Raw genomic sequence first — 55,085 nt, forward strand, 5'->3', positions numbered from 1 at the left:
CGCCAGCCTCGGGGGGGGCATACCCCCCCGGGGGGCCCAGCGCGGGGGCGCGGCGCCCCCCGACCCCCCCTTATGCATTTCGTGTCGGGCGGTCAAAATTGGGATTTTATGCCCCCCCGCGACGTCAACTCTCGAACCGAAAGCGAGCCGACGGGAGGGTGGTCAGGGGTGCCGGGTGGCCGGAGTCCGGCGCCGCGGAGACCGCGCCGTGGGCACGATGGTGGTGAGCAGGGCCAGCACGGTTTCGGTGATGGTCGTCAGGTCGGTGTCGTCCTGGCCTTCCAGCCACTTCCGGTAGGCCGTGCGGAAGATCTGGCTTCCCGTGCTGGCGGCGAGCTCCGCGATGTCGGGGTCGATTCCGCGCTCGCAAAGGGCCCGGCGGAACCCGTCGGCCATCTGGTGCTGCTTGATCAGGTCGCGTTCCAGCAGCCGGGGGTTCGCCGCGATCATCCGGCTCCGCCGGTAGAGCGTTTCCCGCGATCCGAGGGCTTCCCAGTCGTACCCGGTCAACGTCCGGATCACCGCCTGAATCGGCTGCGTGACGTCGGGGGTCCGCAGGAGTTCCCCGACGAGCGCCTCGTTGAGGTGGTCCGCGTCGGCGAACAGGATTTCTTCCTTGTCCGGGAAGTACCGGAAGAAGGTCCGGGTGGTGACGCGGGCGCGTTCCGCGATCTGGACCGCGGTGGTGGCTTCGAAGCCCTGCTCGTCGAACAGCTCCATGGCGGCCTGTTTCATCCGCGTCTCGCTGCCTTCTTCCCACCGGGGCATGGCGGCAGTGTACCTGCCCTGATGACTCGTCGTGACAACGCACGGCCGCCGCCGGAGCCTCAGTGGAGGTGCTGGGACAGGAACAGCGCCGCGCGGTCGAGGGCGTAGCCGGCTTCGTCGAGGATGCCGGCGAAGCTCTGGAAGACGTGGGGGACCCCGGCGGTGACGTCGAGGACGACGTCGACGCCGGCGTCGATCGCGCGGGCCGCCAGGCGGGCCGAGTCGTCGAGCAGGACCTCGTGGGAGCCCGCTTGCAGCAGTGTCGCCGGGAATCCGGTGAGGTCCGCGGACAGGGCGGGGCTCAGGTGCGGGTGCCGCGGGTCCTGGCCGGCGCAGTACATGCCGACGACCGGTCCGAGCATCTCCCGCGTGAAGATCGGATCGATGCCCGCCTTGGTGTCCATGCTCTCGCCGCTGAGGGTCACGTCGAAGGCGCCGGAGAAGGCGACGACCGCGGCGGGCGCGGGCAGGCCGGATTCCCGGGCCCGCAGCGCGGTCGTGACGGCCAGTGCGCCGCCGGCCGAGTCTCCGGCCAGCGCGATGCGTGCGGGGTCTTCGCCGTTCTCCAGCAGGGCTTGGTAGGCGTTCAGGCCGTCGTCGACCGCCGCCGGGTACGGGTGCTCCGGAGCCAGGCGGTAGTCCGCGGACAGTGCTCGCATCCTCGTGCGGCTGACGAGGGCGCCGGTGAGCGCAAGCGCTGTCTCCGGCGAGCCGGCGCTCCAGGCGCCGCCGTGGAAGTAGAGGATCGTTCCCGGAAGGGTGCCTTTGGGTGGCTTGACGAGCAGGGCGCGACGGGCGCCGAGCGTCGTCTCCGAGGTGCGGATTCCGTCGGGGACGGGCATCCGGGCTTGTGTCGCGGCGTAGCCGGTGCGCATTTCTTCCAGGTTCCGCGGCGCGGGCCGCGGCTGGCGCAGGATCGCGTCGACCTGCGCGCGTTGTGCCTTGCTCATGGGGTGACCTGCCTTCTCGACGGTGGCCGGATCGCGGTGTCGGATGTCACGCCGCGACATCGAACTTAGCATGATGTCGCGCCGAGACATCGCGTGCTAGTGTGATGTCACGCCGCGACAACGCGAGGAGAGGGACCGCCATGAACGACAGCAGTGACCGGAGGGCTCCGGGCGAGTTCGATCCCGTGCGGCTCCGCCGGAAGTACCGCCAGGAGCGGGACAAGCGGCTGCGGCCCGACGGCAACGAGCAGTACCTGGACGTCAGCGGGGACTACGCGAAGTTCGCGGCCGATCCGTACCTGGAGTCGAGTCCCGGAGGTCAGCCGCGTGAGGCCCGGTCCGTCGAGGTGGACGCCCTCGTCCTCGGCGGGGGCTGGGCCGGGCTGACGATGGCGGCGCGCCTCGACGAGGCCGGGGTGCGCGATTTCCTGATCGTGGACCAGGCCGGTGACTTCGGTGGCGTCTGGTACTGGAACCGGTATCCGGGCGTGCGCTGCGACATGGAGTCCTACATCTACATGCCGCTGCTCGAAGAGATCGGGACGGTGCCGAGCGAGAAGTACGCCGGTGGCCCGGAGATGCTCGAGCACGCCCGGGCGATCGGACGGCACTACGACCTCTACTCGCGGGCGCTGCTCGGCACGACGGTCACCCAGGTCGTCTGGAACGAGCGGTCGTCCCGGTGGGTGGTCTCCACCGATCGGGGGGATGTGCTGCACGCGCGGTTCGTGATGGTCGGGACCGGCCCGCTGAGCCGGCCGAAGCTCCCGGGCATCAAGGGGATCGAGAACTTCCGGGGAAAGGCGTTCCACTCCAGCCGGTGGGACTACCGGGTCACCGGCGGCGGCTGGGACGGCCGGCTGGACAAGCTCGCGGACCAGCGGGTCGCGGTGATCGGCACCGGCGCGAGCACCATCCAGATCCTGCCGCACCTCGCCGACAGCGCACAGCGGGTGTACGTCTTCCAGCGCACCCCGGCGATCGTCAACACCCGGGGCAACCGGCCGACCGATCCGGAGTGGTACCGCGCGCTGGAGCCCGGCTGGCAGCGCAAGCGCATGGACAACTTCGTCGAGCTGATGGCGGGCCTGCCCGTGCCGGACCTCGTCGACGACGAGGCCACCCGGATGGCCCGGCGGGTCGCGGCGGCGGTCCACAGTGGACCGGGCGCGGCGCCGGACTTCGCCGCGATGCAGGCCGTCGACTTCGCGAAGATGGAGGAGATCCGGGCGCGGGTGACCGAGACCGTCCGTGATCCGGCCAAGGCGAAGTCGCTGCAGCCCTGGTACGACTACTTCTGCAAGCGCCCGCTGTTCAGCGACGACTACTACCCGGCGTTCAACAACGACAACGTCACCCTGGTCGACACCGACGGCCGCGGGGTGGACCACATCACCGAACGCGGGATCGTGGTCGACGGGGTCGAGTACGAGGTCGACCTGATCATCTATTCCACCGGGTTCGACTCCGGCGCCTACACCCACGAAGCCGGCGGGTACCAGCTCATCGGGCGGGGCGGGGTGTCCCTGGCCCAACACTGGCAGCGCGGGATGCGCAGCCTGCACGGCATGATGACCAGCTGCTTCCCGAACTTCTTCCTCCTCGGCGGCATCGAGCAGGCCGCCATCTCGGTCAACTTCCCGCACGTCACGTCCCGCCAGGCCGAGCACGTCGCGGCGCTGACCGCGCGTTTCCTGCGGGCCGGGGTCACCGTCGCCGAGGTGACCGCCGACGCCGAGCAGCGCTGGGCCGACGAGCTGGCCCGGGTGCACGTCGACCGCACGCGGTACGACGCGGAGTGCACCCCGAGCTACTACAACAACGAGGGCAAGCTCGACGACCCGAAACCGACCGTGATGGGTGGCCAGTACGGCCCCGGGCCCCTCGGCTACCTCGCCGTCGTGCGGGAGTGGGCCGCGACCGGCGTGGACCGCGACGTCGCCATCACCAAGGCCTCGCTGTGAAGCGCCTCCAATACCACCGCTACGGCGGCCCGGACGTCCTGCGGCTGGAGGATTTCGAGCCGGCCCGCCCAGGCCCGGGCGAGGTGCTCGTGCGGGTGAAGGCCGCGGCCGCCAACGCGATGGACTGGAAGATGCGCAACGGCGAGATGCGCCTGCTGACCGGCCGCGCCTTCCCGCGAGGGTTCGGCAACGACTTCGCGGGCGTGGTGGAGGCGGTCGGTGCGGGCGTCACCAGGTTGCGGGTCGGCGACGCGGTCGTCGGCGGAACGAGCCTCAAGGGGGCGGGGGCGTTCGGCGAGATGGTCATCGCCGAGGAAAAGGCGGTGGTGCACAAGCCCGCGGAGCTGTCCTACGAGCAGGCCGCGGCGATCCCGGTGGTCGGCATCACCGCGTTCCAGGCCATCCTCGGCAAGGGAAACCTCCAGGCGGGGCAGGCCGTCTTCGTCAACGGCTGCCTCGGCGGCGTGGGCCGGGCCGCCGCCCAGATCGCGCTGCTGTCCGGTGCCTCGGTGGGCGGGAGCTGCCGGGGTACCGGCGTGGCGGAGGCGCGCGAGCTCGGCATCGACCCGATCGTCGAGCCCGGCTTCGACCCGGCGCGGCTGCGAGGACGGTTCGACCTCGTCTTCGACACACCAGGCACGCTCTCGGCGACAGCGGCGCGGACGCTGCTGAAGCCCGGCGGGCGCATCATCGACATCGTCCCCACGCCGGCGAAGTTCGCCAGGAGTGTCCTACCGGGACCGTACCGGGTGATGATGGGCCGGCCCAGTCCGAGGGACCTCGAAGAGGTGGTCCGCATGGCCGCGCGGGGAGAGCTGCGGATCCCGGTCGCCCGGACGGTGCCCCTCGCCGACGCGATCCCGGCGCTCACCGAGCTCGAACGCCACGGCACCCCCAAGGGCGGCAAGCTGATCATCACCACGAGCTGATTCCCGGCGGCGGGTCAGCCCGCGTGCTCGTTCGGCGCCCGGGTTGCCCATGAGGCCGAGATTGCCGCGCAGGACAAGGTCCTTGCCGCGGCCGGGTGCGGCGGCGAGGAGGGTGTGCTCGGCCGGAGTCCTTCATGCCGTTGATGGCCAGCAGCCGGCAGGTGGGGGATCCGACGAGGCCGGCGTCGACGTGGCTGAGGCGGTGCGCGTTCGCGGGCGGTGTCGGGGTCCGGGTCGACCGGGATGTCGGGCGGGCCGAGCAGGCGTCCTCCCTTCTCGTAGGCGGCTTGCCCCGTTCCCAGGCGTCCTGGCTGCGTGGTGACCAGTCAGGACGGCGGGTCATCGCCGGAGGTCGTGATCAGCTCGGCGAAGACGGGGTCGAAGTCGGTGGCGGACCCGTCGGTGAACGGGGACAAGCCACGCGCGCACTGCTGACGCCATTTCTCTTTCCATAGCCGGGAAACCGAGTCGTGGTGGGAGAAGAGCGTCGAGCACCGTGAGCAGATTCAAGTCGACCGGGAAGGCGGCAGAACCTGCCCGATCGGGCTCAAGGCAGGGCGGCCAGGAAGCCGGTGACGGCGAGCAGCCCGGTCACGCTCAGGTTGACCACCCGGTGCTCCATGATGACGGCGGCGAACTCCCGGATGGTGGCGCTGGGCCAGTAGTAGAGGGCGGTGGGCGCGCCGACGACCTGTCCGTTCACCTTCGCCGTGCGGGCGAGGATCGCGGCGCGGAAGGCGTGGAAGTTGTTGGTGACGACGACGCACCGGTAGCCGGGGCGGTGCCGCTGCATGAGTTCGCGGCTGAAGGTGAGGTTCTGCGCGGTGGTCGTCGAGCGGTCTTCGCGGAGCACCTTGTCTTCGGGGACGCCGTGTGCGAAGAGGTATTCGGCCATGGCGTGGGATTCCGGCTGGTTTTCGTCCGGTCCCTGACCGCCGGAGGTGATGACGAGGGGGTCACCGCCTCGGTCGCGTTCGTCCCGGTAGAGGGCGATCGCCTTGTCGAGCCGGCTGGCCAGCAGCGGCGGGATCCGGCCGTCGATGATGCGCGAGCCGAGCACGACCACGAAGTCCACACCGGGACGGACGCGCAGCCGGCTGTAGAGGAAGGCGTAGCCGAGGTAGCAGCAGAACAGGAAGCTCACGTAGGACACCGCGGCCAGCACGGAAACGGCCACCGCGCCGACGGCCGGGTGCTGGGTGTACTGGGCGGTGATCAGCAGGACCACGAGGGTGAGCAGTCCCAGACCGGCGAGGAAGGACAGGAGGTTCCCCAGTGACCGGCTTTCGCGCCGGATCATGGTGACGCCGTTGGCGAGCAGGAAGACCGCCAGGACGAGCACCGCGAACAGCGGTGTCAGCAGGACGAAGAACACGACGACCGCGGCGGTTTCCGGAGGGAGCCGGTCGATGTCGCCGAGCAGCGCGACGATCAGGCAGGCGACGGCCAGGCCGAGCAGAACCGCGTTGCGGAACCGTCTGCGGTCCTGCCGGATGCTCACCAGCGCCACGATCAGGAACACGGCGGCCAGGGCGTAGAAGATGACGGTCGCCTCCGGGATCTCGGTGTCGGATCGGCAGCAAGATCATCGGACCTCGAGGGCGAACAGCCGGGCCGTGTCACCCGTCGGCGACGAGGATTCACCTGACCGGAGGGCAAGTGCCGGCCCGTCCGCGGTCAGGCGCCGGCCAGGAGCTGCAGCAGCCGTGCGACCTCGTCGCGCATTCGGTCGCGGCCCGGCGATAGGTACCTGCGTGGGTCGGTGAGGCTCTCCCTTTCGGCCAGCGTCGCGCGGACCGCGCCCGTCAGGACCTGGTCGAGGCGGGTTCCGACGTTGACCTTGCGGATACCGCGCCCGACCGCGCGCCGGACGCCGTCGTCGGGGACTCCGGATGAGCCGTGCAGGACCAGCGGTACCGGCACCGCTGCGGCGAGCCGGCTGATCAGCTCGTCGTCCAGGACCGCGTCGCGGCCGGCCATCGCGTGCGACGAGCCGACGGCCACCGCGAGGGAGTCGACGCCGGTCGCGGCGACGAACGCGGCCGCTTCGGCCGGGTCGGTCCGGACGCCCGGGGCGTGCGCGCCGTCCTTGCCGCCGATCTCGCCGAGCTCGGCCTCCACCCAGCACCCCGCGGCGTGGCACCGTTCGGTGACCGTCCGGGTGCGCGTCACGTTCTCCGCGTAGGCCGAACTCGCGGCGTCGAACATGATCGACCGGATGCCCAGCGCCAGACCCTGGTCGACCAGCGTTTCGTCGTCGATGTGGTCGAGGTGCACCAGGACCGGCACCGCGGCGGCGCGGGCCATGCTCAGGCACGCGCTGCCGAACGGGTCGAGCGAACCGTGGTAGCGGACGGCGTTCTGGGAGATCTGCAGGATGACGGGGAGGCCGGCCTGCTCGGCGCCCGCCACGATGGCCTCCGCGTGCTCCAGGAGGATCGCGTTGAACGCCCCGACCGCCCCGCGCAGGCCGGTGAAAATGCTTCGGGCGTCGGTGTTCACGCGGTCTCCTTCACGGCGAGGGCGCCGAGCCAGCCGGCTCGGGCCTCGAGATCGATTTCGCCCGCGACGGGGCGCAGGACAGCGGCGGCCGACGTCGCGACGACGTCGGCCAGCGCGGCGGGCCAGTCCATTTCGGACACTCCGCCGGCGGTCGCCAGGTGGCGGGCCAGCGCGGCGGCGGCCGCGTCGCCGGCGCCGGTGGGGTTGCCGACGACCCGCTCGACCGGCCGGACCGCGAACTCGCGCTCGGCGGTCACCGCGACCACACCCTCTTCGCCGAGCGTGGCGACGACGGCGGCGGCGCCGTTCCGGACCAGCTGCCGCCCGGCCGCGACGACGTCGAGGCGCTTGCCGAACAGCTCGGCCAGCTCGTCCCGGTTCGGTACGAGCACACTCCCTGTCGTCGCCGCGGCGCGCAGGGCGGCACCGGAGACGTCGGCGATCACCGGGACGCCGGATTCCGCGCACAGCACCGCCATCCGGGCGGGCACGTCGTCGCCGAGCCCGGGCGGCACGCTTCCGGAGATGACCACCGCTCCCACGCCGGCCGCCAGCTCGGCGCGAAAGGCCGCCATGACGTCGTCCCGGGTGCCGGCCGCCACGGCCGGGCCGCGCTCCTGCAAGCTCGTCGTGACGCCGTTGTCCTCGACCACCGCCACGGTCCGGCGAACCGCGGCCAGCCCCGGGACCAGACGGTGGGGGAGACCGAGCCGGTCGAGACCGGCCCGGAACTCGTCCGGCTCCGCGCGGCCGGACAACGCCAGGACGAGGCTGTCGCTGCCCAGGTGCCGGGCCACCGCGGCGACGTTCACTCCCTTGCCGCCGGCGCGGCTGCGCACGCTCGCCACGCGGACGGTCTCGCCGACCGCGAGCCCGGCCACCCGGTAGGTGACGTCGATCGCGGGGTTGAGGGTGACGGTGAGGATCGTCGTCACGACGCGGCTTCCCGGCGATCGGCCGGCGCGGGGGCCACCGACGGTTCTTCGCCGCTCTTTTCCGTGCTGTAGACCATGAGCGACGAGCCCACGAGCGCGAGCACGATGCCGGCGACCTGGAACCCGGTCGGCAGGGTCCGGAAGACGATCAGCGAGAGCACGATGGTCAGCACGGGCGCCAGCGCGTTGGTGATCGGCGCGACGATCGTGGCTTTGCCCCGGCTCATGGCCATCACGAGGAACAGCGCGCCCACGGCGTTGAGCAGCTGCGTGATCGCGGTCAACGCGGGCGCCTGCCACGGGAACGACAGGGGGAGGCCGCCCATCATGATGATGGCGACCGGGATCAGCAGGAGCCCGCTGACGGTCATCCAGCCGAACGTCGTCGCGTCGTTGACCCCGACGACGGCCGCCTTGCGCATGAAGTACGCCTGCACGCCCCAGGCGACGCAGACCAGGATCGCCAGCCACAGGTACGTTCCGCTGGTCTCCTGCGAGTCGCCCGAAGACACCGAGAACAGGACGATCGCGACCAAGGCGAGGCCGACGCCGATCCAGCTGAGCGCGGTGAGCCGTTCCCGCAGGGCCGCGAACGCCATCAGGACGGTGATCGCCGGGGACAGCGCCACGATCGGGAAGATGATGTAGGCCGGCCCGATGGTCAGCGCCTTGAACAGCACCAGCTGCCCGCCGGCGCCGGTCAGGCCGATCAGCAGGCCGTAGACCGCGGCGATCGGGCGGCGGTCGATCTTCTGCCCCCGCAGGGAGAAGTACGCGGGGATGAGCATGGTGACCGACCAGATGACGTAGACCATCGGGTCGGGGTAGCCGTAACGGGAGGTGGGCAGGCTGGAGAACGCGCCCCAGACGCCCCAGAACAGGACCAGCAGGCCGGCGTAGGGAATCCAGGCGGCGCGGCGCTTCGGTGCGGTCATGACAACCCCTCCAAGGTGGGGACGGCGGAGATCCGGTCGAGCGGGATGGGGCGGCCCGCCAGCCGGGCGGCGTAGACCGCCGCGCCGACGTGCGGCGGCAGCAGGGGCTCTCGCAGCTCGTAGCCGTGGCTGCCGTGCTGGAGCGCTTCGCGGAAGGAGCCCAGCAGGTGCGCCGAGCCGAACATGCCGCCGGAGTAGGAGACCGGCACGGTCTGCTCCGGCTCGAACCCCAGCGCCGCGGCACCGGCTTCGACGTGGAGGGCGAGCTCCCGCCCGGCGCGGCCGAGGATGACGGCCGCCGTGGGGTCGCCCGTCTCCGCGGCGCGGGTGACGACCTTGCTGAGGTCCGCGATCTTGCCGCGGTCCCCGTGCCACCGGTTCATGACGATGTCGATGGCGTCGAGGTCGGTGGTCACGCCGAGCGTCCGGCGCATCTCCTCGGCCAGCGCGCTCGCCGGCTGGCGCCCGTCGCTCATCCGGGAGAACGCGCCGAGACCCTGGACCGCCACCCAGTAGCCGGAGCCTTCGTCGCCGAACAGCTCGCTCCAGCCGCCGGCCCGCCAGCGCCGTCCGAGGCGTTCCCCGTAGGCGATGGACCCGGTGCCCGCCACGACGTTGATCCCGTCCGCGCCACCGAGGGAAGCCGCCCAGCCGCAGATCATGTCGTTGCCGCACGCGTAACCGACGTCGCCCAGGATCCGGCGGGGGAGCGCGTCGAGCACCGGGACGTCGGCGGAAATCTCGCCGTAGCAAGGGATGCCGAAGAAGGCGTAGGTGAGGTCGGCGACCTCGATGCCCGCGGTGGCGCAGACTTCGCCGATTCCCTGGCGCAGCAACGGCTCGACGATGTCGATGCCCTGCTGCAGGTAGTAGAGGCCGGCCGTGCGGGCTTCCGCGACGACGCGACCTCCCGCGTCGACCAGGCAGAAGGCGGTTTTCGTGCCGCCGCCGTCCACACCGAGGAACATGGCTCAGCCCTCCGCCGGGGTCGGGAACTCGTGGATGACGACACCGCGGACCACGCGGTTGACTTCGCCGCCGGGGAAAGGGTTGTCGGGGGTCAGGCCGTGGGCGAGCGAACACGCCAGGGCGATCGACTGCGCCGGGATGGCCGCCACGATGGCCCGCACGGAGTCGGGCAGGTGCGCGGTTCCCGGGATCGGCCACTCGTCGGAGCCGATCACCAGCACTCGCTCAGGTCCGAGGGCCTCCACCAGCTCGCGCGCGATGTCGTCGTCGTAGCGGCGGGTGTACGGATCGCCGGACGGGAAGACGATCGCGACGGTCCGGTCGTCGAGGATCGACTTGGGTCCGTGCCGGAAGCCCAGCGGGGTGTCGGCGACCGCGACGACCGCGCCGGCGGTGAGTTCGAGGCACTTCAGCGCGGCCTCGCGGGCGAGCCCCTTGAATGCGCCGGAGCCGAGGTAGACCAGCCGGGCCGGATCGGCGGCGGCGACCGCTTCCGCCCGGCTCGCCGCGGTGCCCAGGACGTCTTCCGCGGCTCGGGCGGCGGCATCGACGTCGACCTCGAGGCCCAGGGCGAGCAGGGCGGCCAAGGTCATCCCGGTGAACGACGACGTCATGGCGAAGCCGCGGTCGTTCAGCCGGTCGGGAAGCGCCACCACGACTGCGTTCTTGGCGTCCGCCCAGCGTCGGGCGAGAGCGCCGGCGGGGTTGCAGGTGATGACGATGTGGTGCAGCGCGGGAGCGAGCCGCTGCAGCAGCTCGGCCGCGGCGGCCGACTCGGGGCTGTCGCCGCTGCGGGCGAACGACACCAGCAGCACCGGCCGGTCGTCGGCGACGGAGCCCGGGTCGGCGACGATGTCCGTCGTCGCGATCGGCTCGATCGGCCGGCCGAGGTGCCGGGCGAGGTCGGGCGCCACGACTTCCCCGATGTAGGCCGAGGTCCCCGCGCCGGTCAGGACGATCCGGGTCCGCGGATCGACGAGCGCGTCGCCGAGCAGGCGGTCGATGTCGGCCCGCGCGGCGGCGACGGTCCGCGCCACCTCGGGCCACGTGCCGGGCTGCTGCCGGATCTCGCCGGCGGTGCGGCTTTCGCCCGGCTGCTTTTCGTGCTCTGACACCCACATCACCTTTCGGGTCGTGGCCGGTTCGGCCGGCTCCGCCCAGTGGTACGTCGTGCGGTGTCCGGTGGGCAAGAGATGCCGCGCAAACGAGCATCGCGGATGTTCGTTTGCCGCGTTACCGCTGGTGAGTTGTCGGATCGATGCGCGAAAGTGTTCGAAACGGTCGTATAGTGTGCAGATATGAGCCTTGCTGATGTGCGGGTCCGGGGCCGCGCGCCCCGGTCCCAGCGGATGGCGGAGATGGTGCGCGAACTGGGCGAAACGGGCCGCCTGCGCGTCGGCGAGCTCGCGCGCCGGTTCGGCGTCTCCGAAGCCACGTTGCGCCGGGACCTGACCGCGTTGGAGGAGCAGCGGCTGCTGACCCGGACCCACGGCGGCGCGCTGGCCCAAGGGGTGGCCTACGAGCTGCCGGTCCGGTACCGCGAAGGCCAGTCGAAGGACGCGAAGCGGGCGATCGCCCGGCAGGCGGTGCGCAGGCTGCCCGCGGGTCCGCACGTGATCGCGCTGACCGGCGGCACGACCACGGGCGGCCTGGCGAAGGAGCTGCCCGACCGCGCGGATCTCACGGTGGTGACGAACGCGCTGAACACGGCCATGGAGATCGTGCTGCGGCCCCGGGTGAAGCTCGTCGTCGTCGGCGGGGTCTCCCGCCCGCGGTCCTACGAGCTCGTCGGCCCGTGGGCGGAGCAGGTGCTGGCGTCGATCAACATCGGCACGGCCTTCATCGGGGTCGACGGCATCGACGCGGCGGGCGGCATCACCACCCACGACGAGAACGAGGCGCGGACGAACCGCGCGATGCTCGCCCGCGCGCAACGGGTGGTCGTCATCGCGGACGGCAGCAAGCTCGGCAAGCGGACGCTGGCGCGGATCGGGGACATCACCGAGGTGGACGAGCTGATCACGGACTCGTCGGCCGACGCGGGCAGCGTGGCGGCGATCCGTGCCGCCGGGGTGCGGGTGACGGTCGTCGAGGTGCCCGCGGCCGTGCCGGGTTCGGCGCCGATGCCGCCCTGAGCAGGCGGCATCGGCGGACCCGGTCCCGCGGGCCGGTCAGGTCGCGACCGAGGGGCCGAGCTGCAGGACGACGGCCGTCCACGTCATCCCCACCCCGATGCCCAGCAGCAGCACGTGCTCGCCCGGGCTCGCTTCGCCCGTGCGGAGCAGGTGATGCAGGGCCACGATCTGGTCGCTGGCACCGAGATGACCCACGCGCAGCCCCAGTTCGGTCATCGTGCGGGACTCCGGGATGCCCAGCGGGCGCAGGACCTGCGTCTGCATCAGGCGCCGCCCGTAGTGCGGGGCGCAGACCTTCACGATGTCCGGCAGGTCGACGCCGGCGTCGGACAGCGCTGTCTTCACCACCGCCGTCACCCCGTCCGCGTTGCGGGCGTCGACGTGCGCCGGGCCGCCGTTGCGGCCGAGCCACTGGCGCTTGCGGCGGCGGATGTCCAGCGACCGGTGGGCGGTGACGCTGGCCGGGCGGAACGGTTCGTCCCCGCGCTGCAGCCCCTCCAGGGACGGGTCGGTGTAGGAGGCGATCGCGCGGACGCGGGCCAGGCCCGGCCGGCGCGAAAGGACGACCGCGCTGCCCGCGTCGCCGTAGACGATGCCGGTGTCGGCGCTCCAGTGCGGAAACCCGGGCGCGCCGAACCGGTCGCCGGCGGTGATGAGCGCGGCCTCGTGGTCCGGGCGGCCGGCCAGCACGCTCGCCGCGACGTCCAGGCCCGCCACCACGCTGTTGCTCATCGCGCCGAGCTCCAGGGTGAGCCCGGCGCCGGCGCCGACACCGAGCCGGTCGCGGACGTAGGAGGCGGCGTGCCAGAAGTCGATCCCGGGGTGGTAGATCCCGGCGTGCAGGCACAGCGTCGGCCAGACCGGTTCCCCGGCCGCGGTTTCGGCCTGGCGCAGGGCTTCGCGGCCGGCACGCACCGCGAGCTCGGGTCCGGGCAGGCCGGCGACGGCGGTGGAGAGCTGACCGGTCCGGTCGGCCTCGGCGGCGGTGAACTCGCCGGCCGCGAGCGGGACCGCGACCGGGGTCAGCGCGCCGACGTCGCTGCCGAGCCCGGTGAGGTGCAGGTCATCGACGCGCATCCGCGGCCACCTCCGGGAGCACGGCTTCGATCTCCGACAGCATGTCGTCGAGGTGGAGCGGGGGAGCGGACAGGCACCCGGCGGCGGCGAGCTCGGCGGTGACGGCTTCGGAGCTTCCGCCGGCGAACCGGTGGAAGCCCGCGAAGCAGACGGGGCCGCTGCTCGAAACGGCGATGGCCAGGTGCGCCCAGCCGGTCTCGCGGTCCCAGCGCACGATCAGCCGGGTGATCCCGGTGACGGTGTGGGTCTCGCGAAGCACCTGTGTCAACGTCGTGGCGGTCAAGCAACTTCCTTTCGGCACGGCGAACAGCACGTGCCACGGGGCACGCGCTGACGGGAGAGGGGTCGGGGACGCGTCGTCGGGCCCCGGGGAACGCCGGAAACCTACCGCGATGATCATGCGACCTCATCCGCACCCCGATACTCAGAGTGATCGCGGAAGCTGCTACCGGCGCGGATTTCCTGAAAATAGCTCGGTTTTCGCTTGTGGCGATCGTGAGGATCTCTCGCGCTTCGGTTACTCTTCGTGCTGGCGCGTGGAGGCGGAGCAGCATCGTGTGGTCGATGTGGCGCTGGAGCAGCCGGGAGACTCGCTCCGGTGTCGGTGGACCTCACCGACAGTGTCCTTTTCGGACGGATCTGGCCCCGCGAAGTCTTGTCACGGTAGGAGTCGCTGGCGGAGCGTGGGAGTAACACCCCTCGGCGCGCCGGCGACTTGCCGGTTGTGGAACCCCGGCTGGGAGAGTGGTCTCGCGGGATCTACCCGTACGGGGTGCTGTGCGGGTTCCTGATGTCGGTCTCGGTGTACCTGATGCGGAACTGGGACGCGCCGGGCCCGCTGATCGTCGTGGTGCTGTTCTTCCCGTACTACGTCGGGACGGGTTTCCTGGCCGGCCGGCGGGGCGGTGTCGAGGCGGCTGCGGCGACCGGAGCCGTCACGGCGCTGACCGGTCACGTCGTGGTGTTCCTGCTGACGGTGCTCTACGCCCTCGTCAACGGTACGTGGCTCGGCGCGTTGACCTGGTTGGGTATCGGGGTGTCCTTGGTGCTGGCCACGGTGTTCCTCGGTGCGGTGGCAGGCGTGGCGGGCGGCATGATCGCCAAGGTCGTCGACTCGATCTACTGATCTTCGAGTACGGCGGCAGCGGCGGGCACGGCGAATGTCCGCACGTGGTCGATGGCTGCCCGCAGGGCGTCTTCCAGCGGGCTGATGTCGCGGGCGACCTGGGCGAGAAGCATGCCGCCCTGAAACGCTGACAGCAGGAGATGCGCCAGACGAGTGGGATCCGCCTCCGCCTTGAGACGGCCCAGCTGCCGCATCCGTTCGAGTCCGTCCCGGAAGATGTCCCGCCACTGCTCGAAGGCGTTCGCCAGTTCCGCGCGGACGTCCAGATCCGTTTTGACGATCTCGCTGGCGAGTGAGCCGAGGTTGCAGCCGTCCTGGTACGAGCGCTCGTAGGCGATGTAGTGGTCCGCCCACTCCTCGAGCGAGTCGAGGGTCTCGAAGCGGGTGAACCGCTCGCTGCGGTGGAGCGTGAGAACGCGCTCGGCCTGCCACTCGATGACCGCGAGGACCAGGCTCTCCTTGGTCGGGAAGTAGTGGTTGAGCTGCGACCCGCTGATCCCCGCGGCGCGGCGGAGCTGGTCGTTGTTCGTCGCGTGGACGCCCTTGGTGTAGATGAGCTCCGCGGCGTGCTCGAGGATCCGGGCCCGCGTTGCCTGCCCCTTGCCGGTGAGCACTCTCGCTTCCATGTTCACACGATACCGCAGAGTGGGCTTGACAGCCCACTCCAGGTCGTGTTCACTGCCATTAATGGGCTGGCAAGCCCAAAATGGTCCACGAGACACCCGGAGGTACCGATGAAGGCGATCGTCGCGACGGACCAGGCCGCGGAAGCTGCCGGGATCACCCTCGCCGAGCGGCCCGAGCCGACCGCGGCGATCAACGACGTCCTGGTCGACGTCCACGCCTCGGGCTTCGTCCCCGCGGAGTGGGAGTGGCCCTCGACCTGGGTCGATCGCTCCGGTCATGATCGAACGCCGGCGATCATCGGCCACGAGTTCGCCGGCGTGGTCGCCTCCCTCGGCTACGGCACCACGGGACTTTCGGTGGGGCAGCGGGTCTTCGGGATCGCCGACTGGCACCGCGACGGAACCCTGGCCGAGCGCGTCGCGGTGGAGGCCCGCAACCTCGCGCCGCTGCCGGGGGACGTCGACTTCACCGTCGGTGCCAGCCTGCCGATCTCCGGCCTGACCGCGTGGCAGGGCCTGTTCCAGCACGGGCGGCTGCAGGCGGGGCAGAGCGTCCTCGCGCACGGTGCCGCCGGCGCGGTCGGGTCCGTGGTGACGCAGCTCGCCCGGGAGTTCGGGGCCTACGTCATCGGCACCGGGCGCGCGGCGGACCGCCAGGCGGCGCTCGACTTCGGCGCGAACGAGTTCCTCGACCTCGACCACGACGACCTCACCGGCATCGGCGGGGTCGACCTGGTCTTCGACGTCATCGGAGGAGACGTCCAACGGCGCTCGGCGAGCATCGTCCGTCCCGGAGGGACACTCGTGTCGGTGGTCGGACCCGTCGAGGCTCGTCCGGCCGACGGGCTCGCGATCGACTTCGTCGTCGAGTCCGTTCCGGGTCAGCTCGTGCAGATCGTCGACCGGGTGCGGGACGGGCGCCTGCGCACGCACATCGGAACCGTCACGACCCTCGACGACGCCGTCCCCGCGCTCAAGCCGGGCGCGCGGCGCAAGGGAAAGACCGTCATCCGGGTGCGTCCCTGAGTGTTCCGCGGCCGGTCACCGAACCGCCTCCGGATCCAGGACGCGCCGGGCACGCAGGGCTATCCGCAGGGTAAGCCGCTCCTCGGGGACCTCCAGCCGGGCGCCGAACAGCGCCCGGAGGCGGCGGAGGCGGTTGCGGGCCGTCTGGGGGTGGATGCCCAGCCGTGCCGCTATTTCGGGTGCGCCGCCCCGGGCCGCGAGTACGGCGTCGAGCGTGTCGGCGAGCTTGCCGCGCTGGTTCGGCGAGAGTCCGGACAGCGGCGCGAGCGCCCGCGTGGCGAGGACGCCGGTGAGCAGCTCGTCCGCGATCAGCCAATGGGTGGTCAGGTGCTCCGACCACCGGACGAGGCCCGCGCCCGGCACCAGCCCGCGCTTGTGGAGTTCCCAGGTGCGCCGGGCCCAGCGCAGCGACGTCCCCGCCTCGGACGGGGGCACGGCCGGTCCGGCCGCTGCGGGCTCTTGGCCGAGCACCCGCGACAGGTCGGCCGTGGCGGGCAGGAGCAGGAACGGGTGCTCGGCGGTGAGGTCGGCCAGCACTTCGGGGCCGAACCGCGGGGCCTCCGTGCCCGCCGCCACGACCACGGCGACCACGCGCTCCGGCGGTGTCCAGCCGGCGCGCGCGGCCAGCCCCGTCCACGGCCGGCCGGTCGTGATCGCGTGCAGAAGGTCCCGCCGCAGGGCCGGCACGTCCGGTGCCTGAGCGGCGCGGTACGCCTCGGTGGACAGGCGGATCAGGACGTCGACGCAGCGCAGCACGGCCTCGACGCCGGTTCCGACCGCGCCGGCGTCGGAGCGGCGGCCCAGCTCGGCGATGACCGGGAGGGCGTGCCGGCCGGCGGTTTGGTAGGCGCGGGCGAGCCGGTCGACGTCGCCGCCGACCTCGTGCTCGGCGACGCCGGCGCGGCGGAAAGCCGCTGCTCCCGTGAAGGTCCCGAGCGGCTCGTCGGGGCGGCGAGAGGTCACCAGCGCCGCCACGAACTCCGTGGCCGAGGCGTCGAACAGCACGGCGTGCTCGGGCAGCGCGTGGCGGACACCGGCGACGACCGCACGGGCGATCGCCGCCGCGGCGGCACCGTGACCAGGCGGCGGGGTGGTCATCGTCGACCTCCGGTGCGGACGGGTATCGCTGGGAGCGCCGATTCTGGTGCGCGGCCTCCGCCGGACGCTTCGTCGGAAATACGTAGATCCGCGGTGTCCGTCGCGTGGACAGGCGTTCCGCGGACGATCAAGATGTGGGCTGCGACGGATTCGGGTGATGGGATGACGGCGGACGACCCAGGGGTGGCCGAGCGGCGGGAGCTGACGAGCTACGTCGGCCGCGCCGAGGACGAGCGCGAGCTGCGGCGCCTGCTCGGCAAGGCCCGCCTGGTCACGCTGACCGGCCCGGGCGGGGTGGGCAAGACGCGCCTCGCCGGGCGGGTCGCCAGTTCGGTCACCCGGGCCTTCGCCGACGGCGTGGCCGTGGTCGGGCTCGCCGAACTGCGCGATCCGGCCCTGCTCACGCGCACGCTCGCGGATGGCCTCGGCCTGCACGACACGGCCGCCCGGTCGGCCGGGGACACGGTGCTGGCGCACCTGCGCGAGCGGCGGATGCTGCTCCTGCTGGACAACTGCGAGCACCTCGTCGCCTGCTGCGCGGAACTCGTCACGTCCCTGCTGCGGCACTGCCCGAACCTCGTGGTGCTGGCGACCAGCCGCTGTTCGCTCGGCGTCGCGGGCGAGTGGGTCATGTCGACCGCGCCGCTGGCCGTGCCGCCGGAGAGCGCCCGGACCGTCGAGGACGTGCTGTCCTACGACTCCGTGCGGCTCTTCGCCGACCGGGCGGCCGCCGTGCTGCCGTCGTTCCGGATCACCGAGGACGACGTGGCCGCCGTGGTCCGGCTGTGCCGCCAGCTGGACGGGCTGCCGCTGGCCGTCGAACTGGCCGCGGCCCGCGTCCGCGCCCTGTCGCCGGGGCAGATCGCCGACCGGATGAGCGCGAGCCTGACGTTGCTGACCACCGGCGCGCGGTCCTTCCCCGAGCGGCAGCGCAGCCTGCGGGCCACGGTCGAGTGGAGCCACTCCCTGTGCACCGACGTCGAGCAAACGGTCTGGGCGTGTTGTTCGACGTTCGCGGCACCGTTCGACCTGGGCGCGGCCGAGGACGTCTGCGAGGGCAGCCTCGAGCGTGGCGCGGTGCTGGACGGCGTGGACGGCCTGGTCGACAAGTCGGTGTTGTTGCGCGTCGACGGGACGGCCGGCGCCCGGTACCACCTGCTGGAAGCGCTGCGCGAGTTCGGCCAGGAACGGCTTGCCGGTGCCGGCGAGGCCGACGCCGTGGCCCGGCGCCACTGCGACCACCACGCACGGCTGCTGCAGCGAGCGGACGACGAATGGTTCGGCGCCCGGCGTGACGAGTGGTTCGCGTGCCTCTCGGAGCGGCACGCGGACATCCGGGCCGCACTGTCGTGGTCCCTGCGCACGCCGGAGGCGGCCGTGGTCGCGCTCCGGATGGCGACGAGCGTGATCGAGTACTGGGTGGCCCGCGGTGCCGCGTGGGAGCTGCGGAAGTGGGTCGACCGAGCGCTCGCCGCCGTCGCGCCGGATGCTCCGGGGCGGGCGCGGGGGCAGGCCATCGCGGCCCTGTGCGCGGCGCTGCACGCGGACCTGCCCGGCGCCCGACGGCGTCTGGCGCACGCCGAAAGCGGCTGCGACGACGAAGCGGTTCCGTACATCCACCACGCCCGGGCGTTCGTGGGAATGCTCGCGATCGAGCCGCGCACGTTGGAGAACGCCGCCGAAGCCGTGCGGATCTTCAGTGAGCGCGGTGCCGTCCGGCCGCGGCTGCACCCGATGTTCATCCAGGCGGTGGCGCTGGGTTTCCGCGGTGATCTCGCCGGGGCCCGGCAGCTGCTGGAGTCGATGCGGAGCCTGTGTGAAACGGCGAAGGACGACTCCTACCGTTCGATGGCGCTGTTCGGGCTGGGCGTGGTCGAGATCTCGATGGGCGGCGATCTCGAAACCGGCGAACGCGCGATCCGGGAAGCGCTCGAAATCGATCTGCGCGGCGCCGACGTGCTGTCCGCGGCGTACCGCGTGGACGGCCTGGCGTGGGCGGCCGCCCGGCGCGAGGACTGGGCGGCCGCGGCCCGCTTGTTCGGCACGGCGGCCGCGTTGTGGGACCGGTGCGGCGCGGAACCGGACGTGGCGGTGTCGCTCGCCCACCGGGAAGCACTGAAGCTCACCCGCGACGCCCTGGGCGCCGCCCGGTTCGAGGAGGTCTTCGCCGAGGGACGCCGGCAGAACCCGCATCGCATCCTGGCGCCCGCGGCGTCAGGCGGGCGGGAGGCGCCCGGTGACGTCCCGGTTCTCCCGCCGCTGACCCGCCGCGAGTCGGAGATCGCCGGCCTGGTCGCGGCGGGGCTGAGCAACCGCGAGATCGCCGTCCGCCTGGTCATCGCCCAGCGGACGGCGGAGACCCACCTGCAGCACATCCTGAACAAGCTGGATTTCGTCAACCGGACCCAGGTGGCGGTCTGGGTGAAGGAGCAACGCCCGGGACAGCGGTGACGCCGGTCGACCGGAGCTCGGCGTCGACTTCAGCCGGCCAGTTCTGCCGGCACCGCGATGTCGAGTGCGGTGAACAGAGCGGCGAGCTTGTCGTCCAGTTCGGCGCCGACCGCCGCGATTTCCGGGTCGCCGAAACTCGAAAAGCGGGTGCTCGGCTGGTCGACGGTGAGCCACACCCGATCGTCGTGGTCCTCGTGGAGGGTGACGCGCAGCGGTGCGTACAGCATGATCCCGGAGTCGTGGCGGTACATCCGCTCGGCGACGGTGTGGTTGCCCATCAGGTAGGTCGTGCACCGGCGGCGGTGCCCGGCCACCCGCATCACGAGATCGACTTCGTTGCGCCAGTAGAGCAGGAAGCCGTGCGGGGCAACCCTTTCGGTGATCCGGGTGATGGTGGCCCAGTCGGTCCCACCCAGGCCGCCGTCGAAGAAGTGGCCGGGCTCGAAGGGAGGGACCGCTTTCTCGTAGCGGTCACGGAACTCCTCGAACGGCGGGTCGACCGCGATTTCGAGACGGCGAACCTCGTGCGCGACAACGCGGACCCGGTTGCTCACGACGCCACCGCGTTGAGAACGCCGGCCAGCACGTCGGGCCGTTCCAGGGCGATGAAGTGGCCGGCTCCCGGCACGAGCGTGTATTCGGCGTCGGGCAGCAGGTCCTTGTTCGCGGCCCGGTCCGATCGTCGCGACCAGTCCTGTTCGCCGTAGACGAGGTGGATGGGAGCCTTGACTTCGGGGTAGCGCGATCGGGCCGCGACGAGGCTGGGCAGGTTATGGTAGACGGCCCGGGCCACCTCCGGGTAGCCGGGGCGGCCGCCGACCTGGAGGAGCTCGTCCACGTAGTCCTCGCGCAAGGCACTCCGGTCGCCCAGGCCGCCCCGCAAGATCCGCCGGAGTGCCGCCTTCGGCTCCACCCGGGCGAACACCGGACCGACGCCCGGGGCGAGCACGCCGCCGACCACCAGCCGGGCGAGCAGGCCGGATCGGGCGATCCCGCCCCGGAAGTCGTAGGTGTTCACCGCGACGACGCGCCGGACCCGGTCCGGCAGGTCGGCCGCCGTCGTGAGGGCGAGCACCGCGCCCATGGACTCACCCAGCAGCGTCACGTCGTCGAGGTCGAGTTCCGTGAGGAGGCGTTCGACCCCCGCGCGCATGGCCGGCTCGTCGTAAGAAGCGCCGGGCACGATCTCGGAGTAGCCCATCCCCGGCAGGTCGAGGGCGTAGACGGTGTAGTGGCCGGCGACCAGGGGGATGAGACCGCGGAAGTGCTCGGCCTGCGTGCGGACGGTGTGCAGCAGGACCAGGGGAGCACCGGTTCCGCCTTTGAGGTAGCGCAACGTCCCCTCGCGGCGTCCTTTCGGCGGGGGGAGGGTGTGCGTCGTGGTGCCGGGAACGTGGATCGTCGGCTGGGGCATCTCGCCTGCTCCTGGGTGAGGCACGGAGTAAACCGATCGGTTTCCAGTAGCGTAAACCGATCGGTTTCAGGGAGCAAGCCGAGGTGCTAGCGTGGGCAAAGACCGGAAACCGATCGGTTTACGGCTGAGTTCGGGAGGCTGGATGACCACCGTGGGGGCCGGAGAAGAGCCGAAGCTGCCGGCCAAGCTGGCCGCGCACCCGTCGGTGCGGGCCGTGCTCGCCCGGCGCCGAGCCGACGGCGAGCCGAAGCCGCCCGCGGTGATCGACGCGGCCTGGCTGCGTGAGCTGTGCCTGGCCGCCGGTGCGGATGACGCCGCCGCGGTCAGCCTCGACCACCCCGATCTGGCGGGCGAGCGGGAGTACGTCTCGGCGGCGTTGCCCGGCACCCGCAGCTTGGTCGCGATGGTGTTCCGGATGAACCGCGACAACTGCCGCTCGCCGGCCCGCAGCGTGGCCAACCAGGAGTTCCACCAGACCGACGAACAGGCCAACCACACCGCCCGCGAGGTCACCCGGGCGCTGCAGGACGCCGGCTACCGCGCACTCAACCCTTCGGTCGGCTTCCCGCAGGAGATGGATCGCTTCGGCACCGACCGGATCTGGGTGGTGGCGCACAAGACGGTCGCGGTGGCCGCCGGGCTCGGCGTGATGGGCCTGCACCGCAACGTCATCCACCCGAAGTTCGGCAGCTTCGTGCTGCTGGTCACCGTGCTGGTGGACGCCGAGGTGAGCGAGTACGGGCAGGCGCTGGACTACAACCCCTGCATCGACTGCAAGCTGTGCGTCACCGCCTGCCCGGTGGGGGCCATCGGCAAGGACGGGGCGTTCGACGGGCTGGCCTGCACCACGCACAACTACCGCGAGTTCATGAGCGGGTTCACCGACTGGGCGCAGACCGTGGCCGACAGCCGCGACGCCGCCGACTACCGCGCCCGGGTCACCGACTCCGAAAGCGCCTCCATGTGGCAAAGCCTGAGCAACCCGCCCGGCTACAAGTCGGGCTACTGCGTGGCCGTCTGCCCGGCCGGCGAGGACGTCCTGGGGCCGTACCTGGCGGATCGCAAAGCCTTCATGAACACCGTGCTGCGCCCGTTGCAGGACAAGAGGGAGACCCTGTACGTCCTGCCGGGCTCCCGTGCGCAGGAATACGCCGAGCGCCGCTTCCCCCACAAGCCGACCAAGGAAGTCACGGGTGGCTGGGCGCCACCGGCTTCCTCGTGAGCCGGCCGGTCAGCGCACGTCCGCGGCGTCGAGCAGGGTCACCACCGTCGGGGTGATCAGCCCCTTCAGGTTCTCGACCCCGATCCCCGCCCGGGCGCTGGCGCCGTCGAAGACCAGGATGAGCTGCCGCGCCAGCAGTTCCGGGTCGCGCGCTCCGCCCCGCTCGGCCTCGGTGCGGAAGAAGGTCAGCAGATTGCGCTTGATCCGGCGTGCCACACGGCTCGCGGGGTGCCGCTGGTCCTTGAGCTCGATCTGCACCGACAGGTAGCGGCAGCCGTGGAACCCGGGTGCGCGCCCTTGCGCCTCGACCTGCTCGAAGACGTGCAGGATCCGGTCGCGGGGTGAACGGCCGTCGTCGGCCGGGGGCAGCAGGCCCGCCACGTACGCGGGCGCGCCCTCTTTCAGGCTCGCCGCCACCAGCTCGTCCTTGCTTTCGAACAGCTGGTAGAGGGAGCGCTTCGACACTCCCGCCGCCTTGCAGAGCGCCTCGACGCCGATGCCGACACCGTCCTGGTAAGTGAGCGTGGCGGCGGCTTCCAGCAGCCGCTCGCGGGGGCCCGGCTTCGCCTCGGTCGTCATCCTGCGAGGTTAACCCGATTTCGGCGGATTGGAAACCGATCGGTTTACCTGTGCTGCGCTGCCCGGAGAGGTTCCCGTCGATCGACCGCAGCGCGCCTTCCTCGACGCCTTCGGCGATCCGCTCCCGGACGCGCGCGGCCGCGGAGTTCGTCCGGTAGGGGTCGACCCGGCGCATCGCGCCGAACGACCCGGGGGGAGAGGTCCGGGCCCGGGCGGCTTCGCCGGCCCTCGGGTCTGGACCGGCGAAGCCTGATTCCGGGGTTCCTGCGCGCCGAAACCCCAGAACTGGAAGTCTGACTACCCACTTGTGCGGAAATCACACCGATTGGGGGATCAGCGCTGCGCCGTCCGGGGGAATTCGCCGATCGTCACGCGCCGAGGCGGCTGTAAAGCCGGCTGGCCAGGGACGCGGCCAGCTGGTTCAGCGCCGCGTGCGGATCGAGCTGCGCGAACTGGCCGAGCAGCTCCGCCGCCGCGTAGGCCTCGGCCTCCGACACCACCGCCACGCACCGCTCCCGCCGTCCCCGCTCCAGCAACCGCGTCAACGCCTCGGCGTACTCCTCGAGGTCGGCGACTTCGGCCAGGCCGTAGCGCTTCTCGAGCGGATCCTGGACGGCCTCGTCACTCACGGTCGCACCCCTCTTCCTCACTGTCAGTCCCACGCGTCTCAGAAAATCTATGCCGACTGAAGTAGACATTGGATGGCGGGTGTGTGTAGTGTTCTCCTCGTAACGAGGAAGACAACGTCAAGCAGGCGCGGGAGAGGACGTAACTACCCGCGAGGTGAGACAAGGCGGTCAGGCAGCGCGGAGCCGATCACGGAACAAGGTTTCGGCTGGTGGCCGCGAGTTCGGCAGTACCGATAGTGAAGATCAGCAGTACCCGTAGTTGTTCGTGCAAGTCGCAAGTGAAGTGGCAGTACCGGAAGTACCCAGTAAGTGGAAACACAGGAGAGAAGGGATCGGGAGCATCATTGGATCGCCCGCAGCGGCTGGATAGTAGCGCCGCGCGGGTGCCGCAGTTCCATCGAGTTCGGAGGTGGTGCTCGGTCACGAGTAAGCGATCCCCGCGAGACCCGGCTTTCGGCCGGACGCGGGTGCAGGAAGCCGGCGGTCGCGCCGGTTGACAATGGTGAAACCCAACCCTTTGAGGACCCCGGGTGCCGTGCGCGGCTCCCGGGGTCCTTTGTGATGTGGAGGTCGGATGATCCCTGAGCAAGCAGGACCGGCCACGCCCCGCGCGGCCGACAAGTTCGACGACGAGCACTACCCCGCCTACACGATGGGCATGGCCGCCGACATGCTCGGCACCACCCAAGGCTTTCTGCGCAGCCTCGACGAAGCCGGGCTGATCACGCCGCAACGCTCCGCCGGCGGCCACCGCCGCTACTCACGCCAGCAGCTGCGGCTGGCCGCCCGCGTGCGGGAACTGGTCGACCGGGGAACCGCCATCGACGCTGCCTGCCGCATCGTCACCCTCGAAGACCAGCTCCACGAAGCCCAGCGCCTCAACACCGAACTCCGCGCCGGCAACTGAGCGCCACACCCAAGCCGGTGTGCACGGCCGACTCGGCCAGGGCCAGGGAAGCGTGGGAGGACGGCACGAGCGCGTGGTCGACCGCGTCGTCGCCGAAGGCGCCGGTCCGGCGGCTGTAGAAGTTGATCGCACCCGGCATCAGCTTGGACTTGCGACTCGGCAGGATCGTCGTGGCAGGCAGTGAACCGAACCCGAGCTCGGCGGCGCGCGCCCCGAACTCGGGGGCGGCCTCCACGTCATCGTCGAGCACGCCGATCCCCCTCTCGCCGATTCAGCGCACCGTGACGACGACCTTGCCCTTGGCGCGTCCCTTGTCGACGTACGCCAGGGCGTCGTTGGTCGCGTCGAAGGGGAAGATCCGGTCCACGACCGGCTCGATGACACCGGCGTCGATGAGGGAGGTGATCTCGCGGAGCTGAGGACCGCTGGCGCGCATGAAGAGGAACGAGTAGTCCACCTGGCGGCGCTTGGCCGCGGTCCGGATTCCGTGGCTCAGCACGCGTGTCGCCGGGCGCAGGATCCACGGCTTTCCCATCTCCCGCGCGAAATCCGGGTCGGGCGGGCCGGAGAGCGAGATGAGCTTGCCGCCGGGCTTCAGGATCCGCACGGACTTCTTGAGCGCCTCGCCGTCGAGGCTGTGCAGGACCACGTCGTAGTCGTGCAGGACGTCTTCGAAGTCGTCCTTGCGGTAGTCGATGACGACGTCCGCGCCGAGGCGCTCGACCAGTTCGATGTTCGCCGTGCTCGTGGTCGTGGCGACGGTCGCGCCGAGGTGCTTCGCCAGCTGGATCGCGAACGTCCCCACGCCGCCGGAACCCGCCTGGATGAAGACCTTCTGCCCCTTTCGCAGCCGGGCGCGCTCGATCAGCGCCTGCCAGGCGGTCAAACCGACGAGCGGGACGGAAGCGGCTTCCTCCATCGTGAGACGCTCCGGCTTCAGGGCGAGGTCGTCTTCGTGGACGGCGATGAACTCCGCGAAGGTGCCGATCCGGTCCTTGCCCGGGCGCGCGTAGACCTCGTCGCCGGGCTTGAACTCGCGCACGCGGGCCCCGACGCGGAGCACGACGCCGGCCACGTCGTGGCCCAGCACGAACGGCGGGCGGTAGGGGAGGAAGAGCTTGAACTCCCCGTCCCTGATCTTCGAGTCCAGGGCGTTGACGCCGGCGGCGTGCACCTCGACCAGCACGTCGTGCTCGCCGACGGCGGGTTCCGGCACGTCGCCCGCCCGCAGTGTGTTGCCGTTCTTCCCGTAGCGATCGACGACGAACGCCTTCATCTCAGTCACCCATCTTTAGCTTATGATCGTACTACAATACGACTGGGCGGATCAGGGATGCAAGGGGTCTGGCCACACTTAGATTATGATCGTACTAACATAAGGGCTTCGGTCCCGGTGAGTGGAGGCGCGCGTGGTGCGGTACGCGAAAGAGCACAAGCAGGCGACGCGGCAGCGGATCATCGAGACGGCCGGGCGCCGGCTCAAGCGCGACGGGATCGACGGCTCCGGCGTCGCCACGCTCATGAAGGACGCGGGCCTGACCAACGGCGCCTTCTACGCCCACTTCGAGTCCAAAGAGGACCTGGTCGCCACTGTGGTCTCCGAGCAGCTGCGCGGTCAGCGCGAGTGGCTCACCTCGTTCCCGCCCGGCCGCGACGGCGTCGAGCAGATGGTGCGTACGTACCTCTCGCCCGAGCACCGCGACAACCCCGAAGAGGGCTGTCCGTCCGCCGCGCTGCTGGACGAGATCGGCCGCTGCGCGGATCCGACCAAGGAGACCTACACCGGCAGTGTGCTGGCCGTCATCGACGACATCGCCGCCCGCTTGGCGCCGCACGACCCGCCGTCGGCGCGCGTCAAGACGCTCAGCATCTACGCGCTGATGGTCGGGACCCTGCAGCTCGCTCGCGCCCTGGCTGACCGCCAGCTCTCCGATGGTGTGCTGGAGCAGGGGATCCGCAACGCGCTGACCGTGCTGGACGCCCCGTCGGCCGGCTGAGTCGCCTCGTGACGGTGGGGACGCGACTGGCCGGCGAGTGAGGTGTGCCCTCGGTGATGGTTGCAGGTGTGCAACCAGGGGTGAAGAACTGCTGGGCCCGACCCCGGAACGTGGCCGCGGTTTCCTTGGTCTCATCGGCAACCTTCCCGGACAGGGCGGCTGGCTGAGCCGCCGCGTCATCAGCGCCGGGCGCTTGCACCGCTCATAGAATTATGGTCATAATATAAACCATGACCACCTACACGGCTGACACCCTCGAGAACCACACCGCCGCGGGGCCTTCCGCGGTCTTCGCCTACCGGCGCACCGGACCGCGGGGTGGCGTGCCCCTGGTCCTGCTCATGCGGTTCCGCGGCACCATCGACTGGTGGGACCCGGAGTTCGTCGACCGGCTCGCCGCGGACCGCGACGTGATCCTGTTCGACAACGTCGGCATCGGCTACACCGGCGGCGAGCCGCGCGACACCGCGGAAGGGTTCGCCGACGGCGCCACCGAGTTCATCGAGGCCCTCGGGCTGGGGCAGGTCGACCTGCTCGGCTGGTCGCTCGGCGGCATCGTGGCGCAGCTGGTCGCGCTCCGGCGGCCCGGTCTCGTGCGCAAGATCGTCGTCGCCGGCAGCAGCGGGCCGGGGGTCGCGCCGGGCACGCCGGCGATGGGGGAGCGGGTGCTGTCCATCATGGCCAAGCCGGACGCGGACGCCGAAGACCTGCTCTACCTCTTCTACCCGGAAACCGACCAGGCCCGGGCCGCAGGCCTCGAGCACCTCGGGAAGGTCGCCAAACGCCTCGAAGCGGGCGGTCCCGCGGTCACCGAGGACGCCGCCCAGGGCCAGCTCGCCGCTGTCGGACGCCTCCTGGCCGTGGAATGGGACCAGCTGCAGGCCCAGCTGCGGGCGATCGGCCAGCCGGTCCTGTACGCCAACGGGATCCACGACGTGATGATCTCCGCCCTCGGCTCCTACAAGGCCGTCGAAGAGGTTCCCGACTCCACGCTGGTCCTCTACGGCGACGCCGGCCACGCCTTCCTCTTCCAGCACATCGACGAGTTCGCCGCCCAGGTCGACCTCTTCCTCGGCAAGTGACCGAAAAGGACAAACCATGAACAACAGCCAAGACGTCGTCCTGTCCTATCGGGACGCGCCGACCCGCACCGTTTCCGCCGGCGGCGTCGACTTCGCCTACCGCGAGCTCGGCCCGAAGACCGGGGTCCCGGTCGTCTTTCCTGACCCACCTGGCCGCGGTCCTGGACAACTGGGACCCCCGTGTCGTCGACGGGATCGCCGCGCACCACCGGGTCATCGCCTTCGACAACCGCGGGGTGGGCGCGTCCACCGGCACCACCCCGAAGTCGATCCAGGCGATGGCGGCCGACGCCGTCACCTTCATCCGCGCGCTGGGCTTGACGAAGGTCGACCTGCTCGGGTTCTCGATGGGCGGCATGATCGCGCAGGTGATCGCCCAGACCGAACCGGACCTGGTCCGCAAGCTGATCATCGCCGGCACCGGGCCCGCCGGGGGCGAGGGCATCAAGAACGTCACCAGGATTTCGAACCTCGACACCGTCCGGGCGCTGCTGACCCTTCAAGACCCGAAGCAGTTCCTCTTCTTCACCCGGACGCCGAACGGCAAGCGGGCCGGTAAAGAGTTCTTGGCCCGCTTGAAGGAACGCAAGAACGACCGGGACAAGGCGATCGCGCCGAGGGCCTACATCGCCCAGCTCAAAGCCATCCACCGGTGGGGTCTGGAGAAGCCGTCCGACCTCTCCGCCATCCGGCAGCCCGTGCTGGTCGCCAACGGCGACCACGACCGGATGGTGCCGACGACGAACACCCACGACCTGGCCCGTCGCCTGCCGGACAGCGAACTGGTGATCTACCCCGACGCCGGCCACGGCGGCATCTTCCAGTTCCACGCCCGGTTCGTCGGCCAGGCCCTGGAGTTCCTGGCGCGATAGTGCCGGATGCACCGCGCGGGGCGAATCGGGGTGCAGAGTGTCGTACCCAAGGACGATCGCGATGGCGACAGTGGAGCCCCACGATCGACCGACAAGGACAACCAGATGCCGGATTCGACGCCCCCTCGGCGAAGAGTGCGTGGTGCTGCCGCCGCCGGCGCGGTCGCAGTCGTCACGGTCATGATCGGGAGCACCGCCCGCCGGCGAGGCGAGTCGTTCGGCCTGGTCGCTCCACCCCGCCGGACGCGGGTCGCGCGCCGAGCCGCCACCGCGAAGGCCCAGCAGCAGGTGAAGAGCCGGTGGACGGTCTTCCTCGCCTACGGGCTGCTGGCGGTCGCGAGCCAGGCGCTCTTCGTGACCTACGCGCCCGTGACCGCGGACGCCGCGCGGCACTTCGGCGTTTCCGTCGGGGCGATCGGCTGGTTGTCGCAGGTCTTCCCGTTGATCTACGTGCTTCTCGCGATCCCGGCCGGCCTCGCGCTCGACCGGTTTCTCCGGCCGGCCCTCGTCGCCGGCGCGGTCCTCACCGCCGCCGGGGCGTTCCTGAGGCTGGTCGCCGACGATTTCACCTGGGCCTTCATCGGCCAGGTCGTCGCCGCGGCCGGACAGCCGTTCGTCCTCAACGCCATCCCGGGTCTCGCCGTGGGCTATTTGTCCGAAAAGGACCGCGCCACGGGGATTGCCGCCGCGTCCTCCGCCACCTTCGGCGGCATGGTCGTGGGGTACCTGCTCGGGGCGTTCCTGCCCGGCGAAAGCAACATCCGCACCCTCACGCTCATCACCGCGCTGATCGCCCTGGACGCCGCGCTGTGCCTCGTCGGAGCACTGCGCTCCCCGCCGACGCGAACGAGCCTGGTGACCGGAGGCGTCCGGGCCTTTCGCGCGGCGTTCGGCAACCGGTACATCCGGCGGCTGTGCGCGGTCGTCGCCATCCCCATGGGCACGTTCATCGCGCTCGCGACGTTCGCGCAACCGCTGTTGGCGCCGGCCGGAGTGCCGGAGTCCACCGCCGGGCTCATCCTCGCGGGCACCATGATCGCCGGAGTGCTCGGCTGCGCCGTCGTGCCGGTGTGGGCGGACCGGCGCGGCCGCGAGGTCGGGCTCATGGGCGCGGGGATCGCGTTCACGGCCGTGGCGTGCCTGCACCTGGCCCTGGTGCCCAGCACGCCGATGGCCTTCCTCACGCTGCTCGGGACGGGTTTCGTGCTGCTGCCGGCGCTGCCCATCGTGCTCTCGCTGAGTGAGCGGCACGCGCCCGACGCCGAGAGCACCGCCGCCGGGCTGATCTGGATGGCGGGCAACCTGGGCGGGGTCGTGCTGGCGACGGCGATCGGGTTCCTCGTGACCAGCCCGGCCATCGCGTTCGTGGCGCTGTCCGGCGCGACGCTGCTGGCCTTGCCGGCCTTGCGCTGGTTCCGGAAGCTGGGGTGAAGCTCAGCCGGCCATGACTTCGGGCGCGATGTCCAGTACGAGCAGTGCCGCCGCCAGGTGGGTGGGGTTGTCTTCGACCTTGACGACCGCGAGCTCGTTGGCGCGGGAGACCCGTCGCTCGACGGTGTTGCGGTGGGCGTAGAGGCTGGCGGCCGCGCGGGTGGTGTTGAAGCCGCACTGCACGTAGGTGAGCAGCGTCCGCCGTAGCTCCGGGTCGGCGTCGGCCAGCGGACCGAGGGTGTTGCCGACGAACCGGCGGGCACTCGCGCGGTCCTTGGTGAGGGCGTCGATCAGCTCGACGTCGGCGTAGGCGGTGAACCGCCGGGCGGAGCCGAGCCGGATGACCAGCGCCTGGGCCGAGAGGGCGTCCTGGTGGCTGGACCGGAACCCGTCGAGCCCGCGTCCCGGCCGTCCCACCGCCACGCTGACCTCCTCCGCCACGACCTCCTCGACCCGGGGCAGATCGGCCGGATCCGCGCCGGACAACCAGATCCAGCGCGAAGTGGCACTGGCCCGGGCCACCAGCGTGTTCCGGCCCGCCGCGGCGGAGCGCACGGCCGCGATCGCCTCGTCCAGCACGTGGTGCTGCCGGGGGTCGTCGACCCACAGCACGAGGCCGACGTGCCACCGCGCCATCCGGTAGCGCAGGCGTCCCTCGGCGAAGTCCTCCGACACCGGCGCCCCACCGGCGATCATCTGGATCAGGGAGATCGCCTCGGCGTCGGCGTTGCCCATCGCCGCGGCGAGGCTCACCTCCCGCAGGATCGCGACCGAGTCGAGGGCGTACTGCACCAGCGACTTCGCCGACACGTCCAGGACTCCCACGAGCAGGTCGCGATCCGCGCAGTGTGCCGCGCACTCCTCCAGCCACCGGCGCCAGCCGATCCCCAGCGCCGCCCGCCACCCTCCGGCGAAGTCGGGTGCGAGCCCGCGGGCCACGAGATCGCCGATGTACGCGGTGATCCGGGGGCCGACGTACGGTTCCACCCGCCGCCCCGGGTGCTGGATGTTCGACGTCAGCCACTGGACGAGATCCGAGCGGTTGAGGTGGCGGTCCTCCTCGACCAGCGAGGCGTCCGAGAGCAGCGCGGGGTCGTCCTGTGCCGTGATCGCGATCGTCGAAATGGCGTCGGTCAAGGCTTCCGTGTCCGCCAGGAGCCGCTGGCACACGGACCGGATCGCGTCGGCGACTTCGACGGCAGGGGCGGGCCACAGCTCTTCCATACCGGGAGTGTGCACTGTGCACCAGCTCCGCGCGAACCCTGTGCCCGCTGTCGTTGTGACCGCGGCCATGGCTTGGCGACAGTGAAGCCATCACGAAGCCGGCTCAGCGAGGAGATGCGGACAATGGCAGCTGAGGTGCTGGACGCCGACGAGGAGTTCGACGTCGTCGTCATCGGCGCGGGGATTTCCGGGATCGGCGCGGCGACTTATTTCAGCCGGGAGCTCCCCGGGAAGTCCCTCGTCGTGCTGGAGGGTCGCGACAACATCGGCGGGACCTGGGATCTCTTCCGGTACCCGGGCATCCGGTCCGACTCGGACCTGCACACCTTCGGCTACGAGTTCAAGCCGTGGCGCCACGAGGCCGCGATCGCCGACGCCCCGCTGATCCGGGAGTACCTCCGGGAGACGGTCGAGGAGAACGACCTGGAGCGCCTCATCCGGCTGCGCCACCGGGTGGTCCGGGCGGAATGGTCCACAGTGGACTCGAAGTGGTCGCTGCGCGTCGAGGCTCCGGGGTCCGTCAAGACCATCCGCGCGCGCTGGGTGTTCGCCGCCACCGGCTACTACCGGTACGACAAGGGGTTCTCGCCGGAGTTCCGGGGGCGCGACGACTTCGGGGGCCGGATCGTCCACCCGCAGCACTGGCCCGAAGACCTCGACCACAGCGGCAAGAAGGTCGTCGTCATCGGCAGCGGCGCGACCGCGATCACGCTGGTGCCGGCGATGGCCACCGAGGCCCGGCACGTCACGATGCTGCAGCGCACCCCCACCTACGTCATGGCGCTGCCCCGCGTCGACCGGGTCGCCCGGACCCTCACGAAGGTCCTCGGTGAAAAACGCGGGTACGCCGCGACGCGGTTCAAGAACATCTGGACCGAACACGCGATCGTCAAGGGCCTGCGGGCGTTCCCCAAGATCGGACGAGCGGTGATCCGGCGCGAGAACCGCAAACGCCTGCCCAAGGGATTCGACGTCGACAAGCACTTCAACCCGCCGTACGACCCGTGGGACCAGCGGCTGTGCCTGGCACCGGACGGCGACTTCTTCGACGCGATCAAGGCCGGCACCGCTTCCGTCGTCACCGACACGATCACGAGGTTCAGCAAGCGCGGCGTCGTCCTGGAGTCGGGCGAGGAGCTGGAAGCCGACGTCATCGTCACCGCCACCGGGTTGAACATGCGGCTCTTCGACGGGATGCCGATCGCGGTCGACGGGCGCGAGATCGACCTCGCGGACTCGGTCTCCTACCGCGGGATGCTGCTGAGCGGGATCCCGAACTGGGCGATGGCGATCGGCTACACGACGTCGTCCTGGACGCTCAAGGTGAGCCTGATGTGCCGCTACTTCATCGACCTGGTGCGGCACATGGACGCGCACGGCCACGACCAGGTGGTCCCGGTCGCGCTCCCGGGCACGCCGCGCCGGCCGGTGATGGACCTGCAGGCCGGCTACGCCAAGCGCGCCGAGAAGAGCCTGCCCAAGCAAGGAGATGCCGCCCCGTGGCGCATGGCGCTGTCCTACCCCGAAGACGCCAAGGCGCTGCGCGGTCCGGTCGCCGACGAGAACCTCGAGTTCGGCACCGCCCGGCCGGCGGCGCTGCCCGGTGAACGGCGGTCGGCCCGTGTCTGAAGACCAGTACGCGGCGCTGCCGTCCGGTGTGACGATCTGCTACCGCGACCACGGCGACCAGGCCGACCCCGCGATCCTGCTCATCGCCGGGATGGGCGAGGACCTCACCTTCTGGACCGGGTCGTTCGTCGACGCGCTTGTCGCCCGGGGCTTCCGGGTCGTCACGATGGACAACCGCGATGTCGGCCGGTCGACGTTCGCGGCCAGCCCGCCGCCGGCGCTGTGGCGCCAGGTGCTCGCGCGTCCCCGCCGTGACGCCTACTCGCTGGCGGACATGGCCGCCGACGCGGTCGGCGTCCTCGACCACCTCGGGATCCGGCAGGCCCACGTGGCCGGCCGGTCCCTGGGCGGGATGATCGCGCAGACGGTCGCCGCGGCCGAACCCGCGCGTGTCCTGTCCTTGACGTCGATCTTCTCGACCACGGGCGCGAAGAAGGCCGGGCAGCCGGCTCTGTCGACGATCCGGCTGCTCGCCGGTCCACCGGCGAAGACCCGAACCGCGGCGGTGCGCGCCCACCTGCGGATCACCGGCCACATCGCCGGAACGGGATACCCGATCGACGACGCGGCCGAGGCAGCCACGGCGGCCGGGGGCTGGGACCGCGCCGCCGGCGACCTGGCCGCGGGCGCGGCCCGGCAGATCCAGGCGATCCAGCGTTCCGGGGACCGGACCGCCCGGCTGCGCCGGATCACCGCGCCCACCCTGGTCATCAACGGCGACCGGGACCTGCTGGTCGCCCCCAGCGGCGGTGCCGCGACGGTGAAAGCGATCCCCGGCGCCCGGCACGTCGTCATCCCCGGCATGGGGCACCACATCCCCGAGGCCCTGGTCGAACCCATCACCCGGCACATCGCGGAACACGCTGCGACGCAGGGGAAAGCGAGGGCGGAGTCATGAGGATCGACAACGTCGAGTGCAGCACCTTCAGCGGCTGGATCGACCCGCCCGAGGACGTCCTCCCCAGCCTCGACGGCGGCCTCACGTGCGACGTCGCGGTCATCGGCGGGGGCATGGGCGGCATGGCGACGGCGCTGCGGCTCGCCGAGCGCGGCCGGGACGTCGTGCTGCTGGAGGCCGAGTTCTGCGGCTACGGGTCCAGCTCGCGCAACGGCGGCCAGATCGCGAGCGTCCCGGGCGGCGACCTGCGCCTGCTGAGCCTCTTCTACCCCAAGAAGGTGCCCGGCATGGTGCGGCTGGCCGAGAACTCCGCGAGCTTCGTCGAAGACCTCATCAAGACCCACGCCATCGACTGCGACTACGAGCCCAACGGCCTGGCTTGGGGTGCCGTGGGGCACGGGCAGATGCTGCGCATCCGTACCTTGGCGGCGATTCTGCGGCGCGCGGGCGGCCGCGGTCACGTCGGCACGAGCGAGCAGCTCGGCATTCCCCGCGGCTTCGTCGGCGGCATGCGCGAGGCCGTGGGCGGGATGCTGAACCCCGGCAAGCTGAGCCGGGGCGTGCGCCGCGCCCTGGTCTCGTCGTCGGCCCGGGTCTTCGAACGGACCAAGGTCACCGACGTGACGCGGCGCGGCGGCAAGGTCGTCATCTCGACCCCCGGCGGCACCGTGCGGGCGAACACGGCGGTGCTCGCGACGAACGCCTACTCGGGGGAGTGGGACATCACCCCGAAACGGCTCTCGGTGCCGCTGTGGCTCATCGAGATGGAGACCGAGCCGATCGCCCCGGAGCGGCTCGCCGCACTGGAGTGGAGCAGCCGGTCGGGCGTGATCACCCAGCACCAGGTCATGGAGCACTACCGCCTCACCGCGCGCGGCACCATCGTGTTCGGCGTCCGGCGCGTCGAGCGCGGCACGACCTATCCCCTGCCGGCGAAGGCCCCGGACCGCGAGCTGGTCGAGGAGCTCGCCGGCGCGTTCGCGAGCCGGTTCCCGACGCTCGCCGACGTCGCCGTGGAGCGGGCGTGGGGCGGCTGGATCGCGATCACGTCGTCCTGGCTGTCGATCGCCGGCCGGATCGAGGACAACGTCTACTACTCGATCGCGTGCAACGGGCACGGCCTCGCCCAGGCGCCGTACGTCGGTTCGCTGATCGCCGACTCCATTGTGGACGGAACGCGGCACGAGGACCTCGACGGCATCTGGGCGGAGCAGCCGAAGTTCCCGCCCTTCGCGATGGTCGGCCCACGCAGCCTGCGCCTGGTGTCGGCGCTCGACCGCTTCACCGACCTCGTCAACGGCAGCCGGCGCCGTGCCCTGCGCGCGGCCGCCCGTGTGCGCTGAAAAAGGAGAAATCATGTCGCCATCTCGTGAGCGCCGCCCCGCGGCCACCTCGGTCGACGTCGTGGTCGTCGGCGCCGGGTTCGCCGGCCTGAGTGCTGCCGAGCGGCTGGTGAGCACCGGCCTGTCCGTCCTCGTCCTGGAAGGGCGCGACCGGGTCGGCGGCCGATCGCTCTCCGGCGAGGTGGCGGGAGTGCCGGTCGACTTCGGCGCGACCTGGGTCGCCCGGCGGCACACGGCCATCCGCGACCTCGCGAACCGCGTGGGGTGCACCACGACCGGCCAGTTCAACCAGGGGCGCAACGTCCTGTGGATGGCCGGCCGGCGCCGCACCTACCGCGGCACCATTCCCAAGGTCTCGCCGATGGCGCTGGTGGACATGGCCCGCGTCCAGCTGGCGCTGGAGAAGCTGGTCGCGACCGTCGACGTCGACGCGGCCTGGGAGTCGCCCCGGGCCGGCGAGTTCGACGCGATCTCGTTCGGCGAGTGGCTCGACCGGAAGAACGCGCTGGCGCCCACCCGTGCCCTGATGACCGTCGTGAGCAAGGTGCAGTGGGGCTGCAGCCCGGGAGACGTTTCCCTGCTGCACGCGTTGCGCTACATCCGCGCGGCCGGCGGCGTGGACCACATGCTCGACGTGGAGGGCGGCCAGCAACAGGACCGCTACCTCGAAACCACCCAGGAAATCGCGAAGCGGGTCGCGGAGCGACTCGGTGACCGCGTCGTCCTGGGGACGCCGGTGCGCTGGATCAGCCAGGACGACACCGGCGTCATGGTCCGCACCGATTCGGCGGAGATCACGGCGAAGTACGCGATCGTCACCGTCGCGACGGCACACCGCGCCGGTATCGCGTTCCACCCGGCGTTGCCCGAGCCCGCCGAAGGGCTCGTGAAAACGTGGCGCATGGGCGTCCTGAGCAAGGCGTTCGTCGCGTACGACAAGCCGTTTTGGCGGACCAACGGGCTTTCGGGCGAGGCGGTGACCGACACCGGGACCGTGTTCATCACCTTCGACGTCTCGCCCGACGGTGGTCCCGGTGTCCTGATGGCGTTCTGCGACCCGCGCGTGTTCGACGGCTTCAGCCCCGAGACCCGGCGCAGCATGGTCCTGCGGCAGCTCGTCCAGCTGTACGGCACGCAGGCGAGCGCCCCCATCGACTACGTCGACCACTGCTGGGGAGCGGAACCGTTCGCCCCGGGCGGCCCGAACCCGGCCGTCGCCCCGTACGCGACCACGAGCTACGGCCCGGCGCTCACCGAGCCCCACGGCCGCGTCCACTGGGCCGGCACGGAAACCGCGGGCGAGTGGGCGGGCTGCATGAACGGCGCCGTGCTGACCGGTCAGCGCGCCGCCGAGCGCGTCGCGGCCGTGGTCGCGCGGGAGGTGCCGGCGCGATGAAGGACGTCCTCTTCCTGCTCGCGGACCTGTGGATGATCTTCGTCGGCTACTTCTTCGGCTGGCGATTCATCCGTCGCTACGGCAACTACTTGCTCGGTCTCGAATGGATGGTCGTCGCGACTTCGGGCAGCAACTTCCTCGTCTGGTCGTTGCTCGGTGGCGACCAGAGCAGCGTGCTGTACGGCGTGGCGTACTTCTTCGACGCCTTCTCGCGGTCGGTCGGCATCACGCTCATCCTCGTCATGGGCTTGATGAAGGTCACCCGTGGCTACAAGCCGTCCGTGGCCGTCGATGTCGGTGTTTTCGCACTCGCCACCGTGGCCGGGCTGTTCCTCCGGCACTTCCACGGTGAAGACCCCTACGCCGACAATGCCGCGTTCGCCGTCGCGGCGTTCTACGTCGCGGTCAACCTCGTCTCGGCGGTCTTCCTGGCGTACTTCGCCAAGCGGCTCTGGGACGCCGGCGCGAAGTGGCCCGCGATCTGGACGGGCCTGGTCACCGCGGCCGGCACCACGATCGCGATCGTCTACGACTTCTTCCCCTTCCCGTTCGACGACGCGAGCCGCACGTTCTTCTACACCGCCGCGCTGGCGACGTGGGGCACCCAGGGGTTCGTCTACTTTTTCGCCTACCGCGCGCTCCACAACCACAACGCGGCCTCGAGCACGAAACCGACTCAGGAAGCGGGTGCTTCTTCATGATGAACCTGGCACTCGACTCGGCCGAGAAGGCCTACCGGGCCTGGTCGAAACAGACCACCGTGACTCAGCGCGCCGAACTGCTGAGCACCGTCGCCGCCCTGCACAACGCGCGCAGCGGCGAACTCGCGAGCATCGCCCACCGGGAGATGGGCAAGCCGCTGGACGAAGCCGTTGCCGAGGTCGAGTTCAGCGCGTCCATCTATTCCTACTACGCCGCGAACGCGCACAAGTTCCTCGCCGACGAGCCCGTCGAACTGATCGAGGGGGAGGGGGCGGCGTTCATCCGCCGCCAGCCGATCGGCGTCCTGCTGGGCATCATGCCCTGGAACTACCCGTACTACCAGGTCGCCCGGTTCGCCGCGCCCAACCTCGCCCTGGGCAACACCATCGTGCTCAAGCACGCGCCCCAATGCCCGGACTCGGCCGCGGCCCTGCAGCGGATCTTCACCGACGCCGGCTACCCCGAAGGCTGCTACGTCAACGTCCGTGCGACCAACGACGAGGTCGCCGGCGCCATCGCCGACCCCAGGCTGCAAGGCGTGTCCTTCACCGGTTCCGAGCGAGGCGGGGCGCAAGTCGCGGAAACGGCGGGCCGCAACCTCAAGAAGGTCGTGCTCGAGCTGGGCGGCTCGGACCCGTTCCTCGTGCTGTCCTCCGACGACCTCGACGCCACGGTCCAGGCCGCGGTGGACGCGCGGTTCGAGAACACCGGGCAAGCCTGCAACGCGGGCAAGCGGTTCATCGTCGCCGAGGACATCTACGAAGAATTCCTCGGCAGGTTCACGAAAATGGTGCTCGCCAAGACCGGCGAGCTGGCTCCGCTGTCATCGGTGGCGGCTGCCGAGCGCCTCGAAGAACAGGTCCAGCGGGCCGTCGACGAGGGCGCGACCCTGGTCTGCGAAGGACGGCGCGAAGGCGCGTACTTCCCGCCGGGCGTCCTGACCGGTGTGGCACCGGATTCGCCGTCGGCCGCCGAGGAACTGTTCGGTCCCGTCGCGACCGTCTACCGAGCGGGATCCGAAGCCGAAGCCGTCGAGCTGGCCAACAACACCCCGTACGGACTGGGCTCCTACGTGTTCACCACAGACCCCGAGCAGGCGATGCGCGTCGCCGACCGGATCGAGGCCGGCATGGTCTTCATCAACGGCGTCGGCCTGGAAGGCCCGGAACTGCCGTTCGGCGGGATCAAGCGGTCCGGCTTCGGCCGCGAACTGGGCCGGTCGGGAATCGACGAGTTCGCCAACAAGAAGCTCATCCGCAGGGGGACCCCGTCATGACCATCGAATTCGACGCCGCCGTCTTCCGGACGCCGGACGCGCCGCTGACCGTCGAGCGGGTTTCGCTCCCCGGCACGCCGCCGCCCGGTGAGGTACTGGTGCGGCTCAAAGCGAGCGGGGTGTGCCACAGCGACCTGCACGTGCTCGTCGGCGAATGGGAGGTGCCCGCGCCGATGATCCTCGGCCACGAGGGCGCCGGAATCGTCGAGAGCGTGGGCGAAGGCGTCACGACCCTGGCGAAGGGCGATCACGTCGTCCTGTCCTGGACGCCGTCGTGTCGCCGGTGCCGCTACTGCGTCAGCGGCCGGCCCGTCCTCTGCGACCTGGTCAGCCGGCACTCGGCCAACCACCTGTCCTTCGACGGCCGGACCCGCGTCACGTCGGCGGACGACCGGGACGTGCACAGCTTCGCGGGAGTCGGCACGTTCGGCGAGTACACGCTCGTGCCGGAGTCGGGCGCGATCGCCATCCGGGACGACGCGCCGTTCGCCCAGGCGGCCCTGATCGGCTGCGCGGTCACGACCGGCGTCGGGGCGGCGGTCACCACCGCGAACGTCCGGCCGAGCGACACCGTGCTGGTGCTGGGCTGTGGTGGCGTCGGGCTGAACGCGATCCAGGGTGCGCGTCTGGTCGGTGCGCGGAAGATCATCGCCGCGGACCTCTCCGACGAGAAGCTCCAGCAGGCACGCGTCTTCGGTGCCACGGAAGTGATCAACAGCGCGCGGGAGGATCTCGGGGACCGGGTCCGCGAACTCACCGACGGACGCGGGGTGGAGATCGCCATCGAGGCCATCGGGCTGCCGCGCACCATCGAGGCGGCCTACGCGGTGCTGGCGCGTGGCGGGAAGGCCGTCGTGGCCGGGCAGGTGGCGGACGGCGTGCGCGTCTCGATCGATCCGTTCGTGCTGTCCGATCAGGAACTTTCGCTCGTCGGCTCCAACTACGGCTCGAGCAAGCCCGCCGTCGACTTCCCGCTGCTGGTCGAGCACTACCTGAACCACCGCATCGACCTCGACTCGCTGGTGACGCGCGTGATCGGCCTGGCGGACGTCAACGAGGCGTTCGACGAGATGAAGCGCGGCGTCGGCATCCGGACGGTGATCGAGTACTGATGGCGCTGGAATCGTCCCGTCTCGCGTTCGAACGGGCCCGCCGCAGCGTCGGCGGTGGCGTGGGGTCGGGCCTGCGTGCCGCGATGCGTCCCCACCCGCTCTTCGTGCGGGAGGCGCGGGGCGCGCACGTCTGGGACCTGGACGGCGACCGATATGTCGACTACGTCATGGCCTGGGGGCCGCTCGTGCTCGGCCACGGCGACCCGCGCGTGCTGTCCGCCGTGTCCGACGTCGCGAAGAAGATGCAGGTCGTCGGCACAGGCCACGCCCTCGAATACCTTGCTGCGGAGGCGGTCCTCGAAGCCGTGCCCCACGGCGAGCGGCTGCTGTGGAGCAACACCGGAACCGAAGCGGTGCAGGTCGCACTGCGTCTCGCCCGGGCCGCGACCGGACGGCGCCGCGTCCTCAAGTTCGCCAAGAGCTACCACGGCTGGCACGACACCGTGCACGCCGGAATGTCCGATGACGACGCCGATCGACCCGCGTCACCGGGCGGCCGAGGGCAGTCGCCCAGCGTGCTGGACGACCTGGTCATCGCGCGCTTCAACGACGTGGCTCTGGCCGAGCGCCTCCTGGGTGAGGCCGTCGAACGCGACCTCGCGGCGGTGCTCGTCGACCCGGTGATGAGCAACGCCGGGGTCGAGGCACCCGAGCCGCAGTTCTTGTCCACGCTGCGAAACCTGTGCGACCGCCACGGCGTCGTCCTCATCTTCGACGAGGTGATCGCCGGGTTCCGGATCGCCCGCGGCGGCGCGGCCGAGAAGTACGGCGTGCGCCCCGACCTGTCGGTGTTCGGCAAGGCGATGGCCGGGGGCTTCACCCAGAGCGCCGTCGTCGGCCGGGCGGACCTGGTCGACCAGGTGACGGCCGGCGTCGTCCACGCCGGAACGTTCAACGCCAACCCGATCGCGCTCGCCGCCGTCGAGGCGACGATGCGCGTGCTGGCCGACCCGGCGGTCTACGAGGCGCTCGAGGAGACGTCGTCCGAGTTCGAATCCCTCGTCGGTGGCGCGCTCGGTTCGGTGCCGGGCCGCGGCCGCTTCAACCGGGTCGGCTCGCTCCTCCAGTACGTCCCCGCGGGTGGGGCCACCGGCCTGCACGGCACCGGCGGGCTGTGGTCGGTGCTCCTGGAAGGGATGCTGCGCCAGGGCTTCCTGTTCATGCCTTCCGGCAAGGTCTTCCTCAGCACCGCGCACACGACGTCGGACATCGAGGCGACGGCCGAGGCGCTCGGGAAGCTGCTGCCACCGGAAGCCGGGTGTGCTCCCGCCGGCTGAGTTTCGGGCAGGCGGCCGGGCAACCGCGGCGGCTTCCCCGGCGTGCTGGAGGCATGACGCCGTCGAGGTCCCGGCTGCCCGAGGCGGCTTTGTTGTGGCTTCCCCTGGTGGTGCTGGTCGGCGGCCTCGCGGTGGTGTGGGCCGGCGTCTCCATGGCCGCGGACGTGAGCCGGTCGGCGAGGCTTTTCCCGGGGCGGGTCGTCGCGACCGGGGTCCGGGACCACCTGACCGCGGACGTCGAGTACACCGGACCGGACGGAGTGACGAAGACGGAGACCTTCGAGCACCAGCAGGGACGGGTGATCGTCCCGGGGCGCCGGGTGCAGATCCGGGTGTGGCCGGAGGAGCACCGCGCGGAGTTCGACGAAGGTGACAAGCACACCGGGCCGATCGTGGTGGGCAGCCTGCTGACCCTGCTCGGCGCGGGCGCGACCGTGCTGCTGTTCATGTGGCATCACGGCGTGCGGCTGGACGTGCACGCCGAGAAATGGCGGACGCGGTTCGATGCGTGCTTGTGGTGGCTGTCACGCTGGCGATGACCACGGACGTCACGTGATCGAGAGGTTCTGCGCGGTGGTGTTGCCCGCGTATCCGTTGACGCCGAACCTTCCGGACGCGTACGCCGAGTCCGTTGCGTCGATGATGGGCGTGGCGCCGTGGTCCAGCCAGACTTGGATGCGCGCGCCGGTCGTGCGGACCTTGAGGTGGTAGGTGCGGCCCTCGATGACCGGCGTCGGATACGTCGCGATGTCGAGGCCGGGGCGCCACAGCTTCACCAGGCCGTTCGTGTCGATGTTCGCCGTGTAGCCCTCGCCGGTGGCGGTGGCGCGGAACGTCAAGCCGGCCGCTGTGCCGTTCGTGACGGACACGTCGCCCTCGTACGTGAAGTCGGATCCGGTGCGGTCGCTGAGGAAGAAGCCGTTTCCGGACGCGGTTCCGCGCAGGCCGTCCGGGGTGGTGGTCCAAGCGCCGCCCCTCGTTGTCCACGGGCCGGACGTGAACGCCGTGAAGCCGCCCGGGCCGGTGTTCAGGTTCTGCACGGTCGCCGACCCGTGGTACGCGTTCGCGCCGAAGCGTCCGGACGGGTACGTCGTGTCGGTGGCGTCGATGACCGGCGTCGTGCCGTGGTCGAGCCGGACCTGGATGCGTGAGCCGGTCGTCCGGACCTCGAGGTGGTGGGTGGCGCCCGGGTCGAGGGGCGTGGCGTAGGTGGCGATGTCGAGGCCGGGGCGCCAGAGCTTGACCACCCCGCTCCGGTCGACGTTCACGGTGTACCCGGCGCCGTCGGCCGTGGCCCGGAAGGTCAAGCCGGCCGCCTGGGCGGTGTCCAGCCGGACGTCGCCCTGGTACACGGCGTCCGCCGCGGTGCTCGCGCTCAGGTAGAACGCGTCGCCGGTCGCCTGCGCTTGCTTGCCCCCGGCCGTGTCGGTCCACGAGCCGCCGGCCGCGTGCCACGGGCCCGCGAGGGTGCTCTCCAACGTCGGCTGGGCGGTGCCCCAGCTCGTGCTGAGCCGGGTGAACTTCGCGCTTTTCAGCCGGACCGCACCTCCGGTGGCGAAGAGCCGGATGCCCTGGCTGACCGCGGCGGAGTCGAAGTTCACGTTGTCCGAGAAGGAAAACCGCCCGCCATCGCCGTAGACCTCCAGCTGGCCGCGGTCCACGAGCAGCCGCACGCTGACGTCACCGCCGGTGGGCGGCAACGGCTTTCCGTCCATGGTGCCCGCCGCGCGGTCGTAGACGACGGTGCGGTCGGCCGAGCCGTCGGAACGGCTGTGCAGCGCGAAGCCGAACTGGCCGGCCGTCGCGCCGGCGACGTCGAAGGTCGCGGTGATCTCGTAGGTGTCGGCGAGGATACCGGCGAAGGGGTCGCGCCCGCCGGCACTCACCGTCTCGTTCCGCCAGCTCCTGCTGTCGGCCCGCAGCGAGTCGAGCTCGGTCACCGGGGTCCGCGTCACCTGTGGGCCGTCGGGCGAGTCCACCAGGCCGAGCGTCACCGGGAACGTCGCGTTGCCGGTCCAGGTGCTGCCGCGGTTGCCGCCCTGCCAGGCCATCTGCACCACGCGGCCGTCCGGCGTGCCGGTGAAGGTCTCCGCGGCGTAGAACGTGCCGCCGGCGTAGGTGGTGCCGAGGTTCATCTTCTTCGGCTGCGGCCGGTCGGTCCGGAACGTCCGGCCGTCGAACGCGCCGACGACGTACTCGCCGGTCGCCGACGTCAGCACCCACCGGCCGCCGTCGAGGGGGAACAGGTCGGGGCACTCGAAGAGCCAGTCCGCCGCGTACCGGCTGGCGAAGGTCCAGTGCAGCAGGTCGGGCGAGGTGTAGAGGTCGACGCCGTTGCCGCCCCGGTTCGACCACACGACCATGGCCCACTGGTGCCGCGCGGCGTCCCAGACGACCTTCGGGTCCCGGCTCTCCTCCGGGATCTCGATCTGCTTGCGGCCCTGGTCGTACGCCTGGAAGCTGCGGCCGTTGTCGTTGCTGTAGAAGATGCTTACGCCGTTCGTGTTGCTGAACACCACGATCGGGTCGAGCGGACCGGTCTTCAGCCCGGCGGTGTTGTCCCGGTCGACCACCCCGCCGCCGGAGAACAGGGTGCCGGGATGCACGCCCGGCTCCAGCGCGATCGGTTTCTGCGTCCAGTGCACGAGGTCCGGGCTCGTGGCGTGGCCCCAGTGCATCGTGTCCCACTCGAGGCCGTGGGGGTTGTGCTGGTAGAAGAAGTGGTAGAGGCCGTTGGCGTAGACCAAGCCGTTGGGGTCGTTCATCCACCCGGACTGCGAGCTGAAGTGGAACTGCCCCCGGAACGGCTCCTGGTAGGTGGTGGCGGGGTACGGGAACTCGGGGTAGTCCCACGGGGTTCCGGCGTTCGCGGGCGCGGCCGGCGCCAGCACGGTCAAGGCGACCAGGAGAACGACGAGCGACGCGCGCGCGAGGCGACCCACGGGACCCACACCCTTCCTCCCGCGCGGTGCGCCGGGACGGCTCCGGGAAGCAGCTTCACCGTCCTGCGCTCCGGACGGGGCTGTCAACCGCCGCGGCGGATCTTGTCCGGACAACTTCCGTTGAGGGGCACGGAAAGACGGACCTTTGAAGTGGGCGGCCGCGAAGGCCCAGCGGACGCAGCGCGCCGTCGTGGGCCGGCTCGCGGCGGCGAGGATCACCCCGGGCACCGGCAGCGATACGATGGCCCGATGGGGTCGGGAGACGGCATGGCGGAGGAGCCCTTACCGGGTGTGGACCTGGAGCGGCCCAGCGTGGCGCGGGTCTACGACTGGTACCTCGGCGGCACGGCCAACTGGGCGATCGATCGCGAGTTCGGCAAGAAGGTCCTGACGACGTTCCCGGCCGGGAAGTACTGCGCCCAGGCCAACCGGGCCTTCCTGCACCGCGCCGTGCGGCACCTGGTCGCCCGGGGCGTGCGGCAGTTCGTCGACATCGGCTCCGGGGTGCCCACGATGGGCAACGTGCACCAGGTCGCCGACGAGGTCGCGCCGGACTCCCGGGTCGTCTACATCGACTACGAACCCGTCGCGGTCGCGCACTCCCGGATCTTGCTGGAGCAGCACGGCGATCCTGCCCGCCACGCGGTGGTCCACGGCGATCTGCGTGATCCCGACGGCGTCTGGGACGCCGTCGCCCGGACCGGTGTGGTCGACCTCGGCGAGCCGCTGGCCCTGCTGGTCACCGCGGTGCTGCACGTCCAGCAGACCGGCCCCGACGGCCGGGACGTGGGTCCGGAAGCCATCGCGCAGTACCGGGACCTGCTGCCGGCCGGCTCGTTCCTGGTGCTGTCGCAGATCACCCACGAGGGCCTGCCCGAGGACATCGCCGCCCAGCTGCACGCGATCATCCGCATGTACGACAACGACGTCAGCAAGCACGTGTTGCGGTCGAAGGCGGAGTTCGGCGCGCTGTTCGGCGACTTCGCCCTGCTGGATCCGGGCGTCACGTGGACGGCGTCGTGGCACCCGGAAGAGAGCGGCCCGGACACGCCCGTGATCGACTTCGACGACCCCAGCGAGTCCGTGATGCTGGCCGGAGTCGGGCAGAAACCCTGACCCGCACCACGCCAGCCGCTCACCGGAACTCGTGCACGACCTCGATCGGACCGACGAGGTGCGCGTTGAACTCGTCGAGCTCCTCGGCCGGAACCCACAGCTCCAGGATCGTCTTGCCACCGGCCTGCTGGACCGGATAACGCCGGAGGAACTCCGACTCGACCCGGAAGCGCGTGACGTAGCCGACGCCGTGGTGCGGCACGTTCCAGTCCCGGGCGATCTTGATCGCGTACTCCTCGTTGAGCACGGGGTAGAAGATCGGCTGCTCCGGGAGCCGGGGCGGCCACGCGCGCCGGCCGGACTGCCGGACGAGTTCCCACTCCTCCGGACCGGTCGGCCGCCACAGCACAGTGGTCGGCGTTGCCTCCTCCTGGACCACCGCGCACCCCCTCAACCGAGTTGATCGTTCTGCCGGTGCCGGAGCCTACGGGGCGGCCTGATCTCCCTGCCAGCCGTTTTCGGGCCGGGTCAGAGCAGGCCGGCGGTGGCGGCGTGTGCGGCGGCCGCCGCCCGGGATGACACGCCCAGCTTGCCGCGGATGTTCGACACGTGGCGGTGCGCGGTGTGGGCGCTGATCCCGAGCCGGCGCGCGATCTCCTGGTCGCTCAACCCTTGCGCGACCAGGCGCAGCACGTCGAGCTCGCGTTCGGAGAGCCCGCCCGCCGCGCCGGTCCGGCTGGCGGCCCTGCCGGCGCCGAGGAACTCCCGCACGGAGCGGACGAGCCCGTCCACGTCTCCGCGCCAGGGCAGGTGGTCGGTGCCGTCGAGCGGGACGAAGGCGGCGCCCGGGATGCGGGCGGCCACGTCCCGGCCCAGGGCGAACGGGATCGCGCGGTCGTCGCGGCGGTGCAGGACGAGCGTCGGCACCTCGATCGTGCTCAGCTGGTCGCGGACGTCGAACGCGTACACCGCCGCGAGCGAGCGCGCCGCCTTCTCCGCGGAGAGGCTCGCGCGCTGGAACTGGACGAACTCGTCGCGTTCCGCCGGGGTCGCGGTCGGCAGGAACACGTCGGCGAGCACCCGGGACCCCACGCCCCAGTGCCGTTCGACGACCGCCAGCAGGGAATCGCGGGCTTCCGCCGCGGCGATCTCGGCGCCGCGGGCGTAGCTGCCGTAGAGGACGAGCCGCTCCACGCGGTCGGGGTGGGCCGCCGCGTACGCCATCGCGGCGCAGCCGCCGGACGAACCGCCGAACAGGGTCACCTTCTCCCCGGCGGCGTCGACGACGGCGCTCAATGCGGCCACTTCTTCGGCGAGCGACGTGACCAACGGCCCGGCGTCGTCGGACATGCCGACGCCGGGCCGGTCGTAGCGGACGAGGGTGAACCGGTCGCCGAGCAGGCCGGCGAACCGGCGGAACAACGCGTTCTGCCAGTCCAGCTCGAGGTGCCCGCACCACCAGCCGCCGACGACCAGCGGCGGTCCCGCGCCGACGGCCGCCCAGGCGAGGGCGCGATCGTCCGGGCCACCGGTGAACCGCACGACCTGGTCTTGTCCCGGCATCCCCCGAGCGTAGGCCGTGGCCCGTTCCGGCCAGTCCCCGGAATGGCACAGGCGGGTGATGCGGTGGGAGGCCGGTGGCTGGTGTGCTGCAGCGCATCGGCGGTGTGGAGGAGGAACGATGGCCGGAGGGGACAGCGTGGGGGCACGGGACGGGCTCTGGGAACGGTTCGGGGCGGCACTGTACGAACCGTTCCTGCGCCGGGGGGAGCGGCTCGGGCTGGCGGGCCGGCGCGGGGAACTGCTGCGGCACGTGCGGGGCCGGGTGGTCGAGATCGGGGCGGGGACCGGGCTCAACGTCGCGCACTACCCCGTGACGGCGGAGGTCGTGCTGACCGAGCCCGTCCCGGCGATGTACCGGCGGCTCGAAAAGCGCGTGGCGGGCCACGTCGGGATGCGACCGGTGCAGGCGCCGGCCGACGCGCTGCCGATGGCGGAGGCCAGTGTCGACACGGTCGTGTCGACACTGGTCCTCTGCACGGTGCCCGACGTCGACCGGGTGCTGGCCGAGCTCGCGCGCGTGCTGCGGCCCGGTGGGCGGCTGCTGTTCTGCGAGCACGTGCGCGCCGAGGACCCGAAGCTGGCGCGCAGGCAGACGCGGCTGGCGGGGCCGTGGGCGGCGTTCGCGCAGGGCTGCCGGTGCGATCGCGACACCGTCGCGCTGCTCAAGCAGCGGTTCGACATCGAGGAGATGAGCACGGCGCGGTGGCGGGGGATGCCTTCGGTGGTGCACCCGCTGGTCATCGGCACAGCGACAGTGTGACGGGGTGTGGCGTCCTGTGGTTCAATGACCATTGAACCTGTCGAGCGAAGGATGCGGACATGACGCACGCGGAGCGGCACGAGGGCGTCCTCATGACCGGGCGCAACGGGGCGGACGGGACCAAGGCGTTCTACATCGAGATCGAGGCGCGACCGGACAAGGTGGAAGAGGTCCGGGTGATGTTGCGCGACATCCTCGGGTGCGTGGAGGGCGAGCCGGAAACCGGGCCCTGGTACGGCGTCCAGTTCGGACCGACGACCTTCGGCATCTTCGAGGTGTTCCCGAGCATCGCCGGCCGCCAGGCCCATGTGGACGGTGGCGGCGGGGACATCTTCCGCGATGTCGAGCGGATGAACGACATCCTGGCCGCACCCGCCCACGTGCACCGGCTGGACGTCCTGTTCAGCAAGCAGATCTTCACCGCGGCGGGCTGAACCCGGTGTCCGACCGGCCCCACCCGGACCTGGCCGGCCTCGGCCTGGCCGACGTCATGCGCGGCTTCGCCGATCCCTCCCGGCTGCACATGGTGCGCACGATGGCCGCGCTCGGCGAATGCGAGTGCTCGCGCGTCTACGCCGACCTCGGGCTGAGCAAGTCCAACGCCTCGCACCACATCCGGGTCCTGCGCGAGAGCGGCATCGTCCGGCGCACGCAGCGCGGCAACCAGCAGTACGTCGCGCTGCGCCGCGACGAGCTGGAGATGCGGTTCCCCGGCTTGCTCGACGCTATCGTCGCGAACGCGGAGGCGTGAGGTCCCGCCGGACGACGACGGTTGAGGTCATCTCTCCAGGCCGCGGCAGCGTTCCGTACTTCGAGGCAGCACGTGGACCCGCCTTCCGGGCCTAGGGAGTCAGGGCGCGGCGCCATTGGCCGGTGATGCTCCGGCGCAGCGCCTCGGTGTCGACGCTGCCCGGATCGAGCAGCCGCTGCAGGGCGATCCCGCGCAGCTGCCCGACGACGGCTGTCGCGACCTCGTCCGCGCTCGCGTCCGCGTCGATCTTGCCGTCCGCGATGCCGGCCTCGACGTCTTCGCGCAGGTCCGCGCGGAAGGCGGCGTCGCGTTCGCGGAAGATCGGGGCCAGGTCCGGCTGGGTGGCCGCTTCCGCCCACAGCAGCAGGAAAGCCTGGTTGAACACGCCGATCCGGCCGAGCTCGCCGAGGTAGCCGTCGATCAGCCGCAGGAGCCGGTCGAGGCCGGGGGGCACGTCCTCCAAGCCCGGGACGAACCCGGCCTGCGTGGCCCTCGCCAGCCGTTCGACCAGCGCCTGCTTCCCGCCGAAGTGGTGGGTGACGATGCCGCGGCTGTACCCGGCGCGTTCCCCGACGCGGGCGAGCGTCAGTGAACGCACCCCCTGCTCGACGACGAGTTCGGCGGCGGCGGTCAGGAGCGCGGCTTCGGCCTGGTCGCGGCGCTCCTGCTGGGTGCGGCGGGTGGGAGGCATGAGGGGAGCCTAGCAATTCAACTTGCGTGTTGCTCAACAAGTATGTGTACAGTGGTGTTCCAGGAGGTCCTGATGATCGAAATCGAAGACCACGCCCTCGACGCCCTGCTCGCCGACGACCCGGGCGGCCCGGTCGTGATGCTCAACCTGCTGCGGTTCCGCCCGGACGGCGGCCGCGAGAGCTACCAGCGCTACGCCGAAGCCCTGCGTGGCGAGCTCAACCCCCGCTACGGCCTGAAGGTCGAGTACCTCGGTGCCGGCGGCCCGGCGCTCGTCGCCGAAGACGGGCAGGCCTGGGACATGGTGGTGCTGGTCCGCTACCCGGACCGGCGAGCCTTCGCGGCCATGGTCCGCGACCCCGAGTACCAGGCGATCACCCACCTGCGCACCGAGGCGCTGGTCGAATCGGTCCTGCAGCCGACGACGCCGGTGGCGGTCTGATGCCCGCGGTGTTCGTCCACGGCAACCCGGAGACGGCGGCGGTCTGGGACCTGCTGCTGGCGGAGCTCGCGCCGTCGCGTCCGGACCTGGTCTGCCTGTCGCCGCCCGGTTTCGGCGCGCCGCTGCCCGCCGGGTTCGGTGCCTCCCTCGCGGACTACCGCGACTGGCTGATCGGCGAGCTGGAAGCGTTCGGCGAGCCGGTGGACCTGGTGGGCCACGACCTCGGCGGCGGGCACGTCGTCAACGTCGTGCTGAGCCGCCCGGACCTCGTCCGCAGCTGGGTCAGCGACACGCTGGGGATCTTCGGCCCGGGCTACGAGTGGCACGAGCTCGCCCGCCGCTGGCGGACGCCCGGGGCCGGCGAGGCCGACGTCGCGGCGCGGTTCGGCGGCACGGCCGAAGCGCGGACGGCGGTGCTGGTGCAGCGGGGGATGGGCCCGGCCGTCGCCACGCGCGTCGCGGCGGGGCAGGACGAGGCGATGGGGCGGGCGGTGCTCACCGTGTACCGGTCCGCCGGCGAGCCCGGCCTGGGTTTGCCACTGGAACGGGCGGCGGCCCGGCCGGGGCTCGCCATCCTGGCCACGGCCGACCACGTCGTCGGGACCGAAGCGCAACGCCGCCGGGCGGCCGCCCGCGCCGGAGCGCCGGTCGCCGTCCTCGACGGCCTGGGTCACTGGTGGATGACCCACGACCCGGCCCGCGCCGCCGCGGTGCTGACCGAGTTCTGGGCCACCCTCGGCTGAGGCCCGGCGCGCCGTTCACCCGTTCGCGTGAGGGTCGCCGCTACGGGCTTTCTGCTCTGGTGCTCGCCGGCCGGCGGGTCCAGACTGGCGTCAAGTCGCCGGACGGTGGGCCACGGCCCCGGTTCCCCGTGGCCCAGGTCCGTGGACGGTTCAGCCAACAGCCGGCTGCGGGCCGCCGCTCCAGCGCGGCGATGAGTGCCGCGATCCGCTGGGAAACCTCGCCCACGCGCTGGAAGTCCGTCACCGGCCTCGGTGCCACGGCCGGCCACGCTACCCTCGTCTCGGCTGGTGCCTCTCGCCCAGCGATCGCGGCCGAGGCCGCCCCCGAGCACCAGGAGAGTCAGGGCATGGAGTGGTCGGACCCGGGTCCGGAGGACGTCGGACCGATGGCGATCAGCTCGGAGACCGTCCCCGGAGGCGTCCGGAAGATCCGGGTGAGCGGCGCCCTCGAACTCGCCGGCCGGGATCGGCTGCGAGCCGCGTTCCTCGCCGCTCTCGACGCCCGCCCGGAGGCCATCGTGGTCGATCTGACCGAGGTCGGCTTCTGCGACACGACCGGCATCGAAGCATTGGTACGCCTCGACATCGGCGGCCGCGAGAGCGGAGTACCGGTTCGCATGCGGCCGTCGAAGTCCCTGGCCAGGGTGCTGGAGCTGAGCGGCCTCTGCGAGGTGCTGGATCTGGTGCCCGTGACGCCGGGCGTGGTCGTGAGTGAGAAACAGCGCTAGAACACTGTTTCTCACTCACGACCGAGCTCACGGGAGCTGGGCCACCTCCGCGTCCGTCAGCGCCTTGCCGACCACACTGACGGCGTCGACCGCGCCGGGCCAGAAGTCGACGTTGCGGCCGTCGTACTTGGCCCGCCCGACCGTGAACGCGCCGGTGCTGATCAACGCCGGTCCGGCGGGTGCCGTCGCGACCTTCACACCGTCCACGTAGAGCCGGATCTCGTTGCCGGACCGCACACCCGTCAGCTCGTACCAGCGGCCGGTCTCCGGCACGACCTCGTACCGGGCCCGGTTGCCGCCGGGCGTGCTGAACGCGAACGCGCCCTGCCCGTACTGCAGGTAGAACGGGCTCTCCCGCTCCCGGCCGTCCTGGCTCACCGCGGTCGCGTAGTTGCCGGGCAGAGCGTCGAGACGCACCTTCGCCGACACGGTGTAGTCACCGGTCGTGTCGACGACCGGGCCGTAGGTGTCGGCGGAGCCGCCCGAGAACTGCAGCGCGCCGTCCTTGAAGGCCGCCCCGGTCGGGGTGAGCGTCAGCGGGTTGTTGCCGCCGCTCGAATCCTTCGCGGTCGTTCCGCCGCGCTCGTCGAGGTTCCACGAGCCCTTCCCCGCGTACGGGTAAGGCTTACCGGCGTCGGCGCCGGCCTCGATCACGCGCCGGTTGATCTCCCGGACGGGACCCGGGTCGACCTTGAGACGCTTGCGGTCGTAGGTCCAGAGCCCGTTCAGCTCGCCTTCCAGGTCGGTGACCTGCGTGTAGACCGACGCCGACAGCTCGGCCCGCGCTTGCCCGAGGTAGAACGTGCGGGTGTTGTCGACGTACTTCGCCGTCAGCGCCGCCTTGTCCGCCACCCCGCTGTAGATCGCGATCGGCGCACCCGGCCACTGGTGACCCGGCGTGCGCAGCGTGAAGCCGCCGTGCTCACCGTCCATCGCGACACGCTTGCCGTCCGAACGCGCCGGATCGGTGTTGTTGTAGTCGTGGTGGTCGATGACGTCGCCCGCGCCCGAGTCACCCTTGGAGGCACAGCAGTTCACCCCGCTGTGGGCGTTGACGATCCGGCTCGGGTCGGTGGCCTTGACCTGGTCGGTGATCCGCCCGGTCGCGGCCTTGTCCCACTCGCCCCAGCCCTCGTTGAACACGATCCAGGCGTAGACGGACGGGTAGTTCTGCAGCTGGTGCATCTCTTCCAGGCCCTGGCTGAGCCACGCCTGCTGCGCCGCGGGGTTGTTGCCGTCCTCGACGGACACGAAGTCCTGCCACACCAGCAGTCCCAGCTGGTCCGCGTGGTAGTACCAGCGGGCGGGCTCGACCTTGATGTGCTTGCGGACGGCGTTGAAGCCGAGGTCCTTCTGCGCCTTCAGGTCGAAGACGAGAGCGTCGTCGCTCGGCGCGGTGTTCAGGCCGTCCGGGTAGAAGCCCTGGTCCAGCTGCATCAAGGAGAAGAACGGCTTGCCGTTGAGCGTCAGCTTGGGCGTGCCGTTCACGTTCGTGATGCCGGTGGACCGCATGCCGAAGTAGCTCTTGACCTTGTCGGCGCCCAGGCTGATCTCCAGCTGGTACAGGTACGGGTCGTCCGGCGTCCACAGGTGCGGGTTCGGCACCGCCAGTTTCAGGTTCGCGTTCGCCGGTCCGCTGACCGTGCCGACCTGCCGGCCGCGCGCGTCCTTGGCGACCGCCGTGACGGTCGCGTTGCCCGCGGACTTGACGGTGAGTGCCAGCGAGTTCGTGGTGAGGTCGGGCGTCGTCTTGATCTCGTCGATGCCCTTGTCCGCCACGGGTTCCAGCCACACCGTCTGCCAGATGCCCGACGACGGCGTGTAGAAGATGCCGCCGGGGTTGGCGGACTGCTTGCCCTTCGGCTGGTACGGGCCGGTCGTGTCCGTGACGGCGACGACGATCTCCTGCTCGTCGCCGCGCTTGAGCGCGTCGGTGATGTCCGCGCTGAACGCCGTGTAGCCGCCGGTGTGCTCGGCGACGAGCTTGCCGTTCACCCACACCTTGGCCTGGTAGTCGACCGCGCCGAAGTTGAGCTTGAGGCGCTGCCCGCCGCCGATCTTCCAGTCGCGCGGGACGGTGACCGTGCGGCGGTAGAACATGTGGTCTTCGTGCCGTTCGAGCCCGGAGAGCTGCGACTCGATCGGGTAGGGCACGATCACCTTTTCGGGCAGCCGCTTGCCGAACGCCGGCTGCTGGCCCTCCGTGGCGGCCGAGAACTCCCACGGGCCGTTGAGGTTGACCCACCTCTCGCGCTCGAGCTGCGGCCGCGGGTACTCCGGCAGCGGGTGGCGCGTGTCGACGTTCTCGCCCCACGGCGTCCGGAGCCGTTCGGTCGAGGCGTTCGTGACGATGCGCCCGGACTTGCCGACCTTCGTGCCGTTCACCGCGAGCGCGCCCGCGCCGTCGTAGTACAGCGTGACCCGCTGGCCCTTCAACACTTTTTCGGCCAGCTGGATCGTCGCCCGGTCGCGGCCCGCCGTGACGGCCGAGACCGGCATCGGCGTCGCGTCGACCTCGATGCGCAGGTGGTCTTTCAGGTCGCTCGTCCCCGAGACGCGGCCGTCGAAGCCGGCCGTGAGGGTGCGGCCGTCCTCGGAGATGTCCGCCGTGCGCGGCACGACGGCGAAGTCGGCCGGCGGCGTGAACGCCGACAGCGGCACGATCTGCTTCGCGATCGCCGCGCTCGACCAGCGCAGGAACATGTTGGCGCCGCCGGTGTCCTGGAACATCTCCAGCTTGAAGTCGTACTGCTTGCCGGCGGTCAGCGTGACCGGCGCGCTGGTCTGCTCGTTGTCCCAGTCCCCGACCCAGTGGTCGATCACCGGCGCGCCGTCGAGGAACAGCCGGAACCCGTTGTCCCCGATGGCGTAGAAGGTGTAGTCGCCGGTCTGCGGCACGGCGAGCTGTCCGGTCCAGCGGGCGGTCGTGTTCTCCGTGCGCCCGGTGACCAGCCCGAAGACCGAGGTCAGGTCGGGGTGGTTGACCTCCGAGTCGAGTGCGGTACCGGCCAGGTTGGCGAAGTCGTGGGCGCCCGGCGCCGAGGGCGTGAAGTACTCGGCCTTCAGGCCGTGCACGGGCTCGGCGGCACCTGCGGGTGGCGGGCCGGATGCCATGCCCAGCGTCACCAGAACGGCGACGAGGACGGAAGCGGCTCTTCTCATCGGCGGGGTCCTTTTCATTTTTACAACGTTGTAAAACGCTTCCGGGCGATCCAATCAGACAAGTTGGACTGCTTGATACCGCCGAATGCGGGTATCTCGGCGGCCGACTGCCGAGGCGTCAGCCGCCGGTGACGAGGGCGGCGGCTTCGGGACTGTGGAGCCACTCCGCGTAGCTCGGCCCGAGGATGGTCGCGCCCGCCCCGGGGAGGAGGCCGTCGTCGGCGATGCCGGTCACGGTGTCCCGGTCGGTCCGCAGCTCCAGCCGCAGGCCGAAGTGGTCGACGAAGGCACGGGCGAGGTCGAGCACCTCGGCCGGTTCCGGGCCGGCGATGTCGGGCGTGCGGCCCTGCGCGGGGCGCTCGGCGACCTCGACGAGCGCCGCGGCCACCGACGTCGCGGCCACGGTCTGCACGCGCAGGTCGAACACCGTCGCGTGGTCGCCGTCGCGGGTCCGGCCCACGAGCTGCCCGGGGAACTCGTGGAAGTGGGTCGCACGCACGATCGTCGCCGGAACCGGGCCCGAACCCGCCGTGCGCTCGTGGTCCACCTTCGCGCGGAAATAGCCGAAACCGGTGTCGTCGATCCCCACGACCGACAGGGTCACGATGTGCCGGACGCCCCGCTCGGCGCCGACGCGCTGCAGGTTGGCCGCGGCGCTGGTGAAGAACCGCCTGGCCGCCTCCTCGTCCAGGGACGCGGAGTTGCTGACGTCGACCACGACGTCGACGCCGTCCAGCGCGGCGCTCAGGCCGTCTCCGCTCGCGAGGTCGACGCCGGTCGAGCGGTCCAGCGCCACCACGGTGTGGCCGCGCCCGCGAGCCGCCTCGACGACGTGCGGGCCGACCAGTTCGTCCGCTCCGGCAACGGCGATGCGCACACTCTCTCCTCCCGCCACCGCGCGGAGCGCGCGGCCTCTCCAGCGTGCGGGAGCGCGGCCGGTCACGCACGATGGGAGCAGGACCGTCTGGGGGGACTCATGGAACGCTTGCTCGACCTCTTCGCGGCCCGGGTCGCCGAGACCCCGGACGCCACCGCTCTCGTCTACGCGGGCGAGCGCATGTCCTTCGCTCAGCTCGACTTCGAGGCCAACCGGGTCGCGCAGTACGTCGTCGGGCAGGGCCTTCAGGCCGAGGACCTGGTGGGGCTGCGGATGGACCGCGGGTTCGAGATGGCGGTCGGCGCGCTCGGCGTCCTCAAATCCGGTGCGGCCTGCCTGCCGCTGGATCCCGTCTACCCCAGCGATCTCGTCGCCTGGATGGGTGCCGACGCGGGCGTGAAGCTGGTGCTCACCAACACCACCGAGGTCGCCGACGACGTGCGGATCGGCGACGCCGTGGCCGGACAACCCGGCCACGCCCCGGACGTCGAGCTCCGGCCGGAGAACCTCGCCTACGTCATGTACACCTCGGGCTCGTCGGGCAAGCCCAAGCCGGTGGGCGTCGAGCACCGCCACCTCGAGCACGTCTTCGCGGCGTGGGACGCGCTGTTCCGGCTGCGCGAGGAGCCGCTGACCTTCGTCTCGGTCATCGGGATCGGAGTCGATCTCTTCTTCGCCGACCTGCTGCGCTCGGTGTTCGCCGGCGGGACGATGGTGATCGCGACCCGCGAGGCGGTGGCCGACCCGGTCGAGCTGCTCGCCGAGTTCCGCCGCCACAGCGGCGACGCGACCGAACTGGTCCCCACCCAGGCGAAGGCCCTCGGCCGCGCGGGTGAGCTGCCCGTCATGCGGCTGCTGTCGGTCGGCTCGGAGGGGTGGCCCGCGGCCGA

At 71.2% G+C, this 55,085-nt stretch carries 54 protein-coding genes (1 of these 54 cut by a window edge); 29 read left to right on the top strand and 25 right to left on the bottom strand.

Going from position 1 to position 55,085, the window contains the following annotated elements; genetic code table 11:
- Positions 1-162: 162 nt before the first annotated feature.
- Together ACIRSS_RS24835 and ACIRSS_RS24840 are read right to left on the bottom strand one after the other, a co-directional pair.
- The gene (locus ACIRSS_RS24835; protein WP_400898780.1) at positions 163-768 is read right to left on the bottom strand and encodes a TetR family transcriptional regulator; all 606 of its coding nucleotides are present in this window, start codon (positions 766-768) and stop codon (positions 163-165) included.
- A gap of 59 nt (positions 769-827) precedes the next feature.
- Positions 828-1,718, bottom strand: a complete 891-nt coding sequence (locus ACIRSS_RS24840) for an alpha/beta hydrolase (RefSeq protein WP_400898782.1) — start codon at positions 1,716-1,718, stop codon at positions 828-830.
- A 140-nt stretch (positions 1,719-1,858) separates the two neighbouring features.
- Here ACIRSS_RS24840 and ACIRSS_RS24845 point away from each other — a divergent pair, with 140 nt between their 5' ends.
- Both ACIRSS_RS24845 and ACIRSS_RS24850 read left to right on the top strand, forming a co-directional pair.
- On the top strand, positions 1,859-3,682 hold the full coding sequence (locus ACIRSS_RS24845) for a flavin-containing monooxygenase (RefSeq protein ID WP_400898784.1): 1,824 nt from the start codon (positions 1,859-1,861) through the stop codon (positions 3,680-3,682).
- On the top strand, positions 3,679-4,611 hold the full coding sequence (locus ACIRSS_RS24850; RefSeq protein WP_400898786.1) for an NADP-dependent oxidoreductase: 933 nt from the start codon (positions 3,679-3,681) through the stop codon (positions 4,609-4,611). Before ACIRSS_RS24845 ends, ACIRSS_RS24850 begins: the two co-directional genes overlap by 4 nt.
- A gap of 547 nt (positions 4,612-5,158) precedes the next feature.
- Here ACIRSS_RS24850 and ACIRSS_RS24855 read toward each other — a convergent pair.
- The 6 genes from ACIRSS_RS24855 to ACIRSS_RS24880 all read right to left on the bottom strand — a co-directional run bounded on the left by ACIRSS_RS24855 (position 5,159) and on the right by ACIRSS_RS24880 (position 11,067).
- On the bottom strand, positions 5,159-6,133 hold the full coding sequence (locus ACIRSS_RS24855; RefSeq protein ID WP_400898788.1) for a YdcF family protein: 975 nt from the start codon (positions 6,131-6,133) through the stop codon (positions 5,159-5,161).
- A gap of 155 nt (positions 6,134-6,288) precedes the next feature.
- Positions 6,289-7,113, bottom strand: coding sequence for a class II fructose-bisphosphate aldolase (locus ACIRSS_RS24860; protein ID WP_400898790.1), 825 nt, complete (start codon positions 7,111-7,113; stop codon positions 6,289-6,291).
- Positions 7,110-8,048 (bottom strand): 1-phosphofructokinase family hexose kinase, encoded by a 939-nt coding sequence (locus ACIRSS_RS24865; protein ID WP_400898792.1) that lies wholly within the window; start codon positions 8,046-8,048, stop codon positions 7,110-7,112. Before ACIRSS_RS24865 ends, ACIRSS_RS24860 begins: the two co-directional genes overlap by 4 nt.
- Positions 8,045-8,983, bottom strand: coding sequence for a DMT family transporter (locus ACIRSS_RS24870; protein ID WP_400898794.1), 939 nt, complete (start codon positions 8,981-8,983; stop codon positions 8,045-8,047). The genes ACIRSS_RS24865 and ACIRSS_RS24870 overlap by 4 nt, the downstream gene beginning before the upstream one ends.
- Positions 8,980-9,951 carry an N-acetylglucosamine kinase gene (locus tag ACIRSS_RS24875; RefSeq protein WP_400898796.1) on the bottom strand — a complete coding sequence of 324 codons (972 nt, stop codon included), beginning with the start codon at positions 9,949-9,951 and terminating at the stop codon, positions 8,980-8,982. Before ACIRSS_RS24875 ends, ACIRSS_RS24870 begins: the two co-directional genes overlap by 4 nt.
- A 3-nt stretch (positions 9,952-9,954) precedes the next feature.
- A complete protein-coding gene (locus ACIRSS_RS24880) occupies positions 9,955-11,067 on the bottom strand; it encodes an SIS domain-containing protein (RefSeq protein ID WP_400898798.1) in 1,113 nt (370 codons plus the stop codon).
- A gap of 183 nt (positions 11,068-11,250) precedes the next feature.
- Between ACIRSS_RS24880 and ACIRSS_RS24885 the strand changes: the two genes are divergently transcribed.
- The gene (locus tag ACIRSS_RS24885; RefSeq protein ID WP_400898800.1) at positions 11,251-12,087 is read left to right on the top strand and encodes a DeoR/GlpR family DNA-binding transcription regulator; all 837 of its coding nucleotides are present in this window, start codon (positions 11,251-11,253) and stop codon (positions 12,085-12,087) included.
- Between the two features lie 36 nt (positions 12,088-12,123).
- Here the strand turns inward: ACIRSS_RS24885 and ACIRSS_RS24890 are convergent, their stop codons facing one another.
- Together ACIRSS_RS24890 and ACIRSS_RS24895 are read right to left on the bottom strand one after the other, a co-directional pair.
- Positions 12,124-13,164: a ketoacyl-ACP synthase III family protein gene (locus ACIRSS_RS24890; protein ID WP_400898802.1), complete on the bottom strand. Its 1,041-nt coding sequence runs from the start codon at positions 13,162-13,164 to the stop codon at positions 12,124-12,126.
- The gene (locus ACIRSS_RS24895) at positions 13,151-13,447 is read right to left on the bottom strand and encodes a hypothetical protein (protein WP_400898804.1); all 297 of its coding nucleotides are present in this window, start codon (positions 13,445-13,447) and stop codon (positions 13,151-13,153) included. The genes ACIRSS_RS24890 and ACIRSS_RS24895 overlap by 14 nt, the downstream gene beginning before the upstream one ends.
- Positions 13,448-13,888: 441 nt before the next feature.
- On the opposite strand from ACIRSS_RS24895, the gene ACIRSS_RS24900 reads away from it, so the two are divergent.
- Complete coding sequence (locus ACIRSS_RS24900) at positions 13,889-14,290, top strand: hypothetical protein (protein ID WP_400898806.1); 402 nt, start codon at positions 13,889-13,891, stop codon at positions 14,288-14,290.
- Here ACIRSS_RS24900 and ACIRSS_RS24905 read toward each other — a convergent pair.
- Positions 14,284-14,916: a TetR/AcrR family transcriptional regulator gene (locus tag ACIRSS_RS24905; RefSeq protein ID WP_400898808.1), complete on the bottom strand. Its 633-nt coding sequence runs from the start codon at positions 14,914-14,916 to the stop codon at positions 14,284-14,286. The genes ACIRSS_RS24900 and ACIRSS_RS24905 overlap by 7 nt on opposite strands.
- A gap of 108 nt (positions 14,917-15,024) precedes the next feature.
- Between ACIRSS_RS24905 and ACIRSS_RS24910 the strand changes: the two genes are divergently transcribed.
- The gene (locus tag ACIRSS_RS24910) at positions 15,025-15,942 is read left to right on the top strand and encodes an NADP-dependent oxidoreductase (RefSeq protein WP_400898810.1); all 918 of its coding nucleotides are present in this window, start codon (positions 15,025-15,027) and stop codon (positions 15,940-15,942) included.
- 15 nt (positions 15,943-15,957) lie between these two features.
- On the opposite strand, the gene ACIRSS_RS24915 is transcribed toward ACIRSS_RS24910, so the two are convergent.
- Complete coding sequence (locus ACIRSS_RS24915; protein ID WP_400898812.1) at positions 15,958-17,040, bottom strand: helix-turn-helix domain-containing protein; 1,083 nt, start codon at positions 17,038-17,040, stop codon at positions 15,958-15,960.
- Positions 17,041-17,202: 162 nt separating this feature from the next.
- Between ACIRSS_RS24915 and ACIRSS_RS24920 the strand changes: the two genes are divergently transcribed.
- The gene (locus ACIRSS_RS24920) at positions 17,203-19,491 is read left to right on the top strand and encodes an ATP-binding protein (protein WP_400898814.1); all 2,289 of its coding nucleotides are present in this window, start codon (positions 17,203-17,205) and stop codon (positions 19,489-19,491) included.
- 29 nt (positions 19,492-19,520) lie between these two features.
- Here the strand turns inward: ACIRSS_RS24920 and ACIRSS_RS24925 are convergent, their stop codons facing one another.
- Together ACIRSS_RS24925 and ACIRSS_RS24930 are read right to left on the bottom strand one after the other, a co-directional pair.
- Positions 19,521-20,045 carry a DUF302 domain-containing protein gene (locus tag ACIRSS_RS24925; protein ID WP_400898816.1) on the bottom strand — a complete coding sequence of 175 codons (525 nt, stop codon included), beginning with the start codon at positions 20,043-20,045 and terminating at the stop codon, positions 19,521-19,523.
- Positions 20,042-20,905, bottom strand: coding sequence for an alpha/beta fold hydrolase (locus tag ACIRSS_RS24930; RefSeq protein WP_400898818.1), 864 nt, complete (start codon positions 20,903-20,905; stop codon positions 20,042-20,044). The genes ACIRSS_RS24925 and ACIRSS_RS24930 overlap by 4 nt, the downstream gene beginning before the upstream one ends.
- A 142-nt stretch (positions 20,906-21,047) precedes the next feature.
- Here ACIRSS_RS24930 and ACIRSS_RS24935 point away from each other — a divergent pair, with 142 nt between their 5' ends.
- Positions 21,048-22,127, top strand: coding sequence for a 4Fe-4S binding protein (locus tag ACIRSS_RS24935; protein WP_400898820.1), 1,080 nt, complete (start codon positions 21,048-21,050; stop codon positions 22,125-22,127).
- A 9-nt stretch (positions 22,128-22,136) separates the two neighbouring features.
- On the opposite strand, the gene ACIRSS_RS24940 is transcribed toward ACIRSS_RS24935, so the two are convergent.
- Positions 22,137-22,706 (bottom strand): TetR/AcrR family transcriptional regulator, encoded by a 570-nt coding sequence (locus tag ACIRSS_RS24940; protein ID WP_400898822.1) that lies wholly within the window; start codon positions 22,704-22,706, stop codon positions 22,137-22,139.
- Positions 22,707-23,074: 368 nt separating this feature from the next.
- Positions 23,075-23,335, bottom strand: a complete 261-nt coding sequence (locus tag ACIRSS_RS24945; protein WP_400898824.1) for a hypothetical protein — start codon at positions 23,333-23,335, stop codon at positions 23,075-23,077.
- 574 nt (positions 23,336-23,909) lie between these two features.
- Here ACIRSS_RS24945 and ACIRSS_RS24950 point away from each other — a divergent pair.
- Positions 23,910-24,242, top strand: coding sequence for a helix-turn-helix domain-containing protein (locus ACIRSS_RS24950; protein WP_400898828.1), 333 nt, complete (start codon positions 23,910-23,912; stop codon positions 24,240-24,242).
- On the opposite strand, the gene ACIRSS_RS24955 is transcribed toward ACIRSS_RS24950, so the two are convergent.
- Both ACIRSS_RS24955 and ACIRSS_RS24960 read right to left on the bottom strand, forming a co-directional pair.
- A complete protein-coding gene (locus ACIRSS_RS24955) occupies positions 24,214-24,492 on the bottom strand; it encodes a hypothetical protein (protein ID WP_400898830.1) in 279 nt (92 codons plus the stop codon). The genes ACIRSS_RS24950 and ACIRSS_RS24955 overlap by 29 nt on opposite strands.
- Before the next feature lie 21 nt (positions 24,493-24,513).
- On the bottom strand, positions 24,514-25,518 hold the full coding sequence (locus tag ACIRSS_RS24960) for an NADP-dependent oxidoreductase (RefSeq protein ID WP_400899770.1): 1,005 nt from the start codon (positions 25,516-25,518) through the stop codon (positions 24,514-24,516).
- Between the two features lie 133 nt (positions 25,519-25,651).
- On the opposite strand from ACIRSS_RS24960, the gene ACIRSS_RS24965 reads away from it, so the two are divergent.
- The 4 genes from ACIRSS_RS24965 (at position 25,652) to ACIRSS_RS24980 (ending at position 29,624) form a co-directional block, all read left to right on the top strand.
- Positions 25,652-26,239: a TetR/AcrR family transcriptional regulator gene (locus ACIRSS_RS24965; protein ID WP_400898832.1), complete on the top strand. Its 588-nt coding sequence runs from the start codon at positions 25,652-25,654 to the stop codon at positions 26,237-26,239.
- A 230-nt stretch (positions 26,240-26,469) separates the two neighbouring features.
- Entirely contained in the window at positions 26,470-27,321 is an 852-nt protein-coding gene (locus ACIRSS_RS24970) for an alpha/beta fold hydrolase (RefSeq protein ID WP_400898834.1), read from the top strand.
- 194 nt (positions 27,322-27,515) lie between these two features.
- Complete coding sequence (locus tag ACIRSS_RS24975) at positions 27,516-28,193, top strand: alpha/beta fold hydrolase (RefSeq protein WP_400899771.1); 678 nt, start codon at positions 27,516-27,518, stop codon at positions 28,191-28,193.
- 180 nt (positions 28,194-28,373) lie between these two features.
- A complete protein-coding gene (locus tag ACIRSS_RS24980; RefSeq protein WP_400898836.1) occupies positions 28,374-29,624 on the top strand; it encodes an MFS transporter in 1,251 nt (416 codons plus the stop codon).
- A gap of 3 nt (positions 29,625-29,627) precedes the next feature.
- On the opposite strand, the gene ACIRSS_RS24985 is transcribed toward ACIRSS_RS24980, so the two are convergent.
- Complete coding sequence (locus ACIRSS_RS24985) at positions 29,628-30,848, bottom strand: PucR family transcriptional regulator (protein ID WP_400898838.1); 1,221 nt, start codon at positions 30,846-30,848, stop codon at positions 29,628-29,630.
- Positions 30,849-30,971: 123 nt separating this feature from the next.
- Between ACIRSS_RS24985 and ACIRSS_RS24990 the strand changes: the two genes are divergently transcribed.
- The 9 genes from ACIRSS_RS24990 to ACIRSS_RS25030 are packed head-to-tail and all read left to right on the top strand — an operon-like array spanning position 30,972 to position 41,020.
- A complete protein-coding gene (locus ACIRSS_RS24990; RefSeq protein ID WP_400898840.1) occupies positions 30,972-32,477 on the top strand; it encodes a flavin-containing monooxygenase in 1,506 nt (501 codons plus the stop codon).
- On the top strand, positions 32,470-33,375 hold the full coding sequence (locus tag ACIRSS_RS24995) for an alpha/beta fold hydrolase (RefSeq protein WP_400898842.1): 906 nt from the start codon (positions 32,470-32,472) through the stop codon (positions 33,373-33,375). The genes ACIRSS_RS24990 and ACIRSS_RS24995 overlap by 8 nt, the downstream gene beginning before the upstream one ends.
- A complete protein-coding gene (locus tag ACIRSS_RS25000) occupies positions 33,372-34,718 on the top strand; it encodes an NAD(P)/FAD-dependent oxidoreductase (protein WP_400898844.1) in 1,347 nt (448 codons plus the stop codon). Before ACIRSS_RS24995 ends, ACIRSS_RS25000 begins: the two co-directional genes overlap by 4 nt.
- Before the next feature lie 13 nt (positions 34,719-34,731).
- Positions 34,732-36,114 (top strand): flavin monoamine oxidase family protein, encoded by a 1,383-nt coding sequence (locus ACIRSS_RS25005; protein WP_400898846.1) that lies wholly within the window; start codon positions 34,732-34,734, stop codon positions 36,112-36,114.
- On the top strand, positions 36,111-36,815 hold the full coding sequence (locus ACIRSS_RS25010) for a transporter (RefSeq protein ID WP_400898848.1): 705 nt from the start codon (positions 36,111-36,113) through the stop codon (positions 36,813-36,815). Before ACIRSS_RS25005 ends, ACIRSS_RS25010 begins: the two co-directional genes overlap by 4 nt.
- Positions 36,812-38,092, top strand: coding sequence for an NAD-dependent succinate-semialdehyde dehydrogenase (locus ACIRSS_RS25015; RefSeq protein ID WP_400898850.1), 1,281 nt, complete (start codon positions 36,812-36,814; stop codon positions 38,090-38,092). The genes ACIRSS_RS25010 and ACIRSS_RS25015 overlap by 4 nt, the downstream gene beginning before the upstream one ends.
- Positions 38,089-39,204 carry a Zn-dependent alcohol dehydrogenase gene (locus tag ACIRSS_RS25020; protein WP_400898852.1) on the top strand — a complete coding sequence of 372 codons (1,116 nt, stop codon included), beginning with the start codon at positions 38,089-38,091 and terminating at the stop codon, positions 39,202-39,204. Before ACIRSS_RS25015 ends, ACIRSS_RS25020 begins: the two co-directional genes overlap by 4 nt.
- Positions 39,204-40,481, top strand: a complete 1,278-nt coding sequence (locus tag ACIRSS_RS25025; protein WP_400898854.1) for an aspartate aminotransferase family protein — start codon at positions 39,204-39,206, stop codon at positions 40,479-40,481. The genes ACIRSS_RS25020 and ACIRSS_RS25025 overlap by 1 nt, the downstream gene beginning before the upstream one ends.
- A 53-nt stretch (positions 40,482-40,534) precedes the next feature.
- Positions 40,535-41,020, top strand: coding sequence for a hypothetical protein (locus ACIRSS_RS25030; RefSeq protein WP_400898856.1), 486 nt, complete (start codon positions 40,535-40,537; stop codon positions 41,018-41,020).
- Positions 41,021-41,029: 9 nt separating this feature from the next.
- Here the strand turns inward: ACIRSS_RS25030 and ACIRSS_RS25035 are convergent, their stop codons facing one another.
- Positions 41,030-43,423: a GH32 C-terminal domain-containing protein gene (locus ACIRSS_RS25035; protein WP_400898858.1), complete on the bottom strand. Its 2,394-nt coding sequence runs from the start codon at positions 43,421-43,423 to the stop codon at positions 41,030-41,032.
- A gap of 267 nt (positions 43,424-43,690) precedes the next feature.
- On the opposite strand from ACIRSS_RS25035, the gene ACIRSS_RS25040 reads away from it, so the two are divergent.
- The gene (locus tag ACIRSS_RS25040) at positions 43,691-44,539 is read left to right on the top strand and encodes an SAM-dependent methyltransferase (RefSeq protein WP_400899772.1); all 849 of its coding nucleotides are present in this window, start codon (positions 43,691-43,693) and stop codon (positions 44,537-44,539) included.
- 19 nt (positions 44,540-44,558) lie between these two features.
- Here the strand turns inward: ACIRSS_RS25040 and ACIRSS_RS25045 are convergent, their stop codons facing one another.
- A complete protein-coding gene (locus tag ACIRSS_RS25045) occupies positions 44,559-44,918 on the bottom strand; it encodes a hypothetical protein (protein ID WP_400898860.1) in 360 nt (119 codons plus the stop codon).
- Positions 44,919-45,007: 89 nt separating this feature from the next.
- On the bottom strand, positions 45,008-46,042 hold the full coding sequence (locus tag ACIRSS_RS25050) for an alpha/beta fold hydrolase (protein ID WP_400898862.1): 1,035 nt from the start codon (positions 46,040-46,042) through the stop codon (positions 45,008-45,010).
- A 118-nt stretch (positions 46,043-46,160) separates the two neighbouring features.
- Between ACIRSS_RS25050 and ACIRSS_RS25055 the strand changes: the two genes are divergently transcribed.
- The 3 genes from ACIRSS_RS25055 to ACIRSS_RS25065 are packed head-to-tail and all read left to right on the top strand — an operon-like array spanning position 46,161 to position 47,553.
- Entirely contained in the window at positions 46,161-46,802 is a 642-nt protein-coding gene (locus ACIRSS_RS25055; RefSeq protein WP_400898864.1) for a class I SAM-dependent methyltransferase, read from the top strand.
- Between the two features lie 59 nt (positions 46,803-46,861).
- A complete protein-coding gene (locus ACIRSS_RS25060) occupies positions 46,862-47,236 on the top strand; it encodes a putative quinol monooxygenase (protein ID WP_013225627.1) in 375 nt (124 codons plus the stop codon).
- Positions 47,237-47,241: 5 nt separating this feature from the next.
- Positions 47,242-47,553, top strand: coding sequence for an ArsR/SmtB family transcription factor (locus ACIRSS_RS25065; protein WP_400898867.1), 312 nt, complete (start codon positions 47,242-47,244; stop codon positions 47,551-47,553).
- A 91-nt stretch (positions 47,554-47,644) separates the two neighbouring features.
- Here ACIRSS_RS25065 and ACIRSS_RS25070 read toward each other — a convergent pair whose 3' ends face one another.
- Complete coding sequence (locus ACIRSS_RS25070) at positions 47,645-48,244, bottom strand: TetR/AcrR family transcriptional regulator (protein WP_400898869.1); 600 nt, start codon at positions 48,242-48,244, stop codon at positions 47,645-47,647.
- A gap of 72 nt (positions 48,245-48,316) precedes the next feature.
- Between ACIRSS_RS25070 and ACIRSS_RS25075 the strand changes: the two genes are divergently transcribed.
- From ACIRSS_RS25075 to ACIRSS_RS25085, 3 genes are all read left to right on the top strand, one after another.
- On the top strand, positions 48,317-48,685 hold the full coding sequence (locus ACIRSS_RS25075) for a DUF1330 domain-containing protein (protein WP_400898871.1): 369 nt from the start codon (positions 48,317-48,319) through the stop codon (positions 48,683-48,685).
- A complete protein-coding gene (locus tag ACIRSS_RS25080; protein ID WP_400898873.1) occupies positions 48,685-49,428 on the top strand; it encodes an alpha/beta fold hydrolase in 744 nt (247 codons plus the stop codon). Before ACIRSS_RS25075 ends, ACIRSS_RS25080 begins: the two co-directional genes overlap by 1 nt.
- Before the next feature lie 347 nt (positions 49,429-49,775).
- Positions 49,776-50,156, top strand: a complete 381-nt coding sequence (locus tag ACIRSS_RS25085; RefSeq protein ID WP_400898875.1) for an STAS domain-containing protein — start codon at positions 49,776-49,778, stop codon at positions 50,154-50,156.
- Positions 50,157-50,183: 27 nt separating this feature from the next.
- Here ACIRSS_RS25085 and ACIRSS_RS25090 read toward each other — a convergent pair whose 3' ends face one another.
- Both ACIRSS_RS25090 and ACIRSS_RS25095 read right to left on the bottom strand, forming a co-directional pair.
- Positions 50,184-53,318, bottom strand: a complete 3,135-nt coding sequence (locus ACIRSS_RS25090; protein WP_400898877.1) for a PA14 domain-containing protein — start codon at positions 53,316-53,318, stop codon at positions 50,184-50,186.
- Between the two features lie 118 nt (positions 53,319-53,436).
- Positions 53,437-54,195, bottom strand: coding sequence for an SDR family oxidoreductase (locus ACIRSS_RS25095; protein WP_400898879.1), 759 nt, complete (start codon positions 54,193-54,195; stop codon positions 53,437-53,439).
- A 99-nt stretch (positions 54,196-54,294) separates the two neighbouring features.
- On the opposite strand from ACIRSS_RS25095, the gene ACIRSS_RS25100 reads away from it, so the two are divergent.
- Positions 54,295-55,085: the 5' portion of an amino acid adenylation domain-containing protein gene (locus tag ACIRSS_RS25100; RefSeq protein ID WP_400898880.1), read on the top strand. Its footprint extends 655 nt past the window's final position; 791 of the gene's 1,446 nt are visible here — the first part of the coding sequence; its start codon is at positions 54,295-54,297; its stop codon lies beyond the right edge, outside the window.

Source organism: Amycolatopsis sp. NPDC101161, from assembly GCF_044768185.1.
In the GTDB taxonomy this organism is placed as follows: Bacteria; Actinomycetota; Actinomycetes; order Mycobacteriales; family Pseudonocardiaceae; genus Amycolatopsis.

Coding starts and splice junctions, on each gene's coding strand:
- ACIRSS_RS25020 (WP_400898852.1), top strand. CDS start 38,089: ATGACCATCGAATTCGACGCCGCCGTCTTCCGGACGCCGGACGCGCCG.
- ACIRSS_RS24915 (WP_400898812.1), bottom strand. CDS start 17,040: ATGACCACCCCGCCGCCTGGTCACGGTGCCGCCGCGGCGGCGATCGCC.
- ACIRSS_RS25090 (WP_400898877.1), bottom strand. CDS start 53,318: ATGAGAAGAGCCGCTTCCGTCCTCGTCGCCGTTCTGGTGACGCTGGGC.
- ACIRSS_RS25030 (WP_400898856.1), top strand. CDS start 40,535: ATGACGCCGTCGAGGTCCCGGCTGCCCGAGGCGGCTTTGTTGTGGCTT.
- ACIRSS_RS25080 (WP_400898873.1), top strand. CDS start 48,685: ATGCCCGCGGTGTTCGTCCACGGCAACCCGGAGACGGCGGCGGTCTGG.
- ACIRSS_RS24960 (WP_400899770.1), bottom strand. CDS start 25,518: ATGAAGGCGTTCGTCGTCGATCGCTACGGGAAGAACGGCAACACACTG.
- ACIRSS_RS24835 (WP_400898780.1), bottom strand. CDS start 768: ATGCCCCGGTGGGAAGAAGGCAGCGAGACGCGGATGAAACAGGCCGCC.
- ACIRSS_RS24875 (WP_400898796.1), bottom strand. CDS start 9,951: ATGTTCCTCGGTGTGGACGGCGGCGGCACGAAAACCGCCTTCTGCCTG.
- ACIRSS_RS25000 (WP_400898844.1), top strand. CDS start 33,372: ATGAGGATCGACAACGTCGAGTGCAGCACCTTCAGCGGCTGGATCGAC.
- ACIRSS_RS24905 (WP_400898808.1), bottom strand. CDS start 14,916: ATGGAAGCGAGAGTGCTCACCGGCAAGGGGCAGGCAACGCGGGCCCGG.
- ACIRSS_RS25040 (WP_400899772.1), top strand. CDS start 43,691: ATGGCGGAGGAGCCCTTACCGGGTGTGGACCTGGAGCGGCCCAGCGTG.
- ACIRSS_RS24920 (WP_400898814.1), top strand. CDS start 17,203: ATGACGGCGGACGACCCAGGGGTGGCCGAGCGGCGGGAGCTGACGAGC.
- ACIRSS_RS24990 (WP_400898840.1), top strand. CDS start 30,972: ATGGCAGCTGAGGTGCTGGACGCCGACGAGGAGTTCGACGTCGTCGTC.
- ACIRSS_RS25005 (WP_400898846.1), top strand. CDS start 34,732: ATGTCGCCATCTCGTGAGCGCCGCCCCGCGGCCACCTCGGTCGACGTC.
- ACIRSS_RS25050 (WP_400898862.1), bottom strand. CDS start 46,042: ATGCCGGGACAAGACCAGGTCGTGCGGTTCACCGGTGGCCCGGACGAT.
- ACIRSS_RS24890 (WP_400898802.1), bottom strand. CDS start 13,164: ATGCGCGTCGATGACCTGCACCTCACCGGGCTCGGCAGCGACGTCGGC.
- ACIRSS_RS24980 (WP_400898836.1), top strand. CDS start 28,374: ATGATCGGGAGCACCGCCCGCCGGCGAGGCGAGTCGTTCGGCCTGGTC.
- ACIRSS_RS25015 (WP_400898850.1), top strand. CDS start 36,812: ATGATGAACCTGGCACTCGACTCGGCCGAGAAGGCCTACCGGGCCTGG.
- ACIRSS_RS25075 (WP_400898871.1), top strand. CDS start 48,317: ATGATCGAAATCGAAGACCACGCCCTCGACGCCCTGCTCGCCGACGAC.
- ACIRSS_RS25085 (WP_400898875.1), top strand. CDS start 49,776: ATGGAGTGGTCGGACCCGGGTCCGGAGGACGTCGGACCGATGGCGATC.
- ACIRSS_RS24930 (WP_400898818.1), bottom strand. CDS start 20,905: ATGCCCCAGCCGACGATCCACGTTCCCGGCACCACGACGCACACCCTC.
- ACIRSS_RS24885 (WP_400898800.1), top strand. CDS start 11,251: ATGAGCCTTGCTGATGTGCGGGTCCGGGGCCGCGCGCCCCGGTCCCAG.
- ACIRSS_RS24935 (WP_400898820.1), top strand. CDS start 21,048: ATGACCACCGTGGGGGCCGGAGAAGAGCCGAAGCTGCCGGCCAAGCTG.
- ACIRSS_RS25025 (WP_400898854.1), top strand. CDS start 39,204: ATGGCGCTGGAATCGTCCCGTCTCGCGTTCGAACGGGCCCGCCGCAGC.
- ACIRSS_RS25010 (WP_400898848.1), top strand. CDS start 36,111: ATGAAGGACGTCCTCTTCCTGCTCGCGGACCTGTGGATGATCTTCGTC.
- ACIRSS_RS24840 (WP_400898782.1), bottom strand. CDS start 1,718: ATGAGCAAGGCACAACGCGCGCAGGTCGACGCGATCCTGCGCCAGCCG.
- ACIRSS_RS24940 (WP_400898822.1), bottom strand. CDS start 22,706: ATGACGACCGAGGCGAAGCCGGGCCCCCGCGAGCGGCTGCTGGAAGCC.
- ACIRSS_RS25060 (WP_013225627.1), top strand. CDS start 46,862: ATGACGCACGCGGAGCGGCACGAGGGCGTCCTCATGACCGGGCGCAAC.
- ACIRSS_RS24950 (WP_400898828.1), top strand. CDS start 23,910: ATGATCCCTGAGCAAGCAGGACCGGCCACGCCCCGCGCGGCCGACAAG.
- ACIRSS_RS24910 (WP_400898810.1), top strand. CDS start 15,025: ATGAAGGCGATCGTCGCGACGGACCAGGCCGCGGAAGCTGCCGGGATC.
- ACIRSS_RS24870 (WP_400898794.1), bottom strand. CDS start 8,983: ATGACCGCACCGAAGCGCCGCGCCGCCTGGATTCCCTACGCCGGCCTG.
- ACIRSS_RS24985 (WP_400898838.1), bottom strand. CDS start 30,848: ATGGAAGAGCTGTGGCCCGCCCCTGCCGTCGAAGTCGCCGACGCGATC.
- ACIRSS_RS25070 (WP_400898869.1), bottom strand. CDS start 48,244: ATGCCTCCCACCCGCCGCACCCAGCAGGAGCGCCGCGACCAGGCCGAA.
- ACIRSS_RS24970 (WP_400898834.1), top strand. CDS start 26,470: ATGACCACCTACACGGCTGACACCCTCGAGAACCACACCGCCGCGGGG.
- ACIRSS_RS24845 (WP_400898784.1), top strand. CDS start 1,859: ATGAACGACAGCAGTGACCGGAGGGCTCCGGGCGAGTTCGATCCCGTG.
- ACIRSS_RS25055 (WP_400898864.1), top strand. CDS start 46,161: ATGGCCGGAGGGGACAGCGTGGGGGCACGGGACGGGCTCTGGGAACGG.